The sequence below is a fragment of the Streptomyces sp. B15 genome, assembly GCF_018070605.1.
Lineage (GTDB): Bacteria > Actinomycetota > Actinomycetes > Streptomycetales > Streptomycetaceae > Streptomyces > Streptomyces smyrnaeus.
The window spans coordinates 4,161-61,831 of record NZ_JAGPXJ010000034.1; the positions used below are offsets into that span (position 1 = coordinate 4,161).

The following is a 57,671-nucleotide window of genomic DNA, read 5'->3' on the forward strand; positions in this document are numbered from 1 at the left end:
GCACGGCGGCGCGGCACGGCGGCGCGGCACGGCGGCGCGGCACGGCGGCGCGGCACGGCGGCGCGGCACGGCGGCGCGGCACGGCGGCGCGGCACGGCGGCGCGGCACGGCGGCGCGGCACGGCGGCGCGGCACGGCGGCACCCGGCTTCGCCGTGGTGCCGCCTCCGGCTCGGGTGCGAGGCACGACGCAGGGCCGGAGAGGGAAGTAGCCGGCCTTCAGAGGAGGAGAAGGAGAATCAACCGAGCGATGAGGCAGCATGCCTGCAATCCGCGCGGGCCCGCGCGCCGTTCCCAGAGATCGGGATGCTTGTCTGCACCGATATACAGTCGGGCTCGCTCTGGGGTGGCTCGTTAGGGGTCTGACCTGCCCAAAGAGGACTTGGAGGGGCGTCGTTTCCAAGGACGACGCCCGTCTCGACGCCCGATGTGGTCACCGTCTCGACAGTCGCGGCGCCTCGGGTGGTTTTTCATCGCCTCGGCCGCTGATGCGCGTACCACGAGGACGGGCGCGGGCGCCGGCTGCACCAGCTCTGGGACGCGGAGGTGATGCTTCAGGACGGGTTGTGATCAGTGCGCGGGTGGCTGCGTCGGGTTCCAGGCCCAGCTCGGCCAGGTGGCGCGTGAGTCTTTGGTAAGTGTGGTGGGCGGCTTCCCTGCGCCCCGCTGCCTGATTGAGGCGGATGGAATGCTGGTACAGGGCTTCGGTGTCGGGGTGCAGGCTGATCAGCCGGTCCAGGAGATCGAGCGCGGTTTGCCTGTCCTGCTGAGAATTGCTTCTCTCGGCTTGGCGTGCTGCCCGGATCGCGGCGTCCGCTGCCTGGCGTGCGAGGCTCTCCCGGATCCCGTCTGCCCATACCGGGTCGATCCCCTGACAGAATGGGCCGCGGTAATCATCCAGAATATCCCGCACGGCGATAATACAGCCGCTCCCGTCAATAGTCGACAGTTTCTTGATTTTCGTCCGAAAGTTCGCGATATCCGTGTGAATAAATCCGGGGTTGAGCTTGTGGAATTCTCCCTTGAGGTGGATGAATTCCGCGTGGGGGAGCCCGGTGGCTGCGCGGAGAGTCCGGCGGACAGAGCGGCGGAGGTTCTTCAGTTCCTTGGCGTGTTGGTCGGCTCCGCCAGCCAGGCGCAGGTTGTCGGCGATGTCGCGGGCGAGGAGTCCGGCTGGGTGTGAGGCGAGCAGGGCGAGGAATTCCCGTGCTTCCATCCGTAGGTGACTGGCGATGGGCTCGTCGCTCCCGCGTGCGAAGAGGGTGACAGGTCCCAGGAGTTGCAGCCGGACCGGGGCTGCCGGGCCGGGCTGTTCAGGAGCCTCGCCGGGCACGGAGCGAACGGGCTCAGCCTGTTCCTGGCCTGCTTCGCCGCTATCGGGAGTGCGCGAGGAGTCAGCCGGCACCTCGCCGTCGTCACCGCCGTCCTCCTCAGCCGCATCCTCGCCACCGCGCTCGGCAGATCCTTGGACGGTGCCTTCCCGGCCCGCTTCGCTCTGCTGGCGAGGTGGTGCTCCGAAAAGCAGCGTCGAGATCTCTTGGCCGGCGTCTTCGGTGAGGCGGAAGACCCGCAGTGGGCTCTTCCTGCTGTGTGTGCTGCTGGTTGCGGCGATGGTTGCCGTTCCGTCGTGGTCGATGTGCCAGCGGGCGGCTTGAGAAAGCGGAACGTCCAAGGTGAGGACACCCAGAGCTCCGGAGGAGGCTTGGTCCGCCAGGGCTGCCAGCTCGGCGGCGTCCTGCCCGGATGCCTGATCAGTGATCAGGAGCAGTGTGCCCGGCCCATGGGGCTGCCCGGACGGCGAGTCGTCGGGCAGGTGATGGTGCTCTCCTTCGTGGTCCTGGTGCGGATCAGAGCCGTTGTGCCGACGGGCGTGGGCGAGGAGGTGTTCCTGGCCTGCCTGGACCACGCCGTCGAGGTTCGCTGCCTGGACCAGGGCACGAACATCAGGTGGAAGAGTGGGCAGGAGCCGGACGGCGAGGTTCCGGGGCAGGGCCGCTGTGACGCGAGGTGGGAGCGGGCGCTGACGTTCGGCCGCTGTGAGAATGCTGATCAGCAAAGCTCGAAGGGCGGACTCGACCCCCGGCCCGGTCCACGTGCACAGGCGGGCCGCGACGAGTTCCTCCAGCGGGACTTCTACATCGCCCCGGATGCCGAGGGCCACGACATGCTTGGCCTGCGGTGGCGGAGGCGGAGTGCGGCGGGTGAGCAGATCGCCTGTACCGGGCGGGGCGTGGGGCAGGTCAGCCTCTCGTGCCGCCAGGGTTGCCTGCTGCACAACGGTGGCGAGATTCTCCGGCTGCTCCGCCCCCTCATGGGCGACCTCTGGATCGCTCAGAGCGCGACGGCGCTGACGGAGGCGGTACAGGCGTAGGGCGGCCAGGAGTCCGGCTGCCGTGGTGATGCCGATGACTCCGGCTTCCCCGACGCTGATCGCTGCTGATCCGTGAGGAGCCGCGCTCACGTCCACCTGTTGGTGCTCGTCCTGCTGGTGTCGCCGGTGCTCCTCGCCCGGCCCTGTCGTGCGGGCATCTGGTGCGGCACCAGCCTCCGGCTCCGAAGTTGCCGGATGAGGCGCCTTCGATGGCGGTGAAGCCTCCCCGGACGACGAGGAGTCGGCTGTCGGCGTAGGGATACGCAGGAGCCAGCCAGGCTGAAGGCGGTTGGGGTCTGTCAGACGTCGGCCGTCTGGTTGAAGGCGGCCGCGATTGGCGGCGAAGATGCGCGGCCACTTCACCGAGTCCCCCAGCTGCTTGTGGGCGATATCCCACAAGCAATCCCCCTGGGCGACCGTGTACTCGACGTACCTGCGGTCGCTGCTGCCTTCCTCCTGCCCACCTGTGTTCGTGCCGTCGTCATCAGTCAGTCGTACCTGTGCTTGGGACTCCGGGTGGTACGGAACGCTGAGGGTGGCCTGGGTACCCATACTTTCGGCGACGGTGTGTTGCCGGGCCACGGCCGCCTGGGGGCGCCATACAGTCAGCAGCGCCACGACGAGGGTGCCGACGCACACTGCGGCAAGGGAGCCCTTGAACGACACCTTGGCCAGGTGCTCGTGGTGCACTGCCCGATCCCGTACCAGGTAGGGCAGGTGGGTGGCATACCACCACGACTCGCGCAGGAAACTCAACGTGAAGGCCGCCCAGCATGCCCATCCGGCCAGCGTCAACAGGTCGAGGGCGAGGGGGTCGGTGAGCGGCTGCCCCAGTCTGTCGGCCAGGTCGCTGACGGAGTTGACGGTGGAGGGCCAGGGGATACCTCCTGCCTGCCAGAGCACGTAGGGCGCCCCGGCCAGCAGAGCAGCTGTGACGGCTCCGGTCGCCAGAGCGGTGATGGCGGCGGTGCCCCGTCGCTGCGGGGCGGTGGGTTTCATGGCCTGGTTCGCCCTTCTCGCCGTTCCGTCGGGCTGGCTAGTGCTGAGAGGTGGCACGTTGGGCGTGCGCGGTTGCGGTTGCCCGTGCGGTCAAGGTGTGTTTGCCGATGAGCTTGAGGACCTGGGTGGGTTGTCGGTGGGTGACCTGGACGGTGACCTTGTTCCGCCGTGCGCTCACGGTGGCGCTGTCGCCGCTGGCGGCGACGTAGCGTCGCGCGTCGGCTTCGGCCTGGGCGGTGCGCAGCCGGACAGTGCCATTGCGCAGACGGTGGACGTCGACCTGCTGTGCTCCGGTGCGGGCGGCTTCTTGGGCGATGTCCTGGGCGCGTGCGGCGGCGGCCAGGGCCAGGCCGCCGTCGATCACAATGCCCGCGAACAGCCACAGCACCACCACCCCACCGGCCACGGCGACGACCACCTGCCCCCGGTCGTCTCGCTCGCCATCCCGGAGGCCGCACAGCCCGGTGAAGCAGCGGCGAGGGAGCCTGGTCATGTCGTGCTCCGATAGGTGTCAACAGGCGAAACGGCGTTTCCGCGAAGCTCGATGCTTCCGGGCATGCGGGTCTTCGACAGGTCCGAGAGATCCGCAGTGCACGTCACCTTCGCAGTGACCGCCCCGCCGGGCTTCAGCCCTCCGGTCTCGACGGTCACCCGCGGGTCGACGCATGAGGATTGAGCGTCGCGCAGAGCTACTTCGGCGGCGTGCTGTGCCGCCGTGCGGGCGGCCGTCTCGTTTCGGGAGATCGAGGCCGCACGGGCGGCTTGGTGCGCGGCATCACCCACGACCAGGCGTGCGTCGGCGATGCGCCCGAACCCGACCGCGACCAGCCCGAGCAGGACAATCAGCGGAACGAGCAGGACGAATTCCACCGTGCTCGTTCCCCCATCGCCTTCCGACGCGGGGCCGAGCGGACGCCACATCTGGGGTCGACTCGTGTCGCTCTGCTGACCATCCGACGGCTTCACAGCTGGTCGTCCTCGGGTTTGGTGACGCGTTCGACCGGCCCCTCGGCGGCACCGGAGGCGCGCAGTTTCAGGAAGGGCACGGATTGCAGAACGCCTCCGGATACCTGTGCGGTCACGCGGGTTGCTGAGCGGGTTACGGTCACCTGCGGGTTGGTGAGGATCCGCCCGGCCAGGGTGCCCAGGCGGTGCCGGGCCTGTGCATGGCCGTCGGCGGCGCTGGCGTGTTCGGGCCGGGCTGCTGCCAGGGCGTCCTGTGCGATGTACTGCGCGATGTGCTGTGCGTGCCAGGCCAGCGCGAACTGCACCGCCAGCAATGCGGTCAGGATCAGCAGCGGGAAGAGGATGACGAGTTGCGTGGTGACCGCGCCTCGGTCCTCCCGCAGGGCACAAGCAGGGAACCTCACGCTTCAGCCCAGGTCGATGCCATTGGCCCGGCCCAGGACCTTGGCTGTGATCACACTGAGCGCACCGATCGCAAGAAGCGCCAAGAGTGCCGTGACGACGATGGTCTCGGTGGTGTAGCCGTCGTCGCGGCGGATGTTCCGGCGCAGTGTCGCCAGGTGCTCCTGGGAGGCGATGTGGTGGCGGAAGCGGGTGAGGTGGCGCATGTAGTGCCCTACTTTTTCTCGGGGTTTGAACTGGTCATTCGTACGATCGGTGGCCCCAGGGGCTCTGGGTATGGTTGGCATGTGGTCGCCGTCTATGGCCGAAAGAGCTTGGCCGCCCGGAGCCCACGACGACTCGACCGCCGATTGGGAGATGCGACTCGATCGCTGTGTAGGGCAACGTCGGCGAGGTCGTCTGCTGGGCTGTAGCGCGACGAGTTGGCGGAGGTGACCGTGCCCCAGGTCTGGGCCGGAGTGGACATCGGCAAGGAACATCACCACTGCGTGGTGATCAACGCGGGCGGTGAACGGCTGCTTTCCCGGCGGGTCCTGAACGACGAAGCAGCCCTGCTTGAACTGTTGGCGGACGTCCTGGCTCTCGACGAGGACGTGCTGTGGGCGGTCGACCTCAACCACGGTGGTGCTACCCTGCTGATCGGCCTGCTGCTCAGCCATGATCAGCCGATGGTCTACATCACTGGTCTGACTGTGCACCGCGCCTCGGCCTCCTACCGGGGCGAAGGCAAGACGGATGCCAAGGACGCCTTTGTCATCGCCGATCAGGCTCGAATGCGCCGCGACCTCGGCCCCCTGCAGCCCGGGGATGAGATCGCCGTTGATCTGCGCACCCTCTCCACCCGCCGCACCGACCTGGTGGCTGACCGCACTCGTCAGATCAACCGGCTTCGGGCCCAGTTGCTGGAGATCTTCCCGGCCTTGGAGCGGGCCCTGAACCTGACCAACAAAGGGCCGGTCATGCTGCTGACGGGCTACCAGACCCCAGCCGCGATTCGCCGCAGCGGCGCCAGGCGCATCGAAACGTGGCTGCGCAACCGCAAGGTGCGCGCAGCATCCACACTCGCCAAAACAGCCGTGGATGCGGCCGAGGCCCAGCACACCGCGCTGCCCGGCGAACGGCTGGCCGCCACTATGGTGGTTCGCCTCGCGAAGGGGGTGATGGCCCTCGATGAAGAGATCGCACAGCTCGAAGCACTCATCGAGGCCCGTTTTCGCGAGCACCAGCACGCCGAAGTGATCCTCAGCCTGCCCGGCATGGGCAAGCAGATGGGCGCGGTGTTCATCGCGGCCACAGGCGGTGACATGAGCGCCTTCGGCACCGCCGACCGGCTCGCCGGATACGCCGGCCTGGCACCGGCCCCGCGTGATTCCGGCCGCGTCAGCGGCAACCTCCGCCGACCGCGACGATTCCACCGCAGTCTGCTCAACGCGATGTACCTGTCTGCCTTGGCGAGCCTGAAAAGCTGTCCGGCCTCCAAGGCGTACTACCGGCGCAAGAGGGCTGAGGGGAAGGGACACAAGCAAGCCCTGCTGTCGCTGGCGCGCCGACGGGTCAACGTCCTGTGGGCCATGATCCGGGACGGAGAGTGCTACCAACCCCCACCGCCTGTCACGGCAGTGGTTTGACATCAGCATTGGGAAGCTCTTTCGTCGTGCAGTTACGTACAAGCGAGAGGGACGGAGCGGGCAGCCAGTTAGGCGACGGCGAGGACGTGCGCGAGTGCCGGATAGCCGATCAGCAGCAGGAAAGCGGCGAACAGCCCGACCAGGGGAAGGGACATCTGCTCGGTGGCCGCTTGCGCGGCGCCGTCCGCTTCGCTGAGGCGGCGCCTTCGCATCGCGCGGGCCTTCGCGGTCAGCGAGGCACGAATCTTGGCGCCCTCGCTGCCGGCCAGGTCGAGTGTGGAGGCGAGTTCGACCAGGTCGGACACGGCGAGGGTGCGGCCGAGGTCGGCCAGGTGCGGCCAGGGGTTGGTGCGGGTCAGCTCCGCGACGTGCAAGGCGTGCCGCACCTTGCCCGCAGCCCAGCCCCGCGGCGCCGCGACGGCCTGAGCGAGGGCCTGCTGGACTCCGGCCCCGCCTGCCAGGCCGATCACGGTCAGATCGAGGATGACGGCGAGGGTGTGCCGCATCTCGCGCCGTCGTTCCTCTGCCTGCTTGCGCACGGTGAGATCGGGGGCGAAGAACAGGATCACGGCGAGGACGAGGGACCCGGACAAGGGCACCCACCAGCCGGCCGGCACGCCCCCGGCGAAGGCGAAAAGGGCAGCGGCTGCCCAGGGAGTGAGGAGTCCGGCCATGGCACACGTGGCCTTTCCTGCCAGGTGCACCTCGATGTCGGTCCCGCAGACCGCGAGGTCGCTGCGCAGGGCATCGGTCGGGAATCCCAGCGCCCGCACCACAGGGACAGCCCGCTTGCCCAACCGGGTGGCCCACTCCCCCTCAGCAGCAGCCGGGGTGGCCTCGGCCGGTGCCGGGGTCTCGATGGCCGCCAGGACCTCAGTCAGTGCAACGCGGGGTGGGCGAAGCCCGAGGACGAGGGCGACGATCCCGGCGCCGAACAACGCTCCGAGAAGGGGGATGATCACTGGATGCCTCCGGTGGTCGCGGCGGCGTGTGAGGGGGCGAGGAGCCGGATGGGCTCTTCGATGCGGCTGATCACGCTCATCCAGGTGAAGGAGAGGGCGAACAGGGCGCCGACCGTTGCCAGCACTGCCTGCCCGGTGAGGGTGTCGAAGGGGTCGAGGTAGGGGCGGTTGAAGATGGTGAGCCCGGCGGCCATGCCGAGGGTGACGGTGACGGTCACCCGCACTCCGGTGCGGATGCTGGCCCGTCCGGCGTCAATGCGCTGGCGCATGGCGACCTGCTCGCGTACCGAGTCGGCCAGCTCCCCCAGCAGGGCGGCGAGCTGGCTGGCCTGCTTACGCGCGGCCATCACCAGGGCGGTGACGACCACATCGGCGACCGGGTCATCGACCTGGTGGGCGAAGCCTTCCAGGGCTTCGGGCAGCGGGCGTCCCTCGCGGAGGGCCGAGGCAAGTGCATGAAGTTCCTCTTCCAGCGCGGCGGGCGGGATGTCGCAGGTCGCGAGGATGGTCTGCTCCATGCCGGCCGCGGCCGAGAGCGTGTCGCGCAGCATCTCCGTCCACGTCGCCAACGCCTCCAGCCGCTCAGTGCGATGCCGCGCCTGGGCATCGGGGCCCAGGAGTCCGGGCAGGGTGACCGCGCCGATAGCCGCGAGCAGCCCGGCAACCGGCCATCCCGTCAAGGCGCCGGTCACCACCCCGCCGAGCACGGCCAGGGCGATGCGGCGTCGACTGCGCCAACCGGACGGCATCAGTCGTGCCAGCTGTCGCCAGCCGCCCGACTTCCCGACGTCGTCCCCCGGATCGGCCCGGGGCCGCAATCCGCGCGCCAGGACCACGGCTCCCGCCCCGAACCCTGCACCCAGAACGGCGGTCACGGGCACGTGGGTGGCGTCCATCGGCAGTAGGTTCATCGCCGCGCCTCCCATCCGGTGGCGGTCAGCTCGGCGGCGGTCTCGGCACGCAGCGGTGCCGCAGGGACACCGCGTCGGTCCGGGCCGGGCCGGTAGACCTCGTTGGAGACGATCTGCGTGCCATCCGCATCCACGACCTCCCGCACCGAGTCCACGCAGCGCCGCCCGCCTGTATCCCAGCCCAGGTGGACGACGAAGTGCACGGCCGAGGCCACCATCAGGTTCGTCGCCTCCAGCGACAGACGCTCCGGCGACTGAGCCGCGTACGCGGCCAGCTTGGTGAACACCCCACGCGAGGTGGAGGCGTGGATGGTCGAGAGCGAGCCGTCGTTGCCCTGAGACATCGCGTTGCACATCGGGATGACCTCGCTGCCCCGGATCTCGCCGACGATCACCCTGTCGGGCGTCATGCGCAGCCCCCAGCGCACCAGCTCCGCCTGATCGATGGCGCCGGCGCCTTCAATGTTCGGCTCGCGGGCCTGCATGGCGACCACGTTGGGGTGGGCTGCGGTGTCGGCGTCGAGGCCGAGTTCGAAGGTGTCCTCGATGGTCACCAGCCGCTCATGCGGCGGGATCGCGGAGGCGAGGGCGCGCAGCACGGTGGTCTTGCCGACGTTGGTGCCCCCGCCGACGATGATGTTCTTCCGCGCCCGCACCAAAGCTGCCAGGAACCCGGCCAGGGCCTCGTCGCACACGCCGAGCCGGACCAGGTCGGTCATGGTGGCGTGCTTGAGACGATGCCTGCGGATGGAGAGCGATACCCGGTCGGTGACTGCCATGACCGCGAACAGGCGTGACCCGTCGGCGAGCTGAAGGTTCAGCCGGGGCACGCCACGGTCGAAGCGCCGCTCCTCCCCCTCCGTCCGCGCGGCGAGGGTCCGCAGCCTTTCGATCAGCTCCGCGTCGGAGGAGGCCACCGGCGCCGAGCGGTACCAGTTGCCACGGGCGTCGCGGACCCAGACGGTGTCGCAGCCGTTGACGCAGATGTTCTCCACGTTCTCATCGGCCAGCAGGCGCTCCAGCGCTCCTGTGCCGAGGAGAGCGTCGGTGACGCTCTGGACGATCTCCCGCTCGGCTGTGGGGTCCATCGCCCGTCCGCCTCGTGCGAGTGCCTCCCGCCGCTGTTGCCCGAGTTCTTCGGCGAGTAGCTGGCTGATGGTGTGCTGGCGTTGTTGCTCGTTCTCGGGCGGAAGACCGGCGGCTTCGCGCTCGTGCGCGTATTCGGCCAGGCGGGCAGTGACGCGCTGCTGCATCGCAGCAGCGAGCCCTGGCACGCTTCCTGAGTCCGTGGCAGTACCAGTGGTGACGGTCACCGGATGCTCCTCTCCCTCAGCACCCCGGCCAGGGACTCGGCGCGAAAGGGGCCGCCCTGCCCTTCTTCGACCAACCGCCCGGCCAGCTCCCGCGCTGCCTTGAGCAGGGGTGAGGTGCGGAACCCCTCGGCCTGCAACCGCCCCTGCCTGGTGCCTCCGAGCACGCCGGCGCCCTTCGCATCCCACGCAAGACGCGTCACGTTCTCGACCGCCAACGCCGCACTCACCTCGCTCGGCGCATACGGGCACTCGCCCAGCACGCACAGCGTCAGCCGCCCCCCAGCCTGCCCCAGGTCCGACGCCTGGGCGTACACATGAGCCAGGGCATCGGCGCCCCCACGGGTGACGAGCAGCACCTCATCAGCGACGCCGGCCAGCTCCTGGGTCTCCGAGGTGAGACGGCCGAGGTCGAGCAGAACACTGCCGTAGTCCTTCTCCTCACCCCGCAGCACCCGCACCCCACCGCCTCCACCGAGCAGTCGCACGGCTTCGGTGCACGGCCCTCTCCCACTGGGCGCCAGCACCACCCGCACCCCGACCGGCAGCTCCCGCACGGCCCCCAGCAGCGAACCCGGCTGCGGCTGCCCCACAACAGCAGCCACATCCAACAACCCCGGACTGTGCGGAAGCCCGAAACGCGCCGCCAGATCCCCGCCCCACACCCCGGCCTCCACCACCACCGGCCGCACCCCACCATCAGCCTCCAGCGGCCACGCGGCAGCCAACGCCAACGCCGTGGTCGTCACCCCCGGGGCACCCGCAACCGACCCGATGGCGAACACCCGGCGCATCAGGGCGCCTCCCTGCTACTCGCCGGGAGAACCACAAGACGCGGATGCGCAACCTGCGTGGCCCGGCGGACTGCCGCCGTAGCGACCAGCACCCGAACCTCGCGCACCCCTCCAACTGTCTTCGGAGTTCTCGTTCCCGCCACGGTGCCGACCACCGCGCTCGGCAGCTCCCCGATGGCCTCCTCGTCCTTGTGGCCGGCCGGTGTTTCGTCGTCCGGGCCGGGCAGGATGGCCACCCGGTCGCCGCGCGCCAGGTTCGAGGGAGCTGCTGCGGCTTCGAGCGCGAGCGTGACCTGGGAGCTCCCCTTCGGAGGGAAGTCGGCAGAGCCACCGACCATGCCCGGCGACAGCAGCGAGCCAGCCACCAGCGGCACCCGCGCCTGCTTCCCCAACGCCTCCCCGCGGCGCTCGACCGGAATCACCCCCGAGTCCGCCGCCACCTGCACGGTCCGCAGGTCCTTCGCAGTCAGCACCTTGCCCGCCGGAACATCCCTCGCCAGCACCAACACATCCGCGCGCTCGCCGACCGCCGAGACGATCCAGGTGAACCCCACCGCCGAGACGAGCACCGCGCTGGCCCCACCCCACACCCAGGACATACGCCGACGCCGCACTCCAGCCACCGGGGCAGGTTGCTGGCCCGACCCGCCTGAACGCGCTCCGGGAATGCCCGTCGGCGGGGAAGAAGACAAGGGGGTACCCACACACACCTCGCACAAAGAAAAGTTGATTCCAGCCCCGCCCGGCCCTTCAGGCGGCTGCTCTCAAGAAGTCACGCGGTGACGACTGCCTGGACCTCGTCCACCGACAGCGACCGCTCGGCAGACATCGCCATCCCAGGCACCACCCCGGACTCCCCCGCCCCATGCCAGGAAACATCCCAGGTCACCCGTACCTTGACCCGGTATTTCCCGTCCGGTTCGGACAACGATGCCCGTCTGTATGTATGGCCACAGTCCGGTGACGACGACTCCGCCCCGAATCGAGCCGAGTACGGAGTTCCCGGCCCATGGCACACCACCGACGCGCCATCCCCCATCGACCACACCGCCTTACGCGGCCTTGCCGTCGCCGTCACCGTCACCCCATCGACCGACGCCGTCTCCGACACCGACTCCCACGACGACGCCTGCACCCACATCCACGTCGGCACATGCACCACCTGCGTAAAGTCCGCATCCGGACTCGTACGGATCACCGGCCTCGGCAACCGAAGCCGCTCCACCGCCTCCTGCGCCACCTCACCCGCCGACACCTTCCGCTCGACCCTGGCCTGTTTCCCCTGCGAACGCCCCTGGGCGCCTGGAGGCACGAGGAACGGCGCCATCCCGCCACGTATCCCCCCAAAGCCATGGCTGGAAGTCAGGTCAGGCATTTCCCACTTCGCACTACCAACGGCGCGACGCCCACCAGAGCGAGCGGGAGCGGCCCTCGGAGAAGGTCCAGACGACTGGCTCCGGGCGCCTGAGGCTGGGGAGGCGGCCTTCCCCGCACGGACCGTGCAACCTCCCGGAGTGCAGGTAACCCCACCGAACCGTTCTCGGATCTCCTCCGCCATCGCGGGCTGCCCAAGAACTGGCACAAACATGATTCCGGCGAGAGTGGCTCCTGCGCCCTGCCACACGCGGGTCCGCGACGATCCGGCTAGCACGACCCGGCCTCGTGCATGTACAGGTCCGAGACCTTCCAAGTCCCGTTGCTGCGCTTGACCGTGGCATCGGTCTTGAAATGACTTCCCGGCTTGTCGTCTTCCGGCTCGCCATTGCGTTTGTACAGCAGCCAGTCGGTGCCGTCGACGCAGTCTCGGATGACAACCTTTCCGCTCTTCGCAGAGACCACCTCGGGATGCGGACGAGGCGTCCCCTTACCGACAAGCTTGTCCCTTTTAGAACTCCGAAGGCCATACTTCATCAACTGAAGAGCGCCGCCCTCAGCATGGTCATCAAGGCGCTTCGAGGAAGGGTCCGACGTCTTCGACGCCCGAGCGAGATCACCCCACATCGCCCGGTAGGCAGACAGCGCTTCCCGACGCACCGACGAATGGGTGCCGGGTTTCGCGGACTCACGTACGGACTGTTCGGGCAGCGGCTTGGGCTCCGATGGGCCGTCCGAACAACCGGCCGTCACAAGCGTCGTCGCGCTCAGCGTAGCGACAAACGCCATCCGGCGCCTTGGGGACCGCGTCAGAACCACGCACACTCCTCATGACTTTGCGAACCCGGCCGAGCACGAACTGTAGCGACACTCACTCAATCTGACCACTCACGGTAATCTAACGAGTACCGAGTGAAAAGTTCCAGCTTGTCACCCGCTCGTGACAAGACACCACCGAGCGCTTCGTAGCCGTTGGCGCACCGACCTGCCTCGGAAGGGGCGGACCAGGCTCCCTCAAGCGCTGGAACTGGGGCAGCCCGAACTCACCGCGCACCGCTCACCGTCGAGTCGACGGGCCATCGTGAGGCAGCCAATCGCATGCAGGCGGAGCTCGTCACAGCCGGAGCAGGAATAGCCGACCCCGGGTTCGCTTCCCAAAGATCACTATCTCCTACGGGTGATCACTGAGACATCTGCCGTAACACGCTCGTTGCGGGATGAGTTGGCAGGACCACTGACAAATAGGAGATCTCATGCAGGCGAGTGTGAGGGCAGCCACCGCTGTGGCTGCCGTGCTGCTGATGGGGACGAGCATGACGGCAGTTGCGGGGGCCGTGGAACCTGTCACCGCCACCGGCACCGTGGCGGCCAAAAGGGGCTGCTACGTGACGGCGAAGAGCGCGACGATCCGATCTCGTCCGTCGTCGCGGTCGACAGCCGTCGGGATGGCGTACCGGGGGGATCGCTGCAAGCGACTGCGGGGCGGGACGAGGTGGACCAAGGTCCGAATGCGCGGCGGCAAGGTCGGTTGGGTGGCAACGCGGCTCCTGCACACTCCAGACGAGGATGTGCATATGAACCCACCCGGGATGTGAAGTGCCCTGGGCGCTGTCGTCTGGGGCCGTCAAAAGGATCCGCATCGGGCTCGTACCGCGTCGCGCGGTAGTGCCCGGTACCGGCCGGGCCGCCGCGATCACCAGGCGGGTGTCCGTGTCCAAGATGACCTGCACGTTCGCCGAGAACCGGTAATTGAGGCCCAGGAGCCGACGTTGCGGTCGCGTACCGGGACCAGGTGCCGTCCACGATCCACAACCGGTCGGCCGCATCATCCGGACGGGAGACGGACTCCGGCGCGAGCAGCGGACCCAGCCGCTGGATCACCCGGCACACGGTCGAGGAGGAGGCCCCGAACAACGGCCCGAACTGGCGCATGGTCAGGTTCGTGCGGTAGTACAACGGCCACCACCAGGACCCGTCGGCCAGCGGAAGACCCCACGGCCGGCCCCGCAGAGTCCCCTTGCCGCCCCGGTCACGGACCGCCTTCAGCAGCCGCCCGAACTGATCCATGCGCAGCCCGGTAAACGTCTCCACCCATATCCGCTCGACCCTCAACACCCCAGCCACGCAACGGAGATGCCCAGTTCACAGCCTTATGCAACACACTTTAATATCCTCCAGGGATGCGGATAGCCAACATGCTGGAGGCGTCCGCTTCCTGAGGCACAGCACAACCGAGTCCGTACTGGATCTTCCGCAAAGCGTTCTCGTGCGCCTCTTCGGGGTCGCCGAGTTCTATAGCCTCCCGGTACCCGGTTATTTCGTCGAGGATATCCGGTCGGCTCCCATTGTCGTGCTGAGGGAGGAGCGGGTCAAAGGAAGCGAGAATCTCCCCATCTTCCGCATAAGATATCCATGAGGTTCCCGATTCGCTCTTCAGCACCGAGAGAGCGACGGTGGCACGGGACGCAGACCGGATGATCTCGTTCTTGGCCAGGTAGGGGCCCTCCGATTCGATGACGAAGCACCAGTCGCCGTGAGTTCCAGCTCGCAACAAGGGGCCCTCGTCGCAGATCATCCCACTACTGCGCAGTTCGTCGATGTCCAGTGCGGGAACATCTTCCTCTTCGAGATCCTCACCAGCCATTTTGATGACCTCGGCTTCCATCCGGTCTACGGAGACAGGGCGGCAGTCCTCATCGCCGACGATCCTTGGGAAAACATCCACGGGCGAGATCCCGCGCACGAAGAGAACACAGTAGCCAGTGTCGTACAGTTCCGAGTTCGGCAAGAGTTTCATGTCCGAGAAGTTACCTCATTGGTCAGTTCATCCTGTGCGGCCCGGTTCGCCGGTGGGCGAACCGGGCCGCAGGGCGTGCAGTGCTAGCTGTCGCTGGCGCCAGCATCCACCCAGTAGGGATCACCACCTAGCAGGCGCCACTCCACAGTCCTCCGACCGAGGGCACCGCCAACGCCCATATTTTGATCTTTTGGGATGCTGGCTCGACCGCACTTGGCCTCAGCTGGAGGAGTCCCTTCATTGAATAGAATCCAATATTTCTGGCCACCGATCACCTTAACCTCGGCCCAGTACTGCTGGCATTGAGCGCCGGAGGTCACCCCGAACTGCCTGCCACTCTCCTGGGCCCGTGCGAAAGGATACTCATCGCACGACGCATCTGGCGTGTCCGGATTGGGTTTGAAGCTACCATCTTCGCAGATGACCTTCCGGTTTTTCTTTTCCTCTTCGGCATCTTCCTCACGATGCAGAGGCTGACCGTGGCCCTCCCATCCCGGGTGCGTAGACATGTTCTCCTGGACCCTGGCGATGAAGTTGCGCGCTGCAGGGTGTTTTTTCTTGTCCACTACGAGGGTAGGGATGAAATCCGGTACGATACACCCAGCCAACTTGCTGACCTTGTTGTCGCAGCGCACCCAGTACAGACCATCGGCTTGCTCCTCGTCTCCACCCCAACTGACATTGCCCCCAGTTGAACGAGGAATGTGAATGTTGAGATCGTAGCTCAGCCGGAACTCTTTGTAGCCTTGGATTCCGGTCCAGGATCGTGTCCAAGTACCATCGAGTGATCCGCCGACAGCTATCGGCCGTGGTTCCGCCCAAGGAGATGAATCCTGCTTGCAGCTGTTGTCGAGCGAACAGGTCGAGTCCACCTTCAGGGTTATACCGGCAGCAAGAGGCGAGTCCAGCAGTTGGATGTTCATGTACTCGGTGTACTCGACAGAATTGTTCACGGTGTTGATCTCTTGCTCGACGATTGCATGAGCCTCGCCGTAGACGACGCCAGTGAGGGTATCTACTATGACGACGATCAAATTGCGTCGCGAACAAATGGAGTCACGTGTCACGTAGACTCGGTCCATTGGTACGCCCACACACCACACGGAGCCTGGGGCGGACGAGGACGCGGAGCCCCCACTTCCGCTTTTGTCAGGCGTTCCCCATTTGTAGCACAAGGCTCGCTTGTGGCCAGCTTTCCGAAGAGCCTTCAGGTTGCGTCGCACTTCGGCGCAGTTTGATCGCGCCGAATCTCCGCTTCGCTCAGAAAGAGTCTGGAAATCGCCTTTGGGGCCATCCTCATTCCGTACAGTGATGTTGCCAGTATCCGTCCTTGTGGCTGCCGGCCCCCCTGGACTGCCAGAGTGTGGCGCCTCGGCTTTTGCAGTAACCGGCGCAAGTAACGCGATGATTGCCATTACGACTACGGCGAGCGATCTGCGAGATCTGGAGCGCAAATGCCTTCCCCCCTCACAGGCTGTGCGGACACGACCGTCGTGTCGGCGAACTACACAATCATTGATCAATCGGCACGTCAACGATCTTTTTCGGACAGCGACGTGACAGGTCGTCGGCGAGCCGCGAGGGGCTTTCGGCGTTGATCAGGGGAGATCGCGAATGTCAAGGCTTTGGAATTGAGTCAGGAGGTCTCAAGGCACGCTACTGGCACGGGAGGGGGCCCATAAGTGGCTCTACGGGCACAGCAGGCCGCGAGAAGGGCTTTGCTCGTCCCAGCGCTTGCACGGAGCCTGGGAGTTGATCGTGGCGTGCACCTGATCCTGGGACGACGTCGACGCATCTGGTTGCTGAAGTCGAACTCGTGGTGTCGTCTGCGGTCAGATGGTCAGGGAAGTCTCGGCAAGGCAACCGTCTATGGGCTGGGTGCGGTACTGGATTTGGCGTGAGAGCCGCGCCGGATGCGTCGGACAAGGTGCTCGGGGTGCTGAAGCGACGAGATACCTTCGACGGATTGGAGTCGGGTGCATAGGACGGCAGGTAATAGAGGAACAGCTGATCCCCGACCGGCAGGGTTACCTCGTTAGCTTCAAGCTCTGAGAGATCAAGAAGTTCACTGGTGATGGTTCTGTGAGCGGTACCATCGCGAAGGCGGCGCCCCAGTTGGCCAGGTGCGGCGATGAGTCCGTGGCGAAGATCTCCTGGGCGAACTCCACACGTCCGGAGACCGTGGGCGGCCCATGACCAAGCTGTGGATGCCCCCGGCCGGAGTGGTCCCAGTCCTCCCCGTGCGCACGGCCCAACGACACCGCCCCCAAGTATGGGTCCAGAATGCCCGTCCCAAAACGACGCGTGGGCCCTCCTCACAGCTCGCGGAGGAGGGCCCTGTAGCTGGTCCTGCTCTGCACAGCAGGCAACTGTGGAAAGGCCATCTGAATACCGAAGCCACCCGCCGCCAGGTTGATTCAGGTGGCGGCAGCGCCAACTACGAACCAGGCAACCTTCGTCTCCCCCGTCCGGCAAAAGCCCCACCCGCCGCCGGTCAGATGATGAACCACTTGCAGCCCTCGGCCCCGTTCTCCCAGCAAGCTCAGTAGCGAGTCCAGCCCACCGCCGCGGCTCACCTCCTCGGGCGGAAAAAGAGGGCTGGGCGGGAGCTGAGGAAGCTCGGGAAGCCGGGGATCACCGTCCTGCACTTCACAGACCCACCCGGACAAGATGCGCTGCAGTCGCACCTCGTACGGTCCGCATGCGTGCTCAGCCGCGTTGGCCACCAGCTCCGACAGCGCAAGCTGCGCATCCTCCCGCGCCTCTTCTTCAACCCCGAGACGGGCCAGCGTTTCGCCCAGCGCGAGACGGGCTTCTGCGGCCGGGAGCCGCGTGCTGTCATTCCAGCAGTAGATCACGATGCCGCGTCCCCCGCGGGCCGGGGCGCTCACCGTGCGCTCCGTCGGGCTGCGTGGCGACCGCCGCCGCGCCGGTGCCGCCCGGGACCGGGCTCCAAGCAGGCCCGTACCGGTTCATACGCGAGCGGTGCGCCTCCCAAGAAGACGGAGAAGATCAGTAGACAGACAGTGAGGGTGAGGGACGGCATCGGTACCTCCCGGCAAATCGCCTATTGGGTCACGACGACGACACCGCCGAGCGGTATAAGAGCGGAATTGCAACCCACCGAACGGGGGACACTCCTCCCCCGAAGTCCTCCAGTTAGCCTCGGACACCGTTGGCGCGGCACGATCAATCCATGCCCTTCCTCCCGCGACGTGCTGCTGCGGTTGCTCGGTGATCGCGGCTGCTGTTTCAGCGGCGGGGCAGTTCATGCCGATGCGACTATCGGCGGCTCTGCATGAGCAGCGTGAGCAGGATTACGGTCGAGACCTTCGCCGAGCGCTTAGGTAGGGCGACGCGGGAGCCCGCAGTTGCAGGAACCCCGGCTGGTGAGAGTCAGCATGAGTAGTCATTGACACACGTCCGTCAGGGCAGAAGCGGCTCCTGGATAGCTTCACTGAGCCCAGCGGGGCTCGGGGCTGAGACGCCGGTCGGAGGGGGAGAAAGAGCACGGGAAGCGGCCGTCATAGGCGCGAAGTCTTCCCCCTCCCCTCCCCAAAGGCACGAGTCGTTGTGGTGTCGCTGGCCGTTGCGGACGTCGCTGACTCACTCTTGTTTTGCAGTGGGTGCTGCCGTTGTGATCCATTGTTTGACCCGTTCGAGTTCGCTCTTCTCGTCAGCGAGGAGAGCGTGATGCTCGACGGTGAGCGTTCTGGCTCGGGGGGACATCTCGGGAGATGGTGCAGGTGAACAGGCTCCAGGCGTCTTCTTCGGTGAGAGCAGTGCTGTGCTGGTGAAAGCGGAAATGGTTGCGGCGCATGGAGTCGGCTGTGCCGGCCTGGTCGCGGGTGATGTTCACGAAGAGGGCGCGGTGGCCGGTGGTGGCGTCGAGTTGGGGAATGCGGAGCGAGTTGAAGGGCGACTTCGTCAGGAGCGCGGAGCGGCTGAAGTGTCGGCAGTGTGCCTGAATGCTCGCGGTCAGCAGAGTCGTGTCCTTGATGTGGGGGCGGTGGAGGTTGTAGATGTGGCCGCCGACTGCTGGTAGGTCGGGATGGCTCGTGCGTAGAGGTCTTCGCTCTCATAGGGCATGACCAGGCCGGGGATGAGGCGGGTGTTCTTGTTGTCCCCGCGGAGGACACTCTGGTCCAGTTCTTCGAAGGAGCGGCGGGCTGGGTGGCGGAGGTTGTGTACGGGCCAGGCCCAGCATGAGGCGGTGGTGAAGTAGGCGTAGTGGCCGGTGTGGGCGAGGAGGTTGTTCAGGTGGCTGGTTCCTGAGCGGGGTGCGCCGACGATGAAGACGAGTGTCTGGGGTGTGTGTTCAGGCAGGGGCCGGGGTGCATAGGGAGCGCGGTCGTCGAGTTCCTGTTGAACGTTGATGCCTTCGGTCTCGGCGATCTGCTGGTTGAAGGGCAGGGGCTGTCCGGTGCTGCGGATCTGCTCGAGGGTGGCCTTGAGGAAGTGCAGGGTCTCAGGGGCTGGTGGGGTGCCGAGCGCGTACTTCTTCTCCAGGACTTCGGCGAGGACGTAGTGGCGGGGGTCGGTGCTGAATCGGTAGACGCGGGTGCGGTAGAGAGCGATGGTGGCCCCGTCCGGGTGGGGGGCAGCAAGCTGTGAGGTGAGTGTGGCGTCGTTCACCGGGGCCTCGTTTCCGTGGGGCGGAGGGTGTGCCAGCTGTGGGTGTATCCGTTGCGGCCCAGGTAGGGGCTGGTGAGGATGTGATGGATCTCCAGCCAGTCCCTCAGGCGGTCTGGGGTGCACGGGATCTCGGTGGCCTGGTTGTAGGCGTCGAGAGCGGTGGTGGTAAGCCGGGGCGGCAGGGGGCCGTACGTCATCGCGGTGGTGAGGATGAGCTTGGCCAGGTCGTAGCCGAACGGCGCGAGAGTGAGGTCATCGAAGTCGATGACGACGATGCCGGTCTGGGTGACCAGGAAGTTCCGCAGGTTGGCGTCCTTGTAGAAGGCCGCTGGTTCGTCGGCAGCCGAAGACAGGACCTGCGCGGCCTCCTTGGCGGTGAAGGCCGGGGCGGGGACGCTGCCTTGTTCAAGATGCTGGCGGACGCGGTCGATGCGGCTGGTGGTGAACGCCTCCAGCGCCCCGATACCGGGCAGGTGGAAGGGTGCGCCCAGGCGTGCCCGGTGCAGGCAGGCCCGGTAGGCGGCAGTGTGTGCTGCTCCCAGTAACCGAGCACTGGCAGGAACATCGTTAGGAGCCACGTGCCGTCCTGGTATGTGGCTGAGCTCCAGCGAGCGAGGGCGACACGCGATGAGCGCTGGTACGGGCAGCCCGAGGCGGTCCAGCCAGGAGTGGTGGGCCTGTGCCCGGCGCATGGCGTCAGCGGTGCGGTAGTGCTTGGTGAATCCCACAGGGGCGCCCCTCATCCGGGCACGGTCGCGGTGAGGTAGTTGACGACGGAAGCGGTCTCGATGGGGCCGTCGGGCAGCCGCTTGCTCAGTCGTTCGGCGAGTGCTGGAGCCGGTACTTGGGAGAGGTGGCCAGGTAGGCGGAGGCATGAGCGAGATCGTGGAACCGGAAGCGGTGGGTCTCGTGGCGTACGTCGCGGACGGTCACGACGCTGGTGGCGAGCGCTGTGATGTTGCCGCTGTGGAAGGTCCCGTACAGGCTGGGCCTGGTTTCAGCCTGTGGGTCGAGGCCGGAGGCGGCGACCAGTCGGTCCAGGGCCGCGTAGCTATCCGCGGACTTCGTCGCGAGGATTACCGTGCCGCCGGGCGCCATACATCGTGCGATCTCCTGCAGGACACGGCGAGGCCAGGGTGAGTGGTAGAGGCAGAACGCTGCCACGGCCAGCTCCGCACGGCCGGCTGGCAGAGGAAGCTGGTGGAAGTCTGCTTGGATCGTGGCGGCCTGCCATCCGGACTGCTGGAGGCGGTGGCGCGCAGCGACCAACAGGGCGGCCGAGGCGTCGAGGGCGAGGACTCGGGACCTTGGGAGCGAACGGGCCAGGGCGACGGTGGAGGCGCCGCGCCCGCAGCCGATGTCCAAGACGAGCCCGCCCACGCTGGAGCATGCCTGGAGCGCGATGGCAGAGATCACCTCTGCTGCTGACCGGCCTGAGGTTTTTGCCGACAGGAGAGCGCCGGTACGGGCGGCGAGCCGCTGCTGGTTTCCGTAGAGGCTGCCGCTGATGAGCTGCTGGTCAAGGAACGGCGTGGTGTCAGACACAAGCCGCTCCCCTCCGGAAGCCCGAGGGGCGCCCTATGTGTGCTGGTCGGCTTTCAGACGGGCCAGCAGGCTGCGGGCCTGGCGTCGGCTGGTGACGACGTACACGGTCGCGTCCGTGGCATGCTCCTGGATCAGCTTCCTCACCCGGGGTGCCATCGTCTTGCGGTAGCACCACACGTACCGAAGGAAGTTCCAGGAGATCCGGTCGTAGACCCCAGTGGCATCGTTCTGCCCGCCGCCGTGTCGCAGGCGCCGCTGAGCCAGCCCCCACAGGCATACGGCCGGCGGAAGATCGAGAAAGATCACGGTGTCGGCGGTCCGCAGCCGGATCGGCATCGTCCCGGCGTAGTTCCCTTCGATCACCCAGGCGGGCGCGGCCACCAGCTCCTCCTGGACGGCGGCGTACTTCTCCTTGGGCAAGGTGTTCCAGTCGTCGTCGTAGTAGACGGCGTCCAGGTGTGTGACGGGCGCGTCGATAAGAGCTGCGAGCTGCTTCGACAGGTAGGTCTTGCCGCTGCCGCCGCAGCCGATGAGGGCGATCTTCTTCATGACGGGGAAAGCTACCGATCCTGGGCGGGTGGCTGGTGCGGTTTTCCATTGTGGCCCCCTAAGAGTGATCGAATACCGCGTGGATGGTGTCGAGCTGGCGCGACAGGCGGAACAGGTCCAGCCTGCGCAGGCAGCGATCCAGCAGCCTGGCCCGTTCGGCGACCCCCATGAGCGTGAGTGCATGGGTGATGCCGGTCACGTGTGTGCTGTGGTGGGCGTGCAACTCATCGGGGACGACTGTCCCGGCCGCCCGATAGTGAGCCGGGGTGATGGGGGCGCATCCGGCCAGCACGGATTCGAAGATCCGTTGGGTGAACTGTCCGCTGCTGGCGTACCGCTCGGGGGCCAGCAGAACCGTGGCGTGGGCCTCTCGGTGGAGCAGCACACCCTGCCGGAAGTCGAGCGCCTCTCCGGGTTACTGCGATCAGGCACGCTATTGGGAGTAGGAATCGTGTGCCGGATCTGCCGCCATCAGCAGGCTTCTCTCCACCGCTGCGGCCCCCGCCTCCGCCGCGCTCAGGAGGATCTCGTTCACGCTGGCGGGTAGAAGTCCTTGCCCGAGCCCGGTTGATGCAACAGCTTCGGCCAGATGGTGACGCTCTTCGCCGGTCATCTCCCTGGAACAGATCGGGTCCATGAGGACGTCCCGGGACACATATCCGTCCTGGGAGAAGACTGCGTCGTTCACCAGTCGCCGGATGACCTCGGCCGAGATGGAATGGGAGAGTTCGAGTACGACTAGCCCGAGACGGGCCCGAAAGACGGCCAGCTCCGGCGGGGCTTCGAGGTGCAAGTACTCGGTTGTCATGTGTGCAGTGGCATGTCGGGCAGGTTGCCCGCTGACAGTGCGGCAGAGCACGGCCAGGCACGCGGCGACGCAGGTCTCCCAGGCTTCGTCCAGGGCGCTCTCGTCCAATACGTGCTGTGCAGCCGCGCCGTCGCCGTCAAGGCACCGGCTTACGACTTCCACCTGGCGGCCATCGAGCAGCCGACGGCCGACTCCTTTGTGCTGATTCACGTGCTGTCTTGCTCGCCCCCACTGCTGTGCTGCGACAAGGGCCCGCGTTCCGTCTCCCAAGAGCACAGTCCACAGCCACTGGCAGACCGCTCGATGGCCGTCCGGCGTCGAGGTCAGGTTGTTGAGCGAGAGCCAGCGGCCGCCAATGGTTGTGCCGGACTTACCCTTCACCGCGTCGTACATGTCGGCGAGCAACCGGTAGGCCCCCTCTCCGTCGCCGTCTCGGATCAGGAGGCGGGCAAGGTTGACGAGGGGTTCGAGGGCGAGGCGCGCTTCCTGCCCGTTGAGTGGCTGGCCAGTCAGGTAGATCTCTGCATGCCGCCAGCACAGGTCGCGTGCCAGGTCGGGCAGTCCGCAGTCGCTTGCGACGAGGGCTGCCCGGTTCAGGGCCGTGGCTGCGGTGCTGAGGCCGCCGTCATGTTGGGCGGCCTCAGCCAGCGTGCTGATTTCCCGGACTCGCTCTGTGAGCGGAGAGCAGGCGGGACGCGGACGTGCGACCAGCGGGAATCGCTGGGCTATCCGGCAAATGTCCATCTCACTGCCACTCAATGATCACGCGGTTGAGGGCGTTGTCGAAGGCGAAGCGGCCGGGCTTGGACGTGGGCGGCGTGGTGTAGAGGTCCTGGATCTCGAACTGCACGTCGCGACCGCGGTAGTCGCGGTCCCAGATCCGGGCCTGTTCGGTGACTCGGTTCGCGAGTCCCTGCGCGTCGGGGCCGTGTCCGATCACGCCGAACTCGTAGAGATTACTTCCATCAGGTGCCTTCTCGTCGGCCAGGCGGCGGGTGAGGTAGGTGAGGGTGCCGCCATCGAAGACGGCGGTGGAGCTGGCGTACGGGCGGGTGACCACGCCCCGCTCGATGGCCTCCTTATGCGCGGGCATCCGGCTGAGGCCGTTGGGCATGGTGCAGGTCAGCCACAGCTCCAACCATTCCGCTGATTCCGGCCCGCGGAAGTTCACGCCGGTCCACGCTTCGGCGCGCGCCTGTGTGAGCACACCGGTGAGCGCCTCAACGTCCACGGCCTGGTCGCCGTTGGTCACCAGGGTCACTGATCCGTCCTCGGTGAGCTTCACGAACCGCCTAGGGTCATCCGCGATGCCGGCCCGCAGCGGCATGAAGGTGTTCATCTCGGAACCGATGCTGCGCCAGCGGCCGTGTGAGCCCTCTTCGAAGAGGATCGACCTGGAGACGCTGCCCCGCAGGCGCAGCGGGGTCAGCAGCCGTCCCCCGGGAGCGAGCTGATCGAGCCAGGCATGGGGCACGCCGTGGGCGCCGACGGTGGCCTCGATGCGGTCGTAGGGCGCGTTGGGGGCGTGGCCGAGCGCGCCGTCGCCGAGGATCACCTCGACGTTGTCGATGCCCGCCGCGTCGAGCCCGGCGCGGGCGCCTTCCACCAGGTCGTCGTCCACGTCGATCGTGGTGACGTGGCCCTTCTCCCCCACGAGGTGCCCGAGCAGTGCGGCGTTGAACCCGGTTCCGGCGCCGAGTTCCAGCACCTTGTGGCCAGGCTCGACGTCGAGTTGTTCGAGCATCATGGCGACAATGTCGGGCTGTGAGGCGCAGCTGATGGAGGCGCCTGTCTCGTCGTGCTTGATGTTGACGGGGGCGTTGCCGTACGCCTCCTCAAGACTCGCCTCGGGGACGAAGACGTGGCGCGGAACTGTCCGCATCGCTTCCTCAACGCGGGGGGTGCGGATGCAGCCGTCGACCTTCAACTGGTCGATGAGCTGCACGCGCAGGCGGTCGGCGTTGGTGGCTTCGATCGTGTCGGTGTTCACGGTGGCGACCGTAGTGGCTGGCGGGGAGGCGGAGGGGGTGGACTCGGCGCTGTCGTTCGTTCCCATGACTACTTCTTTCGCGAGTGTTGACAGGGTGTGCTGGTCCTCCCGGGGAAGTCCCAGACGGTTGAAGTGGAAGAGGGCGTGATGGGCAAGGACGGAGCGCAGCCCGCGCTCCAACTGCCCGCGGCGGTCGAGATCCGCCAGGCGTCGGCCGAGTTGCTCGAATGCCTCGATCCAGGCGCTTACGCTCGCGAGTCGCCCGTCGCGGACGAGTGCGCTGGAGGGGCTGGCGTCGACGGTCATCAGCCGATGGATCGCCGCGCGGGTGCGGGGTGGCGGAAGGAAGCCGCCGTCACGCTGGGCGGCGATCTTGGCCCAGACGTCGCCCTGCTCGTACCAGTCGAGTCCCGCCGCGCGAAGCGCCGTGCTGACGGTGACAACGGCCAGCTCGCGTCGACCAAGAGCGTCAGGGGTCTCGGTTCGCTGGCGGGCGAGGTGGCCCAGGACGTAGCGGCTGTCCTCGTGGAAGTGGCGGTGTGCTTCCGCCATGGCGGCCGGGCCGCCAAGGCGGCCTCCTCCGGCTCGTAGATGCCCGGCACACAAGCGGTGAGCGAGCCGCTGGCGACCAGGCCGTCCAGGGCACTGTGCAGGCGGTCCGCCGCGGCGGGATCGACGGGGCGATACCGCAGCCGCCAGGTCGGGAACTTTCGCAGGAATGCCCAGGGCCCCAGCCTGTCCTCCTCGGCGATGAGCAAGGGGAGTAGGTGCTCGATAACAAGGGGTTCGGCCTGTTCCCATGCCGTGAACGTCAGAACGCGCTGGGGCCATTCCTCGGGTGCCATATGTTCCTCTCAGCGGTCATGTGATCAGGAAGGCGCTGTCCCAGCGGGAGTGGGAAGGGCCGTCGGTGGCGTAGGCGTGGAGGGCGAGCGCGGTGCCGGCGGCGCCTTCGAGGAGGCCGATGTCTCCGCCACCGGCGGGCTCGCACAGGGCGCGAACGAGGGCCTCGGGCGGGGTGTCGATGATCGGTGCGAGGAGGACAGGCAGGCTGTCGGTGATCCCTGGCGTGAGGGCGTCGGCGGCAACGAGGCGCGTGATGTGCGCCAGTCCCGCGAAGCCGTGGCACAGAGACAGGTCGACGGTGGCGTTCCGTTGGCCGGAGTCGGCCATCGCCTGTAGCAACGCGACTTCGGCAGCACGCTGCCGGTCGGTGTCTCCGGTGGCGAGTCCAGCGAGCTGCATGGTGCGGGCGAATCCGGCGGTGCCGTAACACCACGAAGGCCGAGAGGGCCCGCCGCCGGGGATTCCGGCCCGAAGGTGGCTTCGGGTGACCCAATAGGGCCACCAAGGGCCAGCGCGCCCTTCCTGCTGCCAGCGGTCCAGCCAGGCGAAGACGCGGGTGATTGCCTCGGTGTGGTCGGGGACCGTGATGCCTCGTCGCGCGGTAAGGGCCAGGAGCGCGAGCGGGCCACCGATGCCGTGCGCGACACCGTTGTTGGCGTGCCCCTCGGGGTAGTCGGGAGACCGTTTGCCGGAGGGGGACAGGTGGGTCCACCAACCCGGCAACAGCTCCCCGCATCGCTTGACCGGTTCGGTCAAGCGCACCAAATACGTGAGGACTTCGCGCAACAGCTCGGTGTGGACGCCGCGGTGCAGGAGGAGCGCGCCCAGACCGCTCAGCCCTCGGATCGTGTCGTACTCGGCCAGCTCCGGGTATTCGCCCTTGTCGATGCGCCTATGCGCTGCCTGGACACGCTGCCGGATCAGCGCGGTGATGTGCGTGTCGAGGGTGTTCAGTGCGGAGGCGTAGCGTCCCGGTCGGTCGGCGGCGGCGTGGAGTGCGAAGGCGAGCGCAGGCGCCCCGTAGTAAAGGTGGGCGTCCGGGCCGCCGACCGCTCCGCCCTCGGCGGCGCAAGCCAGCCAGTCGTGTGCCCGCTGCCAGGGACCGTGGCCGGACCGTGCCCGCTCGATGTGCAGCAGAGCGACACCGGCGGCCCCGTGGGCGAGGGACTGCGGCCACCAGCCCTGTGCCAGATCGAGTCCGCGGACATCATCTGGCGACGCGAGACGGCCTGCGATCGCATCGGCGGCAGCCTGCGCAGCCTCACGAAGCTCCACGGCTCGCCCCTTCCCGGTGCTGCCAGGCCATCGCCGCTGAACGAGCGAGACGGACGCACATGCGCTCATCGGCCTTGTCGGTGCCGACGGCCCGGATGTGGTGGGCGTGCAGAAGGGAGTCGAGGACCAAATTGGGATCGATGTCGACTCCGTCCAGCCGCGACCGGTAGCGGGCAATGGCCTGGTCCCGGTCCGCCCACGCTGCGGTGATCGCCTCACCCCCGGCGTGTGCTCGCAGGGCCGCCCACTCGTCGGTCGGGTCCGCCAGGTGGACGGTGTCGCTGAGAACCTGCCGATCGAGGGAGTTCGGGTCGTGGATCTGTCCGTACCTGGCCAGCCACTCCATCGCGTCGGCCACGCTCCCGGTGAACGCCGTGGCGATGGACACGAAGTTCGCAGCGGTAATCACCTGCGGGCCAGGACGCCCGGCTTGGGTGAACTGGGTAGCAAGGGCCCGGGAATCGGCGACGAATACGTCCTCGGCCAGGGTCATCAAGGCACCGGTGCCCCAGCGGCCGGTCTCCGGGTAGCTGGTGGCGAATATCAACTCGCTGACAAGCCCGGCTCGGCGGAGTCCCGCTGCCCAGTCGCTGATGCGGGCAGCCGCCGGGCCCGGATCGCCGTCTTCGGGGACCGCGATGCGAAGCCGCAGGTGTGGGCGCGGGTCGCGGTAGCGCATGAACCACCAGTCCGGCCGGGTCTCCCAGCGGTTCAGCAGATCGGGGAGGTGGCGCGAGAGGATCTCCGCTTGGCGCTCGGGGTGCCCGTAGAGCTTGGCGAGGAGCCAGGGGCGGGTACCGGGCAGGTACCCGTGGTCGCGGGAGAGCACGCGATCCTCGTGCACCGGAGGGACAGCGGGCCACTGCGGCGGGCGGGTGGCCGTCAGGGCGACGACGATTTCGTGGGTTCGTCCACCGAACCAGCCGCTGCCGGCGGAGGTCTCGGCCAGTACGGCGGCCTCGGAGCGGGACAGGTGAGAACGAAGGACTGCACGATGGGCACTTACTGCCAGGCACAGCGGCAGCTTCTGATCGCCTTCGGTGAGCGTCACTGTCTCTGGCACACGGCGTCGGTCCCTCCACTCCTGCACCCCGGCATGCCACTCCTCCCATGAGGCGTCTCGTCCGGGGAGGTCTGAGGCGTTGAGGAGCCAACGGGCGGGGGACAGGACGGTGCGGCCGTAGCGCACGCGCGGCAGAAGCGGCAGTGCCGTGGCGGCGCCCCACGCGAACTCTGTGACCACGACGGACTGCGAGCGGCTGACCTCGGCGAGGAATCGCACGAGAGGTGGGGTATGGGCCCGCAGATCAAGCGCGTGCAGGACGTGAGGTTCCACCAGGCAGTGCTGCGAGAGGGAGACGAGGTACAGCCTGCGGCGGTCGCAGCCGACAGCAAGATCGTCCAGGCCGATGGTGCGCTCGTCCGCAGGGCGGTGCTCGGCGACGCTCACCAAATTCGGCAGCATCTGCGGGGCTCGGGTGACAGTGGCGTCTGCACGGTTCAGGGGCGGGAAGGAGAGCTGTGCGGGCACTGCGCCGGGGGCGTTGACGGGGAGCTTCTCCACGGGTGCGGCGGTAGCGGCTCGTGCTTCGGGGTCCAGAAGAGCAAGGAACCGGCCGGTGGTGGTGCCGATGCCACGGGACGGGTGCACGGACCAGAGCGTGAAGTCCCCGCGGTCGAGGTCTTCCGCGGTGGACGCCTCGACTTGGAAGGTCAGTTCCAGATGCGGCGGTAGCTGCACGTCGTCCTGCTCGCCGACGCGCAGCTCGGTGATCAGGTCTTCGTTCAGTACGATCTCGTCGCGACCGTCGAGGGCGGCGGCTTGGGCGAGACCGAGCAGGCGCTGTTCCCGCTTGGTCAGCCCTTCGCGCGGTTCCGGTTCGCTGTCCAGGTAACCGGCGGGGAACCCGAGCCCGACATCGGGGTCCGTGACGTCGTGCAGCGGCACCAGGGAGCCGATCCCGTACCTCTCGAAGAAGCGGCCGTGGAAGTCCTTCCAACCCGGCGTGCCGAACGGGGTCGGCGTGAGGCGGGCCAGGGCCGTGGCGGCTTTCTCCGCCTCGCGGGCGACCTCTCGCGGAAGGACAAGGGAGCAGTCGAGCCGCATGTCGACCGCCAAGGGATGGTCGGAAGAGGCGGCCGTCGCCATCTTCCGGTGCAGGGCGCGGCGAAGGCGCCGCCCCTCGGCAGGAGCGAGAACCTGGTTGTGCTGGCGCACGCCGTCATGGACAGCCTTGATGTCGTCCAGCATGGCTGCTGCGGAGGGCAGTCCGGCCGCGTCGACGGCTTCGAGGTGCCCGAGAAGATGGCCGAGGGGATCAAGAGAGGTGGACGGTGGGTGCAGAGCGCTGATGAGCGCGCCATTCTGCATGAGGTTGGTGACCAGGCCCCGGATGCGCTCTGCCTGGACGTGCGGGAACTCCCCCTGCACCTTTTCCACCAGCAGGTCGTACGAGATCGGAGTGCGGGCGAAATCCAGCGCGGCCTGCACCGCCGAGGTGCAGCGAAGCGACACCTCCGCCGTCGGGCGGCCAGGATTCCGGGAGCAGGGAGGATAGGGGATGACCAGCCGGTCTCCCCGGACGAACGGCGTATTGCTCGCCATCACGGGGAGTCTGCACAGCAGATCCGGGCACGCCTCCAAGCCCTCGATCAGCTCTGTGATCCAGGTGGCATCCGCGCTGGCCACGGCACGGTGCCAGGGACCCCACTGAACGTCCGCGCGCTGCCCGAAAGCGACGGGCGCGATGCCGGCGAACAGTCCGTTCGGTGTGGCCCGGCCCGTGATCCGTTGCAGGTACCGGACGACAGACACCAAGGTCCTGCGCACTTGCCGGGGGCGAAGGTCGGTGGACGCGCACAGCGCGTCCATATGCCGCGCGAGGTCGGGGCTGGCTTGCTCCACGATCTCTGATACCTCTTCGCGCGCCCAGACCTCCTGGAGCCACCGGTGCCACTGCCGCACCAGCTCCGGAGAGTCGCCGAAGACCTCTGGCAGCGGCGGCAGGGCCAGCCGCACATAGCGTGCCGCGCGGACGAGCGCGGTGTCCAAGCACTGATACTGCACGTCGCGCCTCACGTTCACGCCCCCTTTCGCTTATCAGTCGGCGGGGATGGTGCTGGCCCCCGCAGCGGTATGCGCTGCGAAGACCAGCACCCGATCATGCCGAGAGGGTCAGGCCACGTTGGTCGCGCAGGACCCCTGGCAGCTCGGCTTGCACCCGTCGTCGGTGAGGTTGATCAGGGCCGTGGATCCGTAACCGGACTCCAGAACACTTATGTCCAGATCGAACGCGTCGGCTGCCGAACCCGCCTTCGGCGTGGTGTCCTCCATGCGGATCTCTCCCTTGTTCGTCGGGGCCTGGAAGCTCAGGCGACGTTCGTTGCGCACGGGCTGGAGCAGGTGCTGCCACAGCCGTCGTCGGTGAGGTTGATCAGCGTGGCGGATTCGTCGCCGGACTCCAGAACGCTGATGTCGAGATCGAACTCATCCAACTCCATGAGGTCTCCTTGTTTTGAACCCTGTGCGGCCCTGGGGCCGCGTTCTTCGTGCCGCCGGTCGACGGCCTCCGGCCCGATCCATGGCCCCGGCCGGAGAGATGGTGGTGGTCAGGCGCCGCTGGAGGCGCAGGATCCGCTCGCGCATGTGGCGCCGCAGCCGCCCGCGGACGCGGACACGGCGCTGAACTGTTCGCTCGGTTCGACGATGACGATGTCCGGATCGAACGGGTCAGCTGAGGCCACGGACATCGGCGACGGCTGACGCATACTCGTGGCATCGGTCAAAGCAAGCCATCCTGATCGGTGCGAATTTGCTCGTCGGGTACTGCTCGATGGCCGGGGGCTCTGCTTGGGGGACGGTAGCCGGGACGTTCCATCCGGCGGAGCGTTATCGGCCAGCCACCCAGGGGCGCCCGCACCACTGTCGAGGGACAGCGCCGAGCGGCTCTTCCGGCACCCGGCCGTCTTCCAGATCGGTTACCGGGTTGTTCCCCCCATGCAGCCCTCACTCGGGCAGCCGGGAGATCCGGGAGCTGGGCTGTTCTCCCTCGGTCCGGGCAGCCTGGTCTGGGAAGAGCCAGCACCGCGCAGGGCGGGAGTGACATGTCGATCCGGTCAGCGAAGCCTGACGAGGGGGCGGTCGTTTGCGGACGCGGCCGATCCTCACGTTCGCGTGCGGGTCCTCCCCTTGGATCTTGTTCTTGGCCTGTCGCTTGGCGTCCTCCTCGTCTACGGCCAGGACCTTCACCTCCGTCGCCCCGCTTGGTTTGTTAAGGCCGCTGACAATGGCGGTGACGCTGTAGCCCTTTTTCACTGGGTGCCTTTCTGCTGGCCCAGCCCGGAGGTTCCGAAGACCGGGGACTGGTGGATGATGGCTCTGTTCTGGGTGCGGCCCGGCGCGGTCAGTGGCGCAGGAGGAACTCGCATCGGTTGATATCCACGAGGGCGTCGAGGGCCAGGTCCACCACCACGATGCGGTGGTCTGACAACCGACCAACGTCGATCACCTCGGCGTGGGTGATGGCGGGTCCCAGTTCCTCGGGCACATAAGTGCGGATGATGCGTCTGGGTGGGCCCTGCTCGGGGCGGGCGAACTGGGGCGTGGGGGAGGTGGCTGCGACTGCGCGCCGTCGGGTCTCCCCCGTCGCATTGCGGGCGAAGTGCCGCGCCGCGTCCACCCATCCCGCCTGCTTCAACGTCCGGTCGGGACAGTCGTCCATCACCCGTTCGCCGGAGGGGAGCAGGTAGCTGCGGTGTACCAGGTGCCGCCGGTCGGTGATCTCGTCCGGCCGGGGCGTCGGCGGCTCGTCTTCGACTGGGTCGCCGGCGCAGTAGGAGTTCCAGTCGCCGGTGATGATGGCCGGCAGCGGGCTCGGACGGCCGCCGAGGCGGCGATCTGCGAACCGGGTGGTGCACTCCGCTTCGGCAAGCCGTTGGGCGGCGGAGTCGAAGCGAAGGTGTGTGCTGGCGGCGACGAAGTCGACCGGCTCAGAGGTTTTGAGCAGGCGCAAGGTCACGGCTGCCGGGTGCAGCCACCAGTCGGGCCAATGCTTGATCCCCTTCCACCTCGCGTCCGGGGTTGGCGAGAACATGAGCGTTTCGGGGTTCCAGTAGACGGCTGTCGCTCCCATTCGTGGGGCGAGAACGCCTTCCATGCCGAGCGCTTTTCTCGACTCGTCCCACAGCCCGGTGCTCGGGTCTTCGCAGCCGAGCAGTTCCATCCGGCCCAGGACGTCGATCCGCAGCGACTTCAGCAGGGCGTACATCTTCTTCCGGCAGTCGCGGTCACCTCCGCCGTTGCGCAGGAAATTGCAGGCAGCGATACGTAAACGGTTCAAGGGGCCCTCCTTGCGGTTGCGGTCATGCGTGGTTGCTCCGGGGCCTCACCCGGGCTCGGCACAGACGGCACCCAGTGCAGGCAGGGACAGGTCTTGAACCAGGCGGGGCGGATTCGCGGCGTTCGATGCCGGGCCGATCGCGGTCAGTCGGCGTGGGGCGCGCGGCGGGTTGATGACGGTGACCGGTCGGCCACGAGTCCAAGCAATCAGTCCCTCGGCACGCACGTCAGCAAGTGCTCTGGCGACAGCCGTGGTGGAGCAGCCGAACTCCTTGGCGAGCGTCCGCCGGGAGGGCAGGGCCTGTCCGTCGCGGTAGACACCGGAAGCGATCCTCTCTCGCAGTCGCTGAGCGATGTGCTCGGGCACAGTGCGGTATGGCTCGCCCGGCAGAGGGACCCGCAGCCGCCGCTTGCCCGCCAACTCAAGCACTCCCTTGTGGACCAAGAGGCCCACCGCGCGTTGGATCAGGGGGCGCGGCGCGGCGAAGTCCTTGCTCAGCTGGTCCTGGGTCACGAAGCTGCCGGGTGTGTAGCCCGTCTTGCCCATGGTGATGGTGCGGGAGATCGTCTCGGCCACGCCGTCGCCGGGGTCTTGTTGCAGCAGGTGGATCACGGTGCGCAGCTGTCCGGCCAGGACCATGACGTGCTCGATGCCTGCCGGTCGTGGCCTGTTTCGCAGCGTCGTCTTGATTACCGGGACGACCTGCTGGAGGTGTCGGCTGCTTGCGTTCTGAGCGTGCGCACTGGCGTGGGGCAACAGCTCGTCGGCGAGTGCGTGCAGCCGGTCGGCGCCACGTTCCCAGGTGCCTGGCGAGTTCGGATAGCCGTTCTTCGTCACACTGCGGATCGTGCGCAGCAGGGCGTCAAGGTCCGGCTCACCTAATATCTGGCGGCTGCCCGATGCCGAGGGGGTGCTCAGTGCCGTGGTGGGTTTGGTCATCGCTCTCTCGGATGCTCGTTGTCGTGGAGGAAGAGGGTGCAGGCGGCCGGTGCAGCCGACCGCCCGGTACGGGGTCGGGGACCGCTAGACCCCCGCCACGACGAGGTCGTCCAGGTCGACGGGCGTGCAGCCGTGCAGGGTGACGACCACGCGTGCCGCGATCGTCCAGCGCAGCAGAGGGTCAGCGAAGGAGATGTGCATGAGCCCGTCTTCGCTGTCACCGGGAAGAGGTTCGAGCGTTTGGAGGTCGTACACCAGGCCGGCGACTCCCCAGAACCTGGGCGTGTCCACCAGTGTGGCGACGTGGCTCTTGCGCAGGTGCGGGCAGTAGCGTACGGCCTCGGCCGCGCAGCTATCGTGGACGGGAGGCGACCAGCTCTCTTCGCCCTCCCGAAGGAGTTCGCTGCCGGCTACCAGCCACAGATACCGCTCGTCGCTGCGGCCGAAGGTCTCTTCGCCGCAGATCTGGCAGCGCAGATGCTGCATGCATTGCCGCTGACGCAGCGCATGCACGCCGCCGAGGCGAGCACGCCCCTTGCCGCGGGCGGTCGGCACCCGCATCCACAGCGCGCCGTGCCACCGGTCGGCCCTGGGGTCTTCGTCCCTGTAACCCAGCCCCTCGCCGCCTCGGCCTCTGTGCCGCTTCACGGGGCCGACTGTCGGGACTTCGTGGCTCCACGGTGCGATGTAGGAAACTCGAAGTTCCTTTTGGTAGAACTGCTTGGGCATCTGAGGGCTCCTGCTGCGAAGCATGTGAAAGTCGGGGTTTACGGCATCGCGGCTCGGCGCCGTGGTCCGTACCGAGTGCGTGTTGGTGCTACATCGGCGCGTGGCTGTGCGAGTGGTGGGCTTGTGTGGGAGCTCTTTTCACGGGCCAGCACCGCAAGCTGTGAATGGTGTCGCCTCGGCTTGGTCGGCGCGGGGACAGCTCGCAACAAGAGGGAGCTGAGCGACCGGGCAGGCCAGGAGCGTCCACTGGTGCCGACCTAGGCCGAACTGGAAGTCGTACGGCCTGCCGGAGCGAAGCTCGCTCACGGCTTCTGCGACGCCGGGGTGGTCGCCGAGCCATGCCCAAACCTGGGCGGGAAGACGCTGCGATCGAGCGTCCAGGCAATGTCCCGCGTCGTCTCCCGAAGCCAGGCCACCGCCTGAACGGGGTCCGGCATCGCTGTCCCACGGAGACAGACATGGGCACCGTCGGGGTTGGTGTAGTCCATATGGCACCAGTAAGTGTGTGGGAACGTCATGCCAACCACCGCTCCTCCGCCTGCGCTGCCTCCTGCTCCACGGCCAAGATCTCGAGGACGTCTCCGACCACGAGAGCCAGACGTCGGGCGTATCCCCGAGCGTCGGGGAAGTCGTCGGGAATCGGGGTCGAGACGAGTTGTTGCGCGCGGGTGACGACCTCGGCCAGCTCCGGTCCCCCATCGCCGCTGACACGCGTGGTGGCGATGTGAACGAGCTGACGAAGGTGCTGGCGCATACGGGGCAGTAACTCGTCCAGCTCTCCCTGACGCAGGAGCGCCGATTCCTTGCCCATCACGGCGTCCAGAGCATCATCGATCTCTTCATCCTGGATAAACCAGTCGTGCATGACGTCGATACAGGCGCGCAACTTGGTGGCGGGCACCTTCCCGGCGGGCTCGACCTCGAGCTTCCGCCGCTCTCGCCTCGGGAGGACGGGTCGCGACGTCGTCATGCCGCGTCCTTGGATGAGGTGCTCCGTCCCTCGAACCGCCTGGCGTTCCTGCTGACAGGGACGCTGAAGGTGCACCATGTCCTCGTCCCGCCGAAGCTTGTACCCCACTCGTCTGACAGGGCGGCAACGAGGAGCAATCCGCGGCCGTGCTCGTCGGTCTCACTTGTCGAACGCGGTCGGGCCGGTGTCGGGTTTTCGTCGGAGACTTCGACAGTCAGCTTTCCGACGGCGAACCGCACACGAAGCCCGACGGTATCCCCGTGACCGTGACACACGGCGTTGGTGACCAACTCCGAGACAGCCAGGAGAACGTCCTCCATCAACGGCATGGGCATGTCCCATCGCCGTAGGTGACGCTCTGTGACTCGGCGGGCGAGGGCGACCCGGGAAGGATCCGGCTCCATGACGATCTCGAACCTGTTCCCGGATGGGGCTGTGGTAGCAACCGCTGCTGTGGTCATCGAGTTCCTTCCAGGTGCGCGGGGCACAGACGCTGGATTTCTGGCCTGCTGCCGCTGGCCCCGCAATGACGGACCCCGACCCCAACCATCTGGAAGCTTCACCGGTTCCCTCCGGGGAAAGGCAGTTGAGTGATTGGGGTGTCGCTGAGCGAACGTGAAGAGCCGCAGGTCGGTGCTCCCAAGGGGCTGGCGATACCGTCAAACCCGTCAAGGTTCGTTTTCGGAGCAGGGCGTGCACCACGGTGCACGAACGGAACGACGAACTGGCCGCTGTCATCGCGGAAACAGGCTGGTCGCAACCCAAAGTCGCGCCGACCGTGGTCCGCCTCGCTCCCGAGTACCTGATCGAGACACTTCAGGGTGTCGAGGAGTTCAGCCATCTCCGGGTGACGTGGTGCTTCAGCATGGGCTCGGCCGACGATGTCCCTCTGCATGCATGGTCGACCAGGGACAATCCGAGCTGGCCGGCGACAGGGACCTTCGTCCACCACAACCACCGGCGTCCGACCCGCACCGCCACCTCGTTTCCGAGGCTTCTCCGTATTGAAGGCCACGATCTGCGCGTCCCTGATCTCGATGCCGATGACGGCAAGGCGGTGATCGATCTCGTAGCCGTCTTCCAGGAGATACTGCCGCGCGGCCCACTCACCCAGCCTTCCTGGCTCAGCGAGATACTCACGAACTACTGGCGCGACGCCAAGGAGCGCTGAGCAGCTCCTCCGTCCGGCCGCAGGGGGGCGGCTTTGAAGACACCTCATGACCCGATCCCCGTCGCCGGAAGGTCACGGGAGTCGGTCTCCGCCTCCATACGGCTCACCGGTGCACGACGGCCTCCTCGCACTATGAGGAGCTTCGTGCCCAGTTCGAGCAGCCTCTTCCGGCGTTCGGCCGCTACCGGACGCGCCCCAAGATGGGCGGGGGCGGGAATCACGACGCCATATGCGCCGGGCAGTGCGAGCACGTCGAGCAGTCCGATGAACGCAGCTGGACAGGTGTTGTTCCGCTCGGTGAAGGTGCCAGCCAGCCGCAGCTCGTGGCGACGGCAGTAGTCGCCCAACGCGTTGAGCAGGGACGCGTGGCGCGCTCGGGTGACGCTTGTCGCACGCAGGTAGCCATAGACCACCACGTCACCGATGCCGCGCTGCTCCGTAAGTTCCATGACGCTGACCTCGAAGGGCACTCGGGGTTCTGACAGTCCGAGCGTGGCTCCTCGCCGACCGTCACGGAATCAACCGCTGTTCCACTTTCGTCCCACTTCCATCCCACGAGCTGCCCTGGCCGTGGTTCCATGACCGGCGGAAAGGAGGGAGACGTGATGACCGTGCACAAGTGGACCGGGCTGGAAGCCCGAGCACTCCGTCACGCTCTACGGCTGAGCGTCCGCGCCTTCGCTGAGCACTTGGGCGTCGCAGTCAACACAGTCTCCAAGTGGGAGAAGCTGCTCACCGCAACGGAGCCGCAGCCCGACAGCCAGGCCATCCTCGACACAGCCCTCGCTCGGGCCGACAGCTCCACCTCGCAGCGTTTCGAGCGACTGCTGATCGAGCAAGGTTCAAACTCCAAGCGCCAGCTCCGGAAAGCCCCGGCGGTTACTGCGGCGGAGTATGAAACATGGACAGACGACGTAGAGCGAGCCATGGTCTGTCTGAGTCGTCAGGATTTCGGCTTTGCCGGCTCCCTGTTGGAGCGGTGGCTGCAACGCGTGCAACGGCGGGATCTGGACGAGCGAGGGCTGTACCTGTACGCGCGCTCGCTCACCCTGTGCGGTGACATGCGGCGCCTGCAGGGGACGGTCCAGGACCTCATGACGGCGAAGGGCTTGTACGCCGATGCACACAGCGTGTTCATCGACCTTGGTATTCCCAGACGGGCGGCGCAGATCGAGCTGACGCAGGCCATTGTTGCCGAGATGTCCAGCAAGCTCACCACTGCCGCGTCCCATTACGACGCGCTTGCGGAGGACGAGCGGTTAAGCACCTGTGACCGGGTCCGGGCGCGCCTATGGATCGGCACAGCCTTGTCCAAGCAGGGATGCAACGAGTCCGCGATCGGGTTTATGCATTCAGCAGCGAGAGAATTCGAAGAACTTGCGGAGCCCGAGGACTGGGCCGTCGCTCAACAAAAGCTCGCCCTGGCTCACCGTGGGGAAGGAGACCTCACAGGAGCCCTTCGCTACATCGAGACGGCTCGCTCCGCTGTGAGCCCGAAGTCACCGCTCGAACGCGTCCAGCTCGACACTGCGCATGCGCACATCCTGGTGACCGACCGAGCGACACGTGGCGAGGGACAGGCCATGCTTGCCGGGGCTGCGGCAACAGCAGACCGATATGGACTCAGGCACCAGCTTCGCTGCATCGACAACATTCGCAACAACGAGGAGTATGCGTGACGGTGATCACCGATCGCGACCGCGACGACGCCCGGCTGCTCTGGGAGTACAACCTCATGGGACACCCGGTGCGTTCCTGCCCAGCCGCCATCGCGCTGGGCGGTTGTGACATCGGCGTCGCCACGACTGCTGCAGAGCTCTACCACGCCGGAGCTTTCCCCTTGGTGGTGTTCACCGGCAGCACCAGCGCAGCCACCCAGGAGCCCTTCCCCCGAGGCGAGGCAGTGCACTTCCGCGAGCGGGCACTCGCCCTGGGCATGCCGGACGACGCGATCCTGCTGGAGCCGAATGCCACCAATACCGGCCAGAACATCAGCTTCGCCCGCGAAATGTTGGCCAGCGCTGGCAAAACCCCGGACTCGGTACTGTTGATCTCCATGCCATACATGCAGCGGCGGGCGTACGCCACGTGCCGCAAGCTGTGGCCGGAGGTGGAACCCGTGTGCGCTGCCCAGGCGATGACCTACGACGCGTACGCCAAGGAGCAGGAGGACGAGAAGACGCTCATCGACATGATGATGGGCGACACACACCGGATCATGGAGTACCCCAAGCGAGGCTTCGCCATCGAACAGGACATTCCTGAGAAAGTCCGCAAAGCCTTCGACCGACTCCGAGTTCGCGGCTACGACACCTGGCTGCTCCGCGACTGACTCACAAGACGCATTTCCCATGCCGCATCCGAGTCGAGCACGGCATCGCCCACAGGGGGCCGCACGAGTCGAGATGTCACCGCCACACTCCGGCCACGTCGACAGCCAGTTGGACGACAGCGATCAGCACAGCCCAGCGGCTCCAGTCCACGCCGGTCCCGTCCTCGTCCATGGCTTACCTCCCCTGTAGGCGGACGAGGACCGTAGGCCGAGCTGGGAGAGACGTGCGGCGGGTTATCCACAGGCGCGACAGATCGTCATACCGGCGGATCGCATCTGTGGAAACCGGGTGCCCGTCCGTAGACGCGAATCAGGCGCGACGGAGTCGGCGGCGGGCTCGCCGTACCCGGGCCCTCGACTCGTCGCCCATGCCCCGCAGCGCATCCAGCACCGTGAGGTCGGCCGCGAGGAACGACGCGGGGTCGCCGTAGCCCTCCCGCATCATCAGGTTCGACAGCCGGTGCCCGTGCTTGTCGTGGCCGAGCGCGTCACGGACGCGCAGATCGCCACTCCGGAGGTCGCGACAGGAGAAGCAGCCCCCGCCGGCAGGCATCGGCTCGGCGCCCTCGACCTCATCTCGCACCCGGGACACGGCCTCCGCGCTCGTCGCTGCGGCCACTGCTCGGGTGATGGGCCGGAAGCCCTCAGTCCGTGGGGTCTCGGCAGCCCGGGTGACATCGCCGGGGAAGACTGCGGCCACGTGCAGGATCCGGGCGTCCTCATCGATGAGGCCGATCACCGTCCAGTCACTCATGCCGCCCATCTTCGCCGCCGTACCTGTGCAGACGGGCCGAAATGCTCGACTTCACCCGTGCCGAGTGTTCTCCGTGCGGGACTGAAGCAACGCCAACGCGGCCCCGCCGACAACACTCGGCGGGACCTTCCGTCCTCAGCATCCAGCTGAATGGATACGTATACCGCCAATGGGGCAGGCGGGCGGGATGCGGACTCCGCGGGGCTGTTCCCGGTCCGGCCGCAGAGGGCGGCCCCAAGGATGGGTGGTCCCCGCGTATGCGGAGCTGTTCCCCAGTTGAAAACTCCAGTGAGGAGAACGTCATGGTGGTCCCCGCGTATGCGGGGCTGTTCCCGGATCGCGCTGCGTGGGGCGTTCGCGCCGTGGGTGGTCCCCACACGAGCGGGGGTGTTCCGATGAGACCGGCACCGCGTCTCCGCAGCGTGAGGTGGTCCCCGCGCGAGCGGGAGTGTTCCGACCTGTTCCATGCGGGTGACAAATTCTTCAGCGTGGTCCCCGCGCAAGCGGGGGGGTGGTCCGTACCTCTAAACACCCTCGGCCTGACGGGTAGTGTGGTTTCACGCGAACGGGAGCCCGGTAGGGGTCCTCGTCCGCGATCCATACACCAGTGGCCCCCGCGCAAGCGGGGGTGGTCCGGATGCAGACCGTGGCCTCGTCACGGCCCAGTCGTGGTCCCCGCGCATGCGGGGTTGTCCCCTGGGGAGGCGCGATTCGAAGGCGCAATTCCGAGGTGATCCCCGCGTATGCGGGGCTGGTCCCCTGGAGCCACGTCGATCGGGTCCTGGAACAGCGTCCCGATATTGCTCAACTGGGGTGGTGCTATGCGTAGGCGAGCAGTACATCGCCAACAAGCCTCCCTCCGCTGCCCGTTGGGGTTGATACGCTCTCCGAGCCCTCCCTCGCAGGCGGGGCCGTGCCAACGCGCACGGGCCCGCCGCTCCTCGTTGCAGCGAGAAGGGGCGGGCCCGGCATATCCCAGAGCACTGTGCAAATGCTGAAGGAGTAACCAATGTTAATGCCCAACCTTGGCTGTCCGTCTGCCCACCCCTCTCATTCCACGTCATGCGCTTGTGCGTACGGCTTGGTCACCGCGACGATCGCCGCCGCTCCAGCCACGCCCTCGCCATACGCGCCAGGACTGTGGGGCCTCGTCGTAGTGGTGATCGTGTTGGTTGCGACGGTCCGGCTGGCGGTGGCCAAGCGTCGAGCTTGATGGAGAGCGCAGGCTGCCCGGCCCGGAAGGGGCCGGGCAGCCTGTTTCGTGTCGCGCACTTACACCAGGTGCGGAGCGTGGTGGGGGCTTTCGCTGTATCCGTCCTGCGAGGTATTTCGGCATGTTTGATGCATCCATGACCGTGACGGCTGCGGCGCGTGCTGCTGCGTTTCAGGAGTTGCCCCCGGCAGCGCGAGTGGCCTGGGCCAAGCACGATCGCACGACGGAGGGTTGGCTTCCGCTGTGGCGGCACATGGCCGACAGCATGGCGGTCGCCGGAGAGCTGTGGGAGCGATGGGTTCCCCGTTCAGTCAGGGAGGTAGTGGCTGAGCCATTGCCTGGCGGGGGCGGTGACGCTCTTCGACTGGTGCGGTTCCTAGGCGGTGTCCATGACACCGGGAAGGCCACTCCCGCCTTTGCCTGCCAGGTTGAACCTCTTGCTGTGGGCATGAGGGATGCCGGGTTGGACATGCTGACCGCCAGGGAATATGGGTCAGACCGGCGGCTGGCTCCGCACGGGCTGGCTGGGCAATTGCTGCTTCAGGAGTGGCTGGGAGAGCGGTTCGGGCTCGCTGGACGGGTGTCCGGGCAGTTCGCGGTCGTGGTGGGCGGGCATCACGGGGTGCCTCCGGAACACCAGCACATTCACGATCTCCAGCTTCGCCCTCACCTGCTCCGGCACCCCGGGACACCACAAGAGGTCTGGCGCGGCGTGCAGTTCGCATTGATGGACGCATGCGCACAGGCGGCAGGGGTCACGGAGCGGTTCGCGGAGTGGAGGGGGGTGTGGCTGCCGCAGACGGCGCAGGTGTTGCTGTCCTCGGTAGTGATCGTTGCGGACTGGATCGCCAGTGCTCCCGAGCTGTTCCCGTACGACCCGGAGTCGTGGCGGCCTGCCGGAGCGGTAGGTGAGCAGCGCCGGTTGCGGGCTGCCTGGGCGGGGTTGGATCTGCCGAGACCGTGGACGCCAAAAGTGCCGCAAGGGCCGGTATCGGAGCTGTTCGCGGTGCGCTTTCCCCAGCTGCGGGGCTGTGAGGTGCGTCCGGTGCAGGCCGAGGCCGTACGCGTGGCGCGCTCCATGCCGGAGCCCGGCCTGGTGATGATCGAAGCGCCCATGGGCGAGGGCAAGACTGAGGGGGCCCTTGCTGCGGCGGAGGTCCTTGCTGCGCGCTCGGGGGCGGGCGGGGTCCTGGTGGCGTTGCCGACGCGTGCCACCAGCGATGCGATGTTCGACCGCTTGGCGAAGTGGCTGGAGCACTTGCCGCGTGATGAGGGCGAGTCGTTGTCGGTCGTGCTCGCTCACGCCAAGGCGGCGCTGAACGGGACGTGGGCCGGCATGTTGAGGCGGGGGCGGCGGGCTGTTGCCGCGATTGATCCGGACGGCGCGAACGGGCGTGTGGAGGTGGGTGCGCGTCCTGCGGGGCTGCATGCGCATCAGTGGTTGCGGGGTCGGAAGAAGCAGCTGCTGGCGTCGTTCGCGGTGGGGACGATCGATCAGGTGCTGTTCGCCGGGCTGAAGAGCCGGCATCTGGCGCTTCGGCATCTGGCGGTGGCGGGGAAGGTCGTTGTCATCGACGAGGTTCATGCCTACGACGCGTACATGAGCAGGTATCTGGACCGGGTGCTGGAGTGGCTGGCGGCATACAGGGTGCCGGTTGTTCTGCTGTCCGCGACGCTTCCGTCCGCGCGTCGGCGGGCTCTGGCTGCCGCGTACGCCGGGGAGTCGGGTGCTGCGGAGGTCGAGTCGGCGGCGGATGCCTATCCCCTGGTCAGTGCGGTGTCGCCGGGCTGCCGGGCCGTGAGTGTCCGTCCTGGTGCGGCTTCGGGGCGCGGAGCAGAGGTGGTGGTGGAGCGCTGCGAGGACGACGTGTCCGTCTTGGCCGAGCGGCTGGCCGAGGAGCTGGCCGATGGGGGCTGCGCGCTGGTCGTCCGGAACACGGTGGCTCGGGTGCTGGAGGCGGCGCAGGTGCTGCGCGAGAGGTTCGGTGAGGAGGCGGTGACGGTCGCGCACTCCCGTTTCCTGGCCGCCGATCGGGCTGCGAAGGACGCGGAGCTGGTCCGACGGTTCGGGCCGGGAGGTGACCAACGCCCCGCCAGGCACGTGGTGGTAGCCAGTCAGGTGGTCGAGCAGTCACTCGATATCGATTTCGATGTGATGGTCACCGACTTGGCGCCGGTCGACCTGGTGTTGCAACGGATGGGACGCCTGCATCGGCATGTGCGGCCACGGCCGGCTCGGCTGAGTAGGCCCCGCTGTCTGATCACGGGAGTGGACTGGCAGGCCACGCCGCCTCGCCCCGTCGAAGGGTCGCGGGCGGTCTACGGGGGCGACTACACGCTGCTGGCTGCACTCGCCGTGCTCGGCCCCCACTTGGACGGCTCCCCCTTGAAGATGCCCGACGGGATCAGCCCGCTGGTGCAGCAGGCATACGACGCTGATCCGGCGGTGCCGGAGGCGTGGGCGGAAGCGATGGTTGAGGCCCGGGCGCAGCACCAGGAGTTGCTGGCCGCGAAGAGGGAGAAGGCGGAGAGCTATCTCCTGGGACCGGTGCGGCGTCCCGGAAGGCCGGTGTACGGGTGGCTGGAGGCCCAGGCCGGGGACACCGACGACACCGGTGCGGGCCGCGCGCAGGTGCGCGATGCCGAGGAGTCCTTGGAGGTCTTGGTCATCCAGCGGCGGGCGGACGGGAGCCTGACCACGGTCCCGTGGCTGGCTGACGATGAGGAAGGGCCGCTCGGTGCTCTCGTTCTGTCCACGGACTTTCCGCCGAGCCGTCGTGCGGCAGAAGCGGTGGCGGCCAGTTCCCTCACACTGCCCGCGCTCTTCAGTAAGCCGTGGGTGATCGACCGCGCCATTGCCGAACTGGAGGGGCTACTGATTCCGGCCTGGCAGGTGAAGGAATGCCCTTGGCTGGCAGGGGAGTTGCTGCTCGTTCTGGACGAGGATTGTCAGACCCGTCTGTCAGGCTTCCTTCTGGAGTACAGCCCTGCCGACGGGCTGCGGGTCATTGAGCCGTCTCGGGCCGATGATGGCCCGTTGCCGGAAGGCAGGCGGACCCCTGCGGCCGAGCGCGGGGTCGCAGGAGAGGACGGTCGGAATGAGCAAGCGGGCACTGAGGGCGGCGAAGAGCAGTTCGGCTCTTCCCAGCCGGTTACGGAGGGCGGTGCGGTGAGCGAGGAACAGCCAGTGGACTCCGGGCCTCCCTCTTTCAACCTGGTCTCCGCACCGTGGGTGCCGGTGCAGCGCGAGGACGGCACGGTGCAGGAGGTCTCTTTGTCACAGCTGTTCAAGGAGGCCGGGCAGCTTCGGCGGATGGTGGGGGACCTGCCGACGCAGGAGATAGCTGTGCTGCGACTGCTCCTGGCCATCGTGTACGACGCGTTGGCCGACGCGCATGGCGCGACGTTTCCTGAGACGTTGGAGGACTGGGAGGAGCTGTGGCTCTCCGACGATCCGTTCGCCGAGGTCCCTGCCTACCTCGACCGGTACCGTGACCGCTTCGACCTGTTCCATCCCGAGCGGCCCTTCTACCAGGTGGCCGGGCTGCGCACGGCCAGGGACGACCTGGCTCCGCTCAGCCGCATCGTCACTGACGTGCCCGTCGGCTCGGTGTTCTTCAGCATGCGCAGGCCCGGCGTCGACAGGCTCTCCTACGCGGAGGCGGCCCGCTGGCTGGTGCACGCGCACGCATTCGATACCTCTGGCATCAAGTCCGCCCTGGTCGGCGACGAGGAACGGGCGAAGGCAGGGAAGGTCTATCCGCTGGGGGTGGGCTCACTGGGGAATCTGGGCGGCGTTTTCGCCGAGGGCGACACCGTGCGCGAGACGCTGCTGCTGAACTTGCTCGCGCCCTATGAGCTGGACCTAGCCCAGGACGGGACCGGGGACGACCGTCCCGTGTGGCGACGGGTACCGACCGGAGCCGCCCCCCGAGATACCCAACGACCCCTGGGGTTGCGGGATTTGTACACCTGGCAGTCCAGGAGGCTTCGGCTGCACCCGGAGAACGGGGCAGTGACGGGCGTAGTCCTCGGGTATGGCGATCAGCTCGCCGTCGCATCCCCCTGGAAGTTGGAGCCGATGACTGCCTGGCGCCGCAGCCCTGCTCTGGAAAAGCAGCAGCAGCGACAGCCGGTGTACGCACCACGGCGCCACGACCCCGGCAGGACGGCCTGGCGCGGCCTCGCCTCTCTTCTACCCGCGCGCCAGAGCACGAGCGACGCCGGGAAGAAAGGGGAAGCACCCCGGGCCCTGCGCTCGGGCATCAGTCGCTGGTTCACCCAAGTGATCACCGAAGGGGAGGTCGATCCGGGCAAACTCGTCCGGCTGCGTCTCGTCGGTGCCGTCTACGGCACACAGCAATCGGTAGTGGACGAAGTCGTGGACGACTCCGTGGTCCTCCCGGTGATCACCCTTCACGAGAAGAACCCGGTGTACGGCGCCGCGGCTCTGGACGCAGTCCAGTGGGCCGAGGACGCCGTCGAGGCGTTGGGGCAGCTTGCCGGAAACCTCGCAAGGGCTGCCGGAAGCGATCCGGCCCCGCCCACCGGCACCGCGCGGGACGCGGGGTTCGGTGCGCTGGACGGTCCCTACCGAGCGTGGCTGACGGACCTGCTGTCCTTCTCCGACTTGGAGGCGGCACGAGGGGCCTGGAAGTCCACCGTGCGCCGGCACATGTCCAGCCTCGGCCGCCAGATCCTCGCCTCTGCCGGCCCGGCCGCGGACGAGGGGCGGATGGTCGAACTCCCCGGCCTGGGCTCCCGGTGGATGGACGCCGGCCGGGCCAACGTGTGGTTCGCGGGACGCCTGAACAAGGTTCTCGGCCCGGCCACCGACACACCCGAGGACCCCAGGGAGAGCGCCTCATGACCACCAGCACGAACCAGACCTTCTCCACACCGGCCCCGGACGCCATCGACCGCAGCGTTGACTTGGTGCAAAGCGCCACCCGCCGTACGGTCGGCCGTCTCCAGGGCGGCTACCGCCAGGATGTCGCCTCCGCAGTGGCCGCAGTGGCGCGGTTGCGCCGCGAAGCAGGCCGCGACCCGCACGCTTCACCCACCGCGTGGGGGCTCGACGACCTTGAGGATCTCTCGTTTCTCAGGAACGCGGAGCAGGAGACGGAACAAGACCGCCGAGGCGACCAGGCTGCACCGCAGCACTTCTCGGCCCGCGCCAGGCAGAAAGAGGAAGAGCGACAGGCACGGGAGGAACGGGCCGTGCACCTGGCGGTGACCCTCTGGGCCCTGCACCAGCAGTCCATCCGCGACACCCCGATGCACCAAACCAACTGGCCGCTGGGACGCGCGGTCCGGCGGCTCGCCCACGGCATGACCGGCACCCACGATCAGCTTGAGCCTGCCGACACCGGCAAAGCCAGCTCCGAAAGCGGGAGGCCCCCCGTCGAAGACGCCAGCGAGACCATCCGCAAGCGCTTCGTGCGGATCGGCACATCGACGGACTTCGACACCCTCAGCTGGCGTCTGCGCCAGATGGTCCTCCTGCTGCGAACCGCACGCATCCCCTTGGACTACGGCTACCTTGCGGGCCAGCTCCTGCTCTGGCAAAGCGACCCTCTCCAGGACGGCGTGCGGCGAGCCTGGGGCCGGGAGTTCCACCTCGCGTACGCAAGGCAGCCCTCGGCCGACGACACGAAGGCCGAGTGACGCCCCGCCACACCCCGAACAGCAAGCCACCTACGCGCATTTCAACGGGCCCACGAGCAGGGGCCGCGAGCAGAATGGATCTACGGTGACCCGAACCATCCTCGACATCCACATTCTCCAGACCGTCCCGCCGAGCAACCTCAACCGCGACGACACAGGAACCCCCAAGTCGGCCTACTTCGGCGGGGTACGGCGGGCACGCGTGTCGAGCCAGGCGTGGAAGCGGGCCACACGCCGGGCGTTCGAGGACCTCCTGCCCCCGGCCGACCTGGGCGTGCGGACGAAAAAGGTGGCAGCCGCACTTGCCGAACGGATCGTCGCCCGGAACACACAGCTGCAACCGGTGTCCGTACAACTCGCCACCGACGTGCTCAAGGCCGCGACCGGCTCGACCATCGAGGTACCGAAGCGCAAGCCAAAGACCGCTGACGGGGAGGAGGGAGCCGAGACCCCCGAATCCTCGTACCTGATGTTCTTGAGCGCACGGCAGCTGGACGCCCTCGCCGAGCTGGCCGTCACCGGAAGCGGCGAGGATGGAGACCCCAAAGAACTCAAGAAGTTCCTGAAGGAGAACAAGGCCCACGCCAGGCAGGCAGTCGACACTCGGCACTCTGTCGACATCGCCCTCTTCGGCCGTATGGTCGCCGACTCCGCCGACCTCAACGTGGACGCGGCAACACAGGTGGCTCACGCTCTCAGCGTGCACAAGTCGGACATCGAGTCCGACTACTACACGGCGGTGGACGATCTCAGCCGGGAAGACGAGACCGGTGCGGGAATGATCGGAACCATCGATTTCAACTCGGCCACGCTCTACCGCTACGCCGCCGTGGACGTCGATCAGCTACGACGCAACCTCGGAGACGGGCTGCGCGAGAACGAGTCACCGACCACCCCGGTGGAGAAGGCAGTGGGCGCCTTCCTGGAAGCCTTTGTCACCTCCCTGCCGACCGGAAAGATCAACACCTTCGGCAACCACACCCTTCCCTCGGCGGTGATCGTCAAGCTGCGGGACCGCTGGCCCGTCAGCTTCGTAGGCGCCTTCGAAGAACCGGTCCCCAAAACCTCGACAGGCGGATACGTGAGGGAGAGCTGCCGAAAGCTCGCCACGTTCGTGCCCGACCTGGAGCGGCAGTACGGCATCGCCGACCAGGAGCAGAGCTGGGTTTTCCGTGTGGGCGAGGAGACGAGCGCCCTTGGCGAACTCGGCACGGAGGTGTCACTGACCCAGCTCGTGCGCGAGGTCTCCGAGGCGGTGGGCCAGCGGCTGGAGACCAGCGTATGACCGCGCTGCTGCTCCGGCTGGCGGGCCCCATGCAGTCCTGGGGTGCAGCCGCCCGCTTCGCCCGGCGCACCACGGAGAACACCCCCACCAAGAGCGGCGTGCTCGGCCTGCTCGCCGCCGCGCAGGGCCGCCCCCGCACCGCGGACCTGTCCGACCTGGCCGCGCTGCGCTTCGGCGTGCGGATCGACCAGCCCGGCTCCCGCATGCGCGACTTCCACACCGCTCACCACGCCGACTCCGGCAAGGCCATGCCGCTCTCGGAGCGGTACTACCTCACCGACGCGGTGTTCGTCGCCGGGGTCGAGGGCGACGCCGCGCTGCTCGACCGCCTGCATCGCGCCCTCATGGCGCCGTACTACCTCCCCTACCTCGGCCGCCGATCCTGCCCGCCCTCGCAGCCCGTCGAGATGGGGCCGCCCGTCGACGCCTCCCTGGAAGAAGCGCTGCGCGGCGCCCCCTGGCAGGCATCCGACTGGTACATCCGGCAACTGGAGCGCACTGCCCGAGCCAGCGGCAGCTCATCCGGCCCGGAAGCGCTGGATCTCCTGCTGGACTGCCCGCCCGGAGAGACTCCCCACCTGTCCCTGCGTGATACGCCGGCCAGCTTCGACCCCCGCCACAGACGCTACGAACTGCGCGGACTGATCACCGACCGGACCACCGCCGCGTCCCACGACCCGACCACCGGCCTGCGCCCCGTGGCCCCTTCTGACGAGGGCACCACGGAGAGCCCCCCGAGGACCATCTGATGTACCTGACGCGCTTCCGCATCAACACCGCCCGCACCGAAGCCCGGCGGCTGCTGGGCTCACCACACTTCATGCACGGCGCGGTGAACATGGCCTTCCCCGACGCGCCACCCCGGGACGAACACGGACCACGCGTGCTGTGGCGCCTCGACCACACCCCCTCCGGCCGACCCGACCTGTTCATCGTCAGCCCCAGCAGACCGGACCTGACCCACCTCGTCGAGCAGATGGGCTGGCCCACCCTCGAAGAGCCGGGATGGTCCACCTTCGCCTATGACGAATTCCTGGCCACCCTCAAACAAGGAGACACCTGGGGCTTCCGCCTCACCGCCAACCCCGTGCACCACATCCGCAAGCCAGGCAGTGCCAAGGACGCCCCCACCAAACGGACCGCCCACCTGACCCCCAAACACCAGCTCCAGTGGCTTCTCCAGCGGCAGCGGAGCGCCGGGTTCGAAGTCACGCGTACGCCCGATGCACGCCGCCTGCTGCCCGGACACGGTGACGATCCCGGCGACGAGTACGAGGTGATCGTGCACAACCAGGTGCCGTACCAGTTCCGCAAACGCGACGCGCGCTCACGAAGCGAAGTCCGCTTCGTGAGCGTCACCTTCGACGGTCGGCTGCGGATCACCGACCTCGACGTGTTCCGCCGCACCCTCACCCAGGGCCTGGGCAAGGCCAAAGCCTACGGTTGCGGCCTGATGACCCTGGCCCCCCTGCGGTGAGCGGCACCGTCAGCCGTCGAGCTGCCTCCACCCCTCGCGAGCTGTACCGGGTCAAAGACCGGGTCTCCTTCATCTACCTGGAGCGGTGCACCGTCCACCGCGACGACAACGCGATCACCGCCACGGACACCGACGGCGTCACCCACATCCCCGCAGCGACCATCGGAACACTCCTGCTCGGACCGGGCACCCGCGTCACCCACCAGGCCATGTCCGTCCTCGGCGAATGCGGCGCCGGGGTCGCCTGGGTCGGCGAGCACGGCGTGCGCTTCTACGCCGGCGGCCGGGCACTGACCCGCTCCTCCGCACTGGCCGAAGCGCACGCAACCGCCTGGGCCAACCGGCGAACCCGACTGCAAGTGGCCCGGGAGATGTACCGTCTGCGCTTCCCGGAAGAGGACCCGGCCGGACACACCCGCGACGAACTGCTGCGCATGGAAGGCCGCCGCCTCAAGGAGTGCTACCGCCGCGAATCCACCCGAACCGGCGTCCCCTGGCGGCGCCGCGAATACCACCACGGGGACTTCTCCGCAGGCGACGCACCCAACCAGGCCGTGACCGCTGCCGCCCAATGCATGTACGGCATCGCGCACGCAGTCGTCACCGCCCTCGGCTGCTCCCCGGCCCTGGGATTCGTCCACTCCGGCCACGAACGCTCCTTCGTCCTGGACATCGCCGACCTCTACAAGACCGACATCGCCATCCCAGCCGCGTTCGACGCAGCAGCGCACGGCCCCGACGACGTGGCCACACGAACACGACGGGCTCTACGCGACCGCATCAACGAGACCGCACTGTTGGACCGCTGCGTGCGAGACATCAAGCAACTCCTGCGCTACGACGAGGCCCAAGCCAGCGAATCTCCCGAAGCACAGGACAGCGTCACCTTGCAGACCGACGGGGACCTTCATGTGACAGGCGGCCGGAACTACGGGGAAGACCCCATCTGGTGACCGTCATCATCCTGGCCAACTGCCCCGCTGGACTCCGTGGCTTCCTGACCCGCTGGCTACTGGAACTCTCCCCCGGCGTCTTCCTGGGCTCCCCCTCCGCCCGCGTGCGAGAGATCCTGTGGGCCGAGGTATGCCAATACTCCGGCCAAGGCCGCGCCCTGCTCGCCTACCAGACCAACAACGAGCAGGGCTTCACCTTCAAGACCCACGACCACAGCTGGCACCCCGTCGACCATGAGGGCCTGACACTCCTACACCGCCCAAACCCCACCCAACCCCACGAAACCGCTCCCAAACCGCCCAAACAGGGCTGGAGCAAGGCCGCCAAACGCCGTCGCTTCGGAAACAGCTGATGACTTTGAGTAGGTTCCTGCGATACGGATCCACTATGTCGGAATTCGCGCTAGTGGGTAAAAACCGGCGCTCGGCGATGCAAAGCCCCTGGTCGCGGCCTGTGGTCCCCGCGTCTGCGGGGCTGTTCCCCGGCCGCGCCCTCCGTGCCCAGGGTCAACGCCGTGGTCCCCGCGTCTGCGGGGCTGTTCCCAGCCGCAGCCGGACGAGGGCGATTTGGCGCAGGTGGTCCCCGCGTCTGCGGGGCTGTTCCCCAGGACCCGGCCAGCCACGGAATCACCTCAGGGTGGTCCCCGCGTCTGCGGGGCTGTTCCCGGCGTCAACGCGCTTCTGCGCCTCGCCTACCGGTGGTCCCCGCGTCTGCGGGGCTGTTCCACACACAAATCCTGACTCGGCGAGGCTGGTTGAGTGGTCCCCGCGTCTGCGGGGCTGTTCCCGCTCGCCCGACTCGGACGGGCCGGTGAAATCCGTGGTCCCCGCGTCTGCGGGGCTGTTCCCTCCGCGCCCTCAGCACAGCGCTCAGCGCAATCGTGGTCCCCGCGTCTGCGGGGCTGTTCCCTGGAGGATCCCGCGCTTGGCGGTACGCATCCAGTGGTCCCCGCGTCTGCGGGGCTGTTCCCGGCCAGCCCGCAGATCGCGGGCTGGCCGTCACGTGGTCCCCGCGTCTGCGGGGCTGTTCCCTGGCAGCACCGCGCCCGCACTGCCATCACCCGGTGGTCCCCGCGTCTGCGGGGCTGTTCCCCCCTCTCGTATCCCGCTGCCTTGGGTGTCTGTGTGGTCCCCGCGTCTGCGGGGCTGTTCCCTCGCCGCGTAAGCGAAACCCCAGGTCAGCGGCGTGGTCCCCGCGTCTGCGGGGCTGTTCCCGCGGCCGAGCGCTTCGAGTACGAGGCGTACGAGTGGTCCCCGCGTCTGCGGGGCTGTTCCCGTCGGCGGCACAGGCTGCCGGTGGGCCTGCTCGTGGTCCCCGCGTCTGCGGGGCTGTTCCCGCGCGGGTGATCGCGAAGGTCGCTCCGAGCTGGTGGTCCCCGCGTCTGCGGGGCTGTTCCCGCAACGATGGCGCCGTCCACACCGATGGGGAAGTGGTCCCCGCGTCTGCGGGGCTGTTCCCGATCCGCCCGCCCCGGCCGACCGTACGGGCCAGTGGTCCCCGCGTCTGCGGGGCTGTTCCCTGCTGGACATCGCCCAGCGCAAGCCCCGCACCGTGGTCCCCGCGTCTGCGGGGCTGTTCCCAAAACGTTCCTGGCCAACGCCGCGTAGACGCTGTGGTCCCCGCGTCTGCGGGGCTGTTCCCGAAGGATTCCACCAGAAGGCGGTGGAGGGGTAGTGGTCCCCGCGTCTGCGGGGCTGTTCCCTGACCGACCAGGACGAGAACCACGTGTGAGCGGTGGTCCCCGCGTCTGCGGGGCTGTTCCCCCAGCGTTGGCGCCCGGGTTGTCGAACAGATTGTGGTCCCCGCGTCTGCGGGGCTGTTCCCTCGGCGCCGTCCGGCGCCGGTTCCGCCACCGGGTGGTCCCCGCGTCTGCGGGGCTGTTCCCTGGTCGGCGGACCGCTGGACGGCCTGCTGCTCGTGGTCCCCGCGTCTGCGGGGCTGTTCCCTCGAACTCCTCCTGATTGATCTTCATTTGGAGGTGGTCCCCGCGTCTGCGGGGCTGTTCCCAGCTCTCCGCTCTGGCGGACGTCCGAAGGAGGGTGGTCCCCGCGTCTGCGGGGCTGTTCCCGGGACCGCCGCCGAGATGTACGGCTTCACGCTGTGGTCCCCGCGTCTGCGGGGCTGTTCCCCGGCCGATGGCGTCCATGTCGGGGTCGAGGTCGTGGTCCCCGCGTCTGCGGGGCTGTTCCCGGAGGCGTTGGCCACAACTCGCACGCAGCGTTGTGGTCCCCGCGTCTGCGGGGCTGTTCCCTGCCCAATGGCGACTGGGGCAGCGTCTCCCGAGTGGTCCCCGCGTCTGCGGGGCTGTTCCCGTCACCGACGTCCGCGCCTGGACGGACTGGGAGTGGTCCCCGCGTCTGCGGGGCTGTTCCCCTGCGCGCGTAGGTTTTAGCGTGCCTTCCTAGGTGGTCCCCGCGTCTGCGGGGCTGTTCCCGCGCCCTTCGCGACCACGTCGTACTGCAGGTCGTGGTCCCCGCGTCTGCGGGGCTGTTCCCGACACCCGCGCCGGGGTGCCCTCGACTGTGAGGTGGTCCCCGCGTCTGCGGGGCTGTTCCCTGCACCGCAAACTGCTTCCCCAGCAGCACACGGTGGTCCCCGCGTCTGCGGGGCTGTTCCCCCGTCGGCCGAATCATGGTCATCATCCCGTCAGTGGTCCCCGCGTCTGCGGGGCTGTTCCCGGGGCGCCCAGCGCGTTCTGCGACAGTTCGTAGTGGTCCCCGCGTCTGCGGGGCTGTTCCCCAGTCCTCCCACTCCTCCAGGGCCTCCGCATCGTGGTCCCCGCGTCTGCGGGGCTGTTCCCAAACTCCAGCCGTTGAAGAACCTCTTCGGTATGTGGTCCCCGCGTCTGCGGGGCTGTTCCCCACGCACCGGAGCCCCGGAGCCGGCCGCCCCGGTGGTCCCCGCGTCTGCGGGGCTGTTCCCCCGGCCCGGGCTGCTACCGGCAGCCCTGGGGCGTGGTCCCCGCGTCTGCGGGGCTGTTCCCTGGACGGCACCGGCCAGAACGAGGACGAGCCGGTGGTCCCCGCGTCTGCGGGGCTGTTCCCAGAGTGACCACAACAGCAACCACCTACCGGGCGTGGTCCCCGCGTCTGCGGGGCTGTTCCCGAGGTTGCGGAGTTTCGGGTGCCGGACGTGCCGTGGTCCCCGCGTCTGCGGGGCTGTTCCCAGAGTGACCACAACAGCAACCACCTACCGGGCGTGGTCCCCGCGTCTGCGGGGCTGTTCCCGAGGTTGCGGAGTTTCGGGTGCCGGACGTGCCGTGGTCCCCGCGTCTGCGGGGCTGTTCCCATCACGGTGTTGGTCGTCAGTCCCGTCAGTTCGTGGTCCCCGCGTCTGCGGGGCTGTTCCCTGCCCCTCGCGGAAAGGGCCGTGGCATGACCCGGTGGTCCCCGCGTCTGCGGGGCTGTTCCCGGGCTGTCCTCGGCGCGTTACGAGATGCGAAGGTGGTCCCCGCGTCTGCGGGGCTGTTCCCCCTCCCGAGGACCCCGCAGTCCGCCAGCGCATGTGGTCCCCGCGTCTGCGGGGCTGTTCCCCCAGTAGGCGGGATCGAGCCGTTCCATCAGCTGTGGTCCCCGCGTCTGCGGGGCTGTTCCCTGGGCGGCCGTCTCGTCGAGGAGGCGGCGCAGGTGGTCCCCGCGTCTGCGGGGCTGTTCCCGCCGGGCACTGGCGGCACTGGGCACACCTGCAGTGGTCCCCGCGTCTGCGGGGCTGTTCCCTGGCCGCGTACGAGCGGCAAGCGGCCCGCAACGGTGGTCCCCGCGTCTGCGGGGCTGTTCCCCCGGCCTGATCCCTCAGGGGGTTTCATGACAGGTGGTCCCCGCGTCTGCGGGGCTGTTCCCGTGCGTCGCATCCTCGACGGACTCGCGGAGGGGTGGTCCCCGCGTCTGCGGGGCTGTTCCCTTGGTGCGCGGCAGACGCGTGCTGTGGGTGCGGTGGTCCCCGCGTCTGCGGGGCTGTTCCCCAGCAGATGACCTTCGCCCCAGCCGATGACGGGTGGTCCCCGCGTCTGCGGGGCTGTTCCCTCGCTCAGGCGGCCGAGCACATCGCGCAGCGTGTGGTCCCCGCGTCTGCGGGGCTGTTCCCGTCCACACCTGCCTGTCAGGGCCGGCGGGCCAGTGGTCCCCGCGTCTGCGGGGCTGTTCCCCGGGCGCAGGAAGTCGCCGAAATCTCCCGCGGGTGGTCCCCGCGTCTGCGGGGCTGTTCCCCGTCTGCCCGGCGAACATCCGGTCGTAGCCGAGTGGTCCCCGCGTCTGCGGGGCTGTTCCCACTGGATCGCCGACCTGGTCGACCCCGAGGCCGTGGTCCCCGCGTCTGCGGGGCTGTTCCCCAGCCCCAGCCCGTGGGAAGCCGGTCGCCGTCGTGGTCCCCGCGTCTGCGGGGCTGTTCCCCGGGAGGCCGGGCTGGGCGCCCCGATCCCCGAGTGGTCCCCGCGTCTGCGGGGCTGTTCCCAACAGTCCGGCCGTCACGATGGTGAGAGCCGAGTGGTCCCCGCGTCTGCGGGGCTGTTCCCCGCAACGGCGCCCAAGGCCGCATCGTCACCCTGTGGTCCCCGCGTCTGCGGGGCTGTTCCCCTCGTCGTAAACGGGGCAATGATGTGCCTCGAGTGGTCCCCGCGTCTGCGGGGCTGTTCCCTCGGGGTCGGGGATGCGCACGACGGTGATCGGGTGGTCCCCGCGTCTGCGGGGCTGTTCCCTCCGTCTCGGTGATCCACGCGGCCCGCGACTCGTGGTCCCCGCGTCTGCGGGGCTGTTCCCCGGTCGGTGAGCATCGAGCGCAGACGATCGAGGTGGTCCCCGCGTCTGCGGGGCTGTTCCCTCGGTGGCGCTGGGCACCGCGACGCAGGGCAAGTGGTCCCCGCGTCTGCGGGGCTGTTCCCGCCCTTCAGGTCGTGTGCGAGGAGTACGGGTTGTGGTCCCCGCGTCTGCGGGGCTGTTCCATGGCTTCGGCGAGGCACATGGCGCCTCCGCTGGTGGTCCCCGCGTCTGCGGGGCTGTTCCCAACAGCTCCGTCTGCTCCGACAAGGACGTCGCGTGGTCCCCGCGTCTGCGGGGCTGTTCCCGACCTTGCGGCCGCCAACGAGCGTGCAGCCTGGTGGTCCCCGCGTCTGCGGGGCTGTTCCCGCGGCGCGGGGGTGGTGACCGTGCTCGCGCTGGTGGTCCCCGCGTCTGCGGGGCTGTTCCCCAGACGGATACCGGCCCGACGAGCAGGACCTGGTGGTCCCCGCGTCTGCGGGGCTGTTCCCGGCCGGTGCGGGTGCGCATTGACCTGCCCGAGGTGGTCCCCGCGTCTGCGGGGCTGTTCCCCGGCCCGAGATCGACCGCCACGACGAGACCACGTGGTCCCCGCGTCTGCGGGGCTGTTCCCGCGAGGAGGGCCAGCCCCGCGATGGCGCCGGAGTGGTCCCCGCGTCTGCGGGGCTGTTCCCGTCTCCAGGTCCAGGGCGGGTTGGCTGATCAGGTGGTCCCCGCTTCTGCGGGGCTGTTCCCGGCCGCAGGCGCTGCCCGACTCCCCCGCTTCGGTGGTCCCCGCGTCTGCGGGGCTGTTCCCGCCGCTGCCGCCGCCAGCAGGGTGAGAACCTCGTGGTCCCCGCGTCTGCGGGGCTGTTCCCAGTGCCGGGATCCCGGTGATGGCCAGTCCGGTGTGGTCCCCGCGTCTGCGGGGCTGTTCCCACGGGCACCGGGTGGGCCAGCAGCATCCGGCGGTGGTCCCCGCGTCTGCGGGGCTGTTCCCACGGGTTTGATCCCGTCGTGCCAGACCGTTGAGTGGTCCCCGCGCCTGCGGGGCTTTTCCCCGCTCTGCGTCGCGGTGGCCGGACAGCCGGTAGTGGTCCCCGTGCATGCGGGGCTGTTCCCTTCGCGGCTGTCCTTCAAGGCCGAGTCTCGCCATGGCCCCCGCGCATGCGGGGGCTGTTCCCCAGATGGCGCCGGCGGTGACCGTGGTGGACTTGTGGTCCCCGCGCATGCCGGGCTGTTCCCTGTGGGACCCGCAAGGCGGCTCGCTCTTCGCGGTGGTCCCCGCGCATGCGGGGCTGTTCCCCAATGACCAGCGACACAAGCTGGGCATCCCCCACCAATGACGGTGAGGACCTCCCCAGCGCGCGGCGGGCTCCTGGGCTAGCCCGGCCGCCGCCGACCAGAGCGGTCAGAGCGGCTGGGACGAGGTCCCAGCGCCACCGGATCGAAGTCCAGCCGCATGCCCTTGGTCACGCTCCAGCCAGGACTCGTAGCCAGCGGCTTCGCCACCCGGCTTGGCGCCCGGCGTCACGAGATCCCGTACGTTGCCTCAATCACGGCAATTGCGCCGCCCCCGCGGGGGTCCGAGCGTTTCCCATCTGCCGTGTGCCCTGCCGAGGACTCGAACCTGCGGCTACGAGGAATTGAGACTCACACGGAGCCGCCGCCCGCTGCATGCCGCCGCGCGCACGCCGCCGCAACGGGTGAGCTCGTCCAGCCGCGGAACATGACCCCGAGATGCCGCTGCAGGCAGGGCGCGGAAGCGCGCCCTTGATGCTGGCGCCAAGCATCGGCTTGCTCGCTGACCGGCTCCTGGCCACCCTCGTTCATCTCCGCCACGGGGCCACGCACGACGTGCTGGCCTGTTGGTTCAACGTGGGTGGCTCCGCCGTCACCCGCACCATCGGTGAGGTACGACCGTTGCTCGCCGAGCAAGGATGCACCGTGAGCCATGGCCTTCGGCTGCGGACTTTGGCCGAGGTCGTCGGCCATCCGGGGGCCGGCGGGAAGTCTGGGATCGTCGACGGCACCGAGATCCGGGCTCGGCGGGCAGCCGCCGGGCGCAAGAACCGGGACACATTCACCTCCGGCAGAGCAAGCAGAATGCGGCCAAGACGATGGTGGTCACCGACAAGGACGGCCGGATGCTGTTCTGCAACCCGACCAAGCTCGGAAGCTGCGTAGACATCGGCCCGTGCCCGCGCGTTGGGGCTGGCCAAGCTCCTGGACGACGGTCCCGCGGTAGAGAGCCTCGCCGATGCCGTCTACCAAGGTCGGGTGCCCAGACGCGCGGACAGGTGGTGACACCGCATCGCAAGTCCAAGAGGAACACCCCGGACTGGTACGAGGAGACGTACGAGCGGCAGCGCAAGGCGCATTCTTCACGACGTATTCGGCTCGAGCACGGCATCGCCCATCTGAAGGACTGGCGGGCATTCGCCCGCCAGTTCGGTCGTCGCGAGCACACGAATCAGACTGTCCAGGCCATAGCCGGGCTGCTGCCCCATCAGCAGACCGGCGGCCCTGCCGCCGAGCCGGGAGACGTGAACCTCGAGTCCCGCCGCCGTCCTCAACGCTTCTCCGCCAACCATGCACGAGCTCGTTAGGTCCAGAGGTCGGAGCTGGACCTGCCGGGCGCAGTAGCACCATTTGCGCTCTTGTGAAGCCTTGCCTCTTGACCTGAAGCGTTCCCAGACTGATTTACGCCCGAAGAGGCGCAGGAGGCGGCGCCAGGTTCACGCGACGTGCGTCGCTGCGTTCCGCTCGGACGGGCCAGACCTTCGAGATTCGCTGTAGAGAATTTGCTATTTTTGCGCGGCATGGGGAACGGCACTAGAGAGGACGTGCATATTCCGCTTCTACGGATGGACCCGCAAGCGACGTCCGGTTTCAGAGCCTTGGCCTGAGATGACTAGGTAGATGCGTTGCCCTGGCCCCATTGCCGCGTTCACCTCTGACGTTAGTTGACTCTGATCTCTCAACTTCGATCGATATCCGCTGCGGTTCGGTCAGCGAGCCGAAACCCCACGGTGGCCTCGCTTAGCCTGAGCGAGCAGTCCGCCTTTTCAGTAAGGCGGATTTTCCGAGTGGGCACATGGCAGATGGGAAACACGCTAGTCTTTGGGCGGCGATACGCTGCGTGCATGTGTGGCTACACCTCTTCGTGAAGCATGGCGCACACGCGCAGCGACCCCGGGATTGCCCCCCGGGGCCGCCATGTCCACAACAAAAACCTCCCCGTGAAGAAAGGAATTTCGCTGTGATTCAGCGCGTCGGCGCGGCCTTCAGGAGGCGCGCCCGCAGGGCCAGTATGCCCAATCCCAGGCGCTCACGAACGTCTTTCGGGCGTTGGGTTGCGTCACCGCTTCTGGTGGCGCTGCTCCTCGCTGTGTGCGCACCTGCGTCGGGCAAGGTCTCGTTGACCATCTCGATGTGCGTGACGGCTGTGCCGTCGCCGCCTGTGGCAGGTGGTCTGGTTGTAGTTGTCCTTGTGATCCCTGTCGTCGTGGTGGTCAGGGGTGCAAGGAGGCTGCACTTCACCCGACTCCGTCTGTTCTAGCGCCGAGGCAGGGGGTGGCGGGCGTGCCCGTCACCCCCTCTTTTTTACCCCGGAGAGAACTGAGCTTGGAGAGGAGAAGTGCGGTGACAGGGGTATCGCGGGTTTGTGCTCACTGTGGTGAGTCCTTTCTTCAGGAGGGGCCGGGGCGACGGCGGGACTACTGCCGGCCTCAGTGTCGCCGACGCGCTCAGCGAGCGCGTCGTAGGTCACCTGCAGTAAAGGAACCTCGTCAGGGGGGAGGCGTTGCCGCCGGTGTGCGTGATGCCGGGATACGGCTGGCGGAATCCCATCTGCGTGAGGAGCCGCTCGGGCGGCGGTTGGCGCTCGCTGCGCAAGTGGAGTTGGAGGCGCGCTGCTACGCGGCTGCCGCCGTCCAGGACGCTCGGCGG

48 protein-coding genes, 1 pseudogene and 1 CRISPR repeat array are annotated in these 57,671 nt (G+C 67.9%); of the genes and pseudogenes, 15 read left to right on the forward strand and 34 right to left on the reverse strand.

The window, feature by feature from the left end:
- A partial coding sequence (locus tag KBY19_RS17270) for a hypothetical protein (protein WP_210966091.1) occupies positions 1 to 210 on the forward strand: 210 nt, incomplete at its 5' end.
- A 221-nt stretch (positions 211 to 431) separates the two neighbouring features.
- On the opposite strand, the gene KBY19_RS17275 is transcribed toward KBY19_RS17270, so the two are convergent.
- The 5 genes from KBY19_RS17275 to KBY19_RS17295 all read right to left on the reverse strand — a co-directional run bounded on the left by KBY19_RS17275 (position 432) and on the right by KBY19_RS17295 (position 4,942).
- Complete coding sequence (locus KBY19_RS17275; RefSeq protein ID WP_210966092.1) at positions 432 to 3,368, reverse strand: BTAD domain-containing putative transcriptional regulator; 2,937 nt, start codon at positions 3,366 to 3,368, stop codon at positions 432 to 434.
- A gap of 37 nt (positions 3,369 to 3,405) precedes the next feature.
- Positions 3,406 to 3,861 (reverse strand): pilus assembly protein TadG-related protein, encoded by a 456-nt coding sequence (locus KBY19_RS17280; RefSeq protein WP_210966093.1) that lies wholly within the window; start codon positions 3,859 to 3,861, stop codon positions 3,406 to 3,408.
- Positions 3,858 to 4,238 carry a TadE/TadG family type IV pilus assembly protein gene (locus KBY19_RS17285; protein WP_210966094.1) on the reverse strand — a complete coding sequence of 127 codons (381 nt, stop codon included), beginning with the start codon at positions 4,236 to 4,238 and terminating at the stop codon, positions 3,858 to 3,860. Before KBY19_RS17285 ends, KBY19_RS17280 begins: the two co-directional genes overlap by 4 nt.
- 92 nt (positions 4,239 to 4,330) lie before the next feature.
- Entirely contained in the window at positions 4,331 to 4,738 is a 408-nt protein-coding gene (locus KBY19_RS17290) for a TadE/TadG family type IV pilus assembly protein (protein WP_210966095.1), read from the reverse strand.
- A gap of 3 nt (positions 4,739 to 4,741) precedes the next feature.
- Entirely contained in the window at positions 4,742 to 4,942 is a 201-nt protein-coding gene (locus tag KBY19_RS17295) for a hypothetical protein (RefSeq protein ID WP_210966096.1), read from the reverse strand.
- A 225-nt stretch (positions 4,943 to 5,167) separates the two neighbouring features.
- Between KBY19_RS17295 and KBY19_RS17300 the strand changes: the two genes are divergently transcribed.
- The gene (locus KBY19_RS17300) at positions 5,168 to 6,364 is read left to right on the forward strand and encodes an IS110 family transposase (RefSeq protein WP_210966097.1); all 1,197 of its coding nucleotides are present in this window, start codon (positions 5,168 to 5,170) and stop codon (positions 6,362 to 6,364) included.
- Between the two features lie 68 nt (positions 6,365 to 6,432).
- On the opposite strand, the gene KBY19_RS17305 is transcribed toward KBY19_RS17300, so the two are convergent.
- The 7 genes from KBY19_RS17305 to KBY19_RS17335 form a co-directional block, all read right to left on the reverse strand.
- Positions 6,433 to 7,326, reverse strand: a complete 894-nt coding sequence (locus tag KBY19_RS17305) for a type II secretion protein F (RefSeq protein ID WP_210966098.1) — start codon at positions 7,324 to 7,326, stop codon at positions 6,433 to 6,435.
- Positions 7,323 to 8,237, reverse strand: a complete 915-nt coding sequence (locus KBY19_RS17310) for a type II secretion system F family protein (RefSeq protein ID WP_247691075.1) — start codon at positions 8,235 to 8,237, stop codon at positions 7,323 to 7,325. The genes KBY19_RS17305 and KBY19_RS17310 overlap by 4 nt, the downstream gene beginning before the upstream one ends.
- The gene (locus KBY19_RS17315) at positions 8,234 to 9,490 is read right to left on the reverse strand and encodes a CpaF family protein (RefSeq protein ID WP_247691087.1); all 1,257 of its coding nucleotides are present in this window, start codon (positions 9,488 to 9,490) and stop codon (positions 8,234 to 8,236) included. The genes KBY19_RS17310 and KBY19_RS17315 overlap by 4 nt, the downstream gene beginning before the upstream one ends.
- Positions 9,491 to 9,546: 56 nt before the next feature.
- Entirely contained in the window at positions 9,547 to 10,341 is a 795-nt protein-coding gene (locus KBY19_RS17320) for a hypothetical protein (RefSeq protein ID WP_210966100.1), read from the reverse strand.
- Complete coding sequence (locus KBY19_RS17325; protein ID WP_247691076.1) at positions 10,341 to 10,940, reverse strand: SAF domain-containing protein; 600 nt, start codon at positions 10,938 to 10,940, stop codon at positions 10,341 to 10,343. The genes KBY19_RS17320 and KBY19_RS17325 overlap by 1 nt, the downstream gene beginning before the upstream one ends.
- 173 nt (positions 10,941 to 11,113) lie before the next feature.
- A complete protein-coding gene (locus tag KBY19_RS17330; RefSeq protein WP_307843532.1) occupies positions 11,114 to 11,716 on the reverse strand; it encodes a hypothetical protein in 603 nt (200 codons plus the stop codon).
- Positions 11,717 to 11,985: 269 nt separating this feature from the next.
- Positions 11,986 to 12,504 (reverse strand): hypothetical protein, encoded by a 519-nt coding sequence (locus KBY19_RS17335; protein ID WP_247691077.1) that lies wholly within the window; start codon positions 12,502 to 12,504, stop codon positions 11,986 to 11,988.
- 524 nt (positions 12,505 to 13,028) lie between these two features.
- Between KBY19_RS17335 and KBY19_RS37780 the strand changes: the two genes are divergently transcribed.
- Positions 13,029 to 13,310, forward strand: coding sequence for an SH3 domain-containing protein (locus KBY19_RS37780; protein ID WP_368860990.1), 282 nt, complete (start codon positions 13,029 to 13,031; stop codon positions 13,308 to 13,310).
- A 72-nt stretch (positions 13,311 to 13,382) separates the two neighbouring features.
- On the opposite strand, the pseudogene KBY19_RS17345 reads toward KBY19_RS37780, so the two are convergent.
- From KBY19_RS17345 to KBY19_RS17440, 20 genes and pseudogenes are all read right to left on the reverse strand, one after another.
- Positions 13,383 to 13,839: pseudogene (locus KBY19_RS17345) on the reverse strand (transposase family protein); the annotation flags it as partial.
- A 40-nt stretch (positions 13,840 to 13,879) separates the two neighbouring features.
- Positions 13,880 to 14,512: a DUF6461 domain-containing protein gene (locus KBY19_RS17350; protein ID WP_210966102.1), complete on the reverse strand. Its 633-nt coding sequence runs from the start codon at positions 14,510 to 14,512 to the stop codon at positions 13,880 to 13,882.
- Between the two features lie 83 nt (positions 14,513 to 14,595).
- A complete protein-coding gene (locus KBY19_RS17355; protein ID WP_210966103.1) occupies positions 14,596 to 15,579 on the reverse strand; it encodes a hypothetical protein in 984 nt (327 codons plus the stop codon).
- Between the two features lie 1,350 nt (positions 15,580 to 16,929).
- Positions 16,930 to 17,403, reverse strand: coding sequence for an ATP-binding protein (locus tag KBY19_RS17360; protein WP_307843533.1), 474 nt, complete (start codon positions 17,401 to 17,403; stop codon positions 16,930 to 16,932).
- Between the two features lie 1,087 nt (positions 17,404 to 18,490).
- On the reverse strand, positions 18,491 to 19,147 hold the full coding sequence (locus tag KBY19_RS37520; RefSeq protein WP_210966104.1) for a sulfotransferase: 657 nt from the start codon (positions 19,145 to 19,147) through the stop codon (positions 18,491 to 18,493).
- Entirely contained in the window at positions 19,144 to 19,875 is a 732-nt protein-coding gene (locus KBY19_RS17370) for a phosphotransferase (RefSeq protein ID WP_210966105.1), read from the reverse strand. Before KBY19_RS17370 ends, KBY19_RS37520 begins: the two co-directional genes overlap by 4 nt.
- Positions 19,876 to 19,960: 85 nt before the next feature.
- Positions 19,961 to 20,692 carry a class I SAM-dependent methyltransferase gene (locus tag KBY19_RS17375; RefSeq protein ID WP_307843534.1) on the reverse strand — a complete coding sequence of 244 codons (732 nt, stop codon included), beginning with the start codon at positions 20,690 to 20,692 and terminating at the stop codon, positions 19,961 to 19,963.
- Positions 20,693 to 20,725: 33 nt separating this feature from the next.
- On the reverse strand, positions 20,726 to 21,241 hold the full coding sequence (locus KBY19_RS17380; RefSeq protein ID WP_210966106.1) for a topology modulation protein: 516 nt from the start codon (positions 21,239 to 21,241) through the stop codon (positions 20,726 to 20,728).
- A 58-nt stretch (positions 21,242 to 21,299) separates the two neighbouring features.
- Entirely contained in the window at positions 21,300 to 21,626 is a 327-nt protein-coding gene (locus KBY19_RS17385) for a hypothetical protein (protein ID WP_210966107.1), read from the reverse strand.
- 48 nt (positions 21,627 to 21,674) lie between these two features.
- Positions 21,675 to 22,793: a hypothetical protein gene (locus KBY19_RS17390; RefSeq protein ID WP_210966108.1), complete on the reverse strand. Its 1,119-nt coding sequence runs from the start codon at positions 22,791 to 22,793 to the stop codon at positions 21,675 to 21,677.
- 1 nt (position 22,794) lies between these two features.
- Positions 22,795 to 24,591 (reverse strand): methyltransferase, FxLD system, encoded by a 1,797-nt coding sequence (gene fxlM, locus KBY19_RS17395; protein ID WP_307843535.1) that lies wholly within the window; start codon positions 24,589 to 24,591, stop codon positions 22,795 to 22,797.
- 309 nt (positions 24,592 to 24,900) lie between these two features.
- The gene (locus tag KBY19_RS17400) at positions 24,901 to 26,160 is read right to left on the reverse strand and encodes a lanthionine synthetase C family protein (RefSeq protein WP_210966109.1); all 1,260 of its coding nucleotides are present in this window, start codon (positions 26,158 to 26,160) and stop codon (positions 24,901 to 24,903) included.
- A complete protein-coding gene (locus KBY19_RS17405; RefSeq protein WP_247691079.1) occupies positions 26,147 to 29,212 on the reverse strand; it encodes a lantibiotic dehydratase in 3,066 nt (1,021 codons plus the stop codon). Before KBY19_RS17405 ends, KBY19_RS17400 begins: the two co-directional genes overlap by 14 nt.
- Positions 29,213 to 29,335: 123 nt before the next feature.
- Positions 29,336 to 29,494 (reverse strand): FxLD family lanthipeptide, encoded by a 159-nt coding sequence (locus KBY19_RS17410; protein ID WP_210966111.1) that lies wholly within the window; start codon positions 29,492 to 29,494, stop codon positions 29,336 to 29,338.
- Positions 29,495 to 29,529: 35 nt separating this feature from the next.
- On the reverse strand, positions 29,530 to 29,661 hold the full coding sequence (locus KBY19_RS17415) for an FxLD family lanthipeptide (protein WP_210966112.1): 132 nt from the start codon (positions 29,659 to 29,661) through the stop codon (positions 29,530 to 29,532).
- A gap of 902 nt (positions 29,662 to 30,563) precedes the next feature.
- A complete protein-coding gene (locus KBY19_RS17420; RefSeq protein WP_210966113.1) occupies positions 30,564 to 31,427 on the reverse strand; it encodes a hypothetical protein in 864 nt (287 codons plus the stop codon).
- Between the two features lie 117 nt (positions 31,428 to 31,544).
- Complete coding sequence (locus tag KBY19_RS17425) at positions 31,545 to 32,438, reverse strand: winged helix-turn-helix domain-containing protein (RefSeq protein ID WP_210966114.1); 894 nt, start codon at positions 32,436 to 32,438, stop codon at positions 31,545 to 31,547.
- 84 nt (positions 32,439 to 32,522) lie between these two features.
- Positions 32,523 to 33,086: a hypothetical protein gene (locus KBY19_RS17430; protein ID WP_210966115.1), complete on the reverse strand. Its 564-nt coding sequence runs from the start codon at positions 33,084 to 33,086 to the stop codon at positions 32,523 to 32,525.
- Positions 33,087 to 33,681: 595 nt separating this feature from the next.
- Positions 33,682 to 34,137 carry a DUF6415 family natural product biosynthesis protein gene (locus KBY19_RS17435; protein WP_210966116.1) on the reverse strand — a complete coding sequence of 152 codons (456 nt, stop codon included), beginning with the start codon at positions 34,135 to 34,137 and terminating at the stop codon, positions 33,682 to 33,684.
- On the reverse strand, positions 34,134 to 34,598 hold the full coding sequence (locus KBY19_RS17440) for an ATP-binding protein (protein ID WP_247691080.1): 465 nt from the start codon (positions 34,596 to 34,598) through the stop codon (positions 34,134 to 34,136). Before KBY19_RS17440 ends, KBY19_RS17435 begins: the two co-directional genes overlap by 4 nt.
- A 242-nt stretch (positions 34,599 to 34,840) precedes the next feature.
- Between KBY19_RS17440 and KBY19_RS17445 the strand changes: the two genes are divergently transcribed.
- A complete protein-coding gene (locus tag KBY19_RS17445) occupies positions 34,841 to 35,308 on the forward strand; it encodes a TrmO family methyltransferase (protein WP_210966117.1) in 468 nt (155 codons plus the stop codon).
- Between the two features lie 44 nt (positions 35,309 to 35,352).
- Here KBY19_RS17445 and KBY19_RS17450 read toward each other — a convergent pair whose 3' ends face one another.
- The gene (locus KBY19_RS17450; protein ID WP_210966118.1) at positions 35,353 to 35,757 is read right to left on the reverse strand and encodes a hypothetical protein; all 405 of its coding nucleotides are present in this window, start codon (positions 35,755 to 35,757) and stop codon (positions 35,353 to 35,355) included.
- Between the two features lie 156 nt (positions 35,758 to 35,913).
- On the opposite strand from KBY19_RS17450, the gene KBY19_RS17455 reads away from it, so the two are divergent.
- Both KBY19_RS17455 and KBY19_RS17460 read left to right on the forward strand, forming a co-directional pair.
- Positions 35,914 to 36,987 (forward strand): DNA-binding transcriptional regulator, encoded by a 1,074-nt coding sequence (locus KBY19_RS17455; RefSeq protein WP_247691081.1) that lies wholly within the window; start codon positions 35,914 to 35,916, stop codon positions 36,985 to 36,987.
- The gene (locus tag KBY19_RS17460; protein ID WP_307843536.1) at positions 36,984 to 37,640 is read left to right on the forward strand and encodes a YdcF family protein; all 657 of its coding nucleotides are present in this window, start codon (positions 36,984 to 36,986) and stop codon (positions 37,638 to 37,640) included. Before KBY19_RS17455 ends, KBY19_RS17460 begins: the two co-directional genes overlap by 4 nt.
- 310 nt (positions 37,641 to 37,950) lie before the next feature.
- Here KBY19_RS17460 and KBY19_RS17465 read toward each other — a convergent pair whose 3' ends face one another.
- Positions 37,951 to 38,394, reverse strand: coding sequence for a hypothetical protein (locus KBY19_RS17465; protein WP_210966120.1), 444 nt, complete (start codon positions 38,392 to 38,394; stop codon positions 37,951 to 37,953).
- Positions 38,395 to 39,743: 1,349 nt separating this feature from the next.
- Here KBY19_RS17465 and casA point away from each other — a divergent pair.
- The 9 genes from casA to KBY19_RS37785 all read left to right on the forward strand — a co-directional run bounded on the left by casA (position 39,744) and on the right by KBY19_RS37785 (position 56,329).
- Entirely contained in the window at positions 39,744 to 44,477 is a 4,734-nt protein-coding gene (casA, locus tag KBY19_RS17470) for a type I-E CRISPR-associated protein Cse1/CasA (RefSeq protein WP_210966141.1), read from the forward strand.
- Positions 44,474 to 45,274 carry a type I-E CRISPR-associated protein Cse2/CasB gene (gene casB / locus KBY19_RS17475; RefSeq protein WP_210966121.1) on the forward strand — a complete coding sequence of 267 codons (801 nt, stop codon included), beginning with the start codon at positions 44,474 to 44,476 and terminating at the stop codon, positions 45,272 to 45,274. The genes casA and casB overlap by 4 nt, the downstream gene beginning before the upstream one ends.
- Before the next feature lie 85 nt (positions 45,275 to 45,359).
- Positions 45,360 to 46,559 carry a type I-E CRISPR-associated protein Cas7/Cse4/CasC gene (gene cas7e / locus KBY19_RS17480; RefSeq protein ID WP_210966122.1) on the forward strand — a complete coding sequence of 400 codons (1,200 nt, stop codon included), beginning with the start codon at positions 45,360 to 45,362 and terminating at the stop codon, positions 46,557 to 46,559.
- Positions 46,556 to 47,308, forward strand: a complete 753-nt coding sequence (cas5e, locus tag KBY19_RS17485) for a type I-E CRISPR-associated protein Cas5/CasD (RefSeq protein WP_210966123.1) — start codon at positions 46,556 to 46,558, stop codon at positions 47,306 to 47,308. Before cas7e ends, cas5e begins: the two co-directional genes overlap by 4 nt.
- Positions 47,308 to 48,036 (forward strand): type I-E CRISPR-associated protein Cas6/Cse3/CasE, encoded by a 729-nt coding sequence (cas6e, locus tag KBY19_RS17490; protein WP_210966124.1) that lies wholly within the window; start codon positions 47,308 to 47,310, stop codon positions 48,034 to 48,036. Before cas5e ends, cas6e begins: the two co-directional genes overlap by 1 nt.
- Positions 48,033 to 48,989: a type I-E CRISPR-associated endonuclease Cas1e gene (cas1e, locus tag KBY19_RS17495; protein ID WP_210966125.1), complete on the forward strand. Its 957-nt coding sequence runs from the start codon at positions 48,033 to 48,035 to the stop codon at positions 48,987 to 48,989. The genes cas6e and cas1e overlap by 4 nt, the downstream gene beginning before the upstream one ends.
- Positions 48,986 to 49,342 (forward strand): type I-E CRISPR-associated endoribonuclease Cas2e, encoded by a 357-nt coding sequence (gene cas2e / locus KBY19_RS17500; RefSeq protein WP_210966126.1) that lies wholly within the window; start codon positions 48,986 to 48,988, stop codon positions 49,340 to 49,342. Before cas1e ends, cas2e begins: the two co-directional genes overlap by 4 nt.
- 101 nt (positions 49,343 to 49,443) lie before the next feature.
- A CRISPR array of direct repeats spans positions 49,444 to 55,026; the repeat unit is 29 nt; unit sequence GTGGTCCCCGCGTCTGCGGGGCTGTTCCC.
- Between the two features lie 470 nt (positions 55,027 to 55,496).
- On the forward strand, positions 55,497 to 55,907 hold the full coding sequence (locus tag KBY19_RS17505; RefSeq protein ID WP_247691095.1) for a transposase family protein: 411 nt from the start codon (positions 55,497 to 55,499) through the stop codon (positions 55,905 to 55,907).
- A complete protein-coding gene (locus tag KBY19_RS37785) occupies positions 55,868 to 56,329 on the forward strand; it encodes a hypothetical protein (protein WP_368860991.1) in 462 nt (153 codons plus the stop codon). The genes KBY19_RS17505 and KBY19_RS37785 overlap by 40 nt, the downstream gene beginning before the upstream one ends.
- The last annotated feature ends 1,342 nt before the right edge of the window (positions 56,330 to 57,671 follow it).

Bases quoted from the DNA above. Each gene is read 5' to 3' on its own strand.
- KBY19_RS17440 (WP_247691080.1), bottom strand. From the start codon at position 34,598: ATGACCACAGCAGCGGTTGCTACCACAGCCCCATCCGGGAACAGGTTC.
- cas6e (WP_210966124.1), top strand. From the start codon at position 47,308: ATGTACCTGACGCGCTTCCGCATCAACACCGCCCGCACCGAAGCCCGG.
- fxlM (WP_307843535.1), bottom strand. From the start codon at position 24,591: ATGGCGGAAGCACACCGCCACTTCCACGAGGACAGCCGCTACGTCCTG.
- KBY19_RS37780 (WP_368860990.1), top strand. From the start codon at position 13,029: ATGACGGCAGTTGCGGGGGCCGTGGAACCTGTCACCGCCACCGGCACC.
- KBY19_RS17455 (WP_247691081.1), top strand. From the start codon at position 35,914: ATGACCGTGCACAAGTGGACCGGGCTGGAAGCCCGAGCACTCCGTCAC.
- cas5e (WP_210966123.1), top strand. From the start codon at position 46,556: ATGACCGCGCTGCTGCTCCGGCTGGCGGGCCCCATGCAGTCCTGGGGT.
- KBY19_RS17295 (WP_210966096.1), bottom strand. From the start codon at position 4,942: ATGCGCCACCTCACCCGCTTCCGCCACCACATCGCCTCCCAGGAGCAC.
- KBY19_RS17350 (WP_210966102.1), bottom strand. From the start codon at position 14,512: ATGAAACTCTTGCCGAACTCGGAACTGTACGACACTGGCTACTGTGTT.
- casB (WP_210966121.1), top strand. From the start codon at position 44,474: ATGACCACCAGCACGAACCAGACCTTCTCCACACCGGCCCCGGACGCC.
- KBY19_RS17275 (WP_210966092.1), bottom strand. From the start codon at position 3,368: ATGAAACCCACCGCCCCGCAGCGACGGGGCACCGCCGCCATCACCGCT.
- KBY19_RS17420 (WP_210966113.1), bottom strand. From the start codon at position 31,427: ATGTACGCCCTGCTGAAGTCGCTGCGGATCGACGTCCTGGGCCGGATG.
- KBY19_RS17505 (WP_247691095.1), top strand. From the start codon at position 55,497: ATGCTGGCGCCAAGCATCGGCTTGCTCGCTGACCGGCTCCTGGCCACC.
- KBY19_RS17310 (WP_247691075.1), bottom strand. From the start codon at position 8,237: ATGAACCTACTGCCGATGGACGCCACCCACGTGCCCGTGACCGCCGTT.
- KBY19_RS17450 (WP_210966118.1), bottom strand. From the start codon at position 35,757: ATGGAACTTACGGAGCAGCGCGGCATCGGTGACGTGGTGGTCTATGGC.
- KBY19_RS17315 (WP_247691087.1), bottom strand. From the start codon at position 9,490: ATGCAGCAGCGCGTCACTGCCCGCCTGGCCGAATACGCGCACGAGCGC.
- casA (WP_210966141.1), top strand. From the start codon at position 39,744: ATGACCGTGACGGCTGCGGCGCGTGCTGCTGCGTTTCAGGAGTTGCCC.
- KBY19_RS17325 (WP_247691076.1), bottom strand. From the start codon at position 10,940: ATGTCCTGGGTGTGGGGTGGGGCCAGCGCGGTGCTCGTCTCGGCGGTG.
- KBY19_RS17280 (WP_210966093.1), bottom strand. From the start codon at position 3,861: ATGACCAGGCTCCCTCGCCGCTGCTTCACCGGGCTGTGCGGCCTCCGG.
- KBY19_RS17410 (WP_210966111.1), bottom strand. From the start codon at position 29,494: ATGGAGGACACCACGCCGAAGGCGGGTTCGGCAGCCGACGCGTTCGAT.
- KBY19_RS17425 (WP_210966114.1), bottom strand. From the start codon at position 32,438: ATGACCAAACCCACCACGGCACTGAGCACCCCCTCGGCATCGGGCAGC.
- KBY19_RS17380 (WP_210966106.1), bottom strand. From the start codon at position 21,241: ATGAAGAAGATCGCCCTCATCGGCTGCGGCGGCAGCGGCAAGACCTAC.
- KBY19_RS17390 (WP_210966108.1), bottom strand. From the start codon at position 22,793: ATGGACATTTGCCGGATAGCCCAGCGATTCCCGCTGGTCGCACGTCCG.
- KBY19_RS37785 (WP_368860991.1), top strand. From the start codon at position 55,868: ATGCTGTTCTGCAACCCGACCAAGCTCGGAAGCTGCGTAGACATCGGC.
- KBY19_RS17335 (WP_247691077.1), bottom strand. From the start codon at position 12,504: ATGGCGTTTGTCGCTACGCTGAGCGCGACGACGCTTGTGACGGCCGGT.
- KBY19_RS17435 (WP_210966116.1), bottom strand. From the start codon at position 34,137: ATGACGACGTCGCGACCCGTCCTCCCGAGGCGAGAGCGGCGGAAGCTC.
- KBY19_RS17330 (WP_307843532.1), bottom strand. From the start codon at position 11,716: ATGCCTGACCTGACTTCCAGCCATGGCTTTGGGGGGATACGTGGCGGG.
- KBY19_RS17320 (WP_210966100.1), bottom strand. From the start codon at position 10,341: ATGCGCCGGGTGTTCGCCATCGGGTCGGTTGCGGGTGCCCCGGGGGTG.
- KBY19_RS17465 (WP_210966120.1), bottom strand. From the start codon at position 38,394: ATGAGTGACTGGACGGTGATCGGCCTCATCGATGAGGACGCCCGGATC.
- KBY19_RS17415 (WP_210966112.1), bottom strand. From the start codon at position 29,661: ATGGAGTTGGATGAGTTCGATCTCGACATCAGCGTTCTGGAGTCCGGC.